Source organism: Leisingera sp. ANG-DT (assembly GCF_000813785.1).
Taxonomy (GTDB): domain Bacteria; phylum Pseudomonadota; class Alphaproteobacteria; order Rhodobacterales; family Rhodobacteraceae; genus Leisingera.
In genome coordinates this window covers 1,995-42,797 of the sequence record NZ_JWLE01000027.1, presented here as the reverse complement: position 1 = coordinate 42,797, position 40,803 = coordinate 1,995, and the positions used below count along the sequence as shown (strand labels likewise).

44 protein-coding genes and 1 pseudogene are annotated in these 40,803 nt (G+C 63.6%); 23 read left to right on the top strand and 22 right to left on the bottom strand.

Translation table 11 applies throughout. From position 1 onward, the window contains the following. The 3 genes and pseudogenes from RA21_RS23235 to RA21_RS18390 all read right to left on the bottom strand — a co-directional run. Window positions 1-87, bottom strand: a pseudogene (locus RA21_RS23235) (DUF1244 domain-containing protein); the annotation flags it as partial. 74 nt (window positions 88-161) lie between these two features. Continuing rightward, the gene (locus RA21_RS18395) at window positions 162-401 is read right to left on the bottom strand and encodes a DUF6868 family protein (RefSeq protein WP_039151633.1); all 240 of its coding nucleotides are present in this window, start codon (window positions 399-401) and stop codon (window positions 162-164) included. Window positions 402-523: 122 nt separating this feature from the next. Beyond that, complete coding sequence (locus RA21_RS18390) at window positions 524-1,261, bottom strand: N-formylglutamate amidohydrolase (protein WP_039151631.1); 738 nt, start codon at window positions 1,259-1,261, stop codon at window positions 524-526. Between the two features lie 120 nt (window positions 1,262-1,381). Here RA21_RS18390 and pyk point away from each other — a divergent pair, with 120 nt between their 5' ends. From pyk to rplT, 4 genes are all read left to right on the top strand, one after another. Then, on the top strand, window positions 1,382-2,827 hold the full coding sequence (pyk, locus tag RA21_RS18385) for a pyruvate kinase (protein ID WP_039151629.1): 1,446 nt from the start codon (window positions 1,382-1,384) through the stop codon (window positions 2,825-2,827). Between the two features lie 84 nt (window positions 2,828-2,911). Beyond that, entirely contained in the window at window positions 2,912-3,133 is a 222-nt protein-coding gene (locus tag RA21_RS18380) for a hypothetical protein (protein WP_019298274.1), read from the top strand. 116 nt (window positions 3,134-3,249) lie between these two features. Then, window positions 3,250-3,450, top strand: coding sequence for a 50S ribosomal protein L35 (gene rpmI / locus RA21_RS18375; protein ID WP_019298273.1), 201 nt, complete (start codon window positions 3,250-3,252; stop codon window positions 3,448-3,450). Window positions 3,451-3,465: 15 nt separating this feature from the next. Further along, window positions 3,466-3,831 (top strand): 50S ribosomal protein L20, encoded by a 366-nt coding sequence (gene rplT, locus RA21_RS18370; RefSeq protein WP_008557989.1) that lies wholly within the window; start codon window positions 3,466-3,468, stop codon window positions 3,829-3,831. A 58-nt stretch (window positions 3,832-3,889) separates the two neighbouring features. Here rplT and RA21_RS18365 read toward each other — a convergent pair whose 3' ends face one another. From RA21_RS18365 to RA21_RS18355, 3 genes are all read right to left on the bottom strand, one after another. Continuing rightward, window positions 3,890-5,629, bottom strand: coding sequence for an adenylate/guanylate cyclase domain-containing protein (locus RA21_RS18365; RefSeq protein WP_039151628.1), 1,740 nt, complete (start codon window positions 5,627-5,629; stop codon window positions 3,890-3,892). Window positions 5,630-5,775: 146 nt separating this feature from the next. Continuing rightward, a complete protein-coding gene (locus RA21_RS18360) occupies window positions 5,776-6,813 on the bottom strand; it encodes a PAS domain-containing sensor histidine kinase (RefSeq protein ID WP_039151626.1) in 1,038 nt (345 codons plus the stop codon). A 162-nt stretch (window positions 6,814-6,975) separates the two neighbouring features. Further along, the gene (locus RA21_RS18355) at window positions 6,976-7,578 is read right to left on the bottom strand and encodes a pyridoxamine 5'-phosphate oxidase family protein (RefSeq protein ID WP_039151624.1); all 603 of its coding nucleotides are present in this window, start codon (window positions 7,576-7,578) and stop codon (window positions 6,976-6,978) included. 68 nt (window positions 7,579-7,646) lie between these two features. On the opposite strand from RA21_RS18355, the gene RA21_RS18350 reads away from it, so the two are divergent. Then, entirely contained in the window at window positions 7,647-8,414 is a 768-nt protein-coding gene (locus RA21_RS18350) for an AraC family transcriptional regulator (RefSeq protein ID WP_039151622.1), read from the top strand. Between the two features lie 97 nt (window positions 8,415-8,511). Further along, window positions 8,512-9,678: a sterol desaturase family protein gene (locus RA21_RS18345; RefSeq protein WP_039151647.1), complete on the top strand. Its 1,167-nt coding sequence runs from the start codon at window positions 8,512-8,514 to the stop codon at window positions 9,676-9,678. A 3-nt stretch (window positions 9,679-9,681) separates the two neighbouring features. Here the strand turns inward: RA21_RS18345 and RA21_RS18340 are convergent, their stop codons facing one another. The 3 genes from RA21_RS18340 to RA21_RS18330 all read right to left on the bottom strand — a co-directional run bounded on the left by RA21_RS18340 (window position 9,682) and on the right by RA21_RS18330 (window position 11,332). Then, on the bottom strand, window positions 9,682-10,035 hold the full coding sequence (locus RA21_RS18340) for a GFA family protein (protein WP_019298267.1): 354 nt from the start codon (window positions 10,033-10,035) through the stop codon (window positions 9,682-9,684). Between the two features lie 120 nt (window positions 10,036-10,155). Further along, on the bottom strand, window positions 10,156-10,791 hold the full coding sequence (locus tag RA21_RS18335; RefSeq protein ID WP_019298266.1) for a DUF1326 domain-containing protein: 636 nt from the start codon (window positions 10,789-10,791) through the stop codon (window positions 10,156-10,158). A gap of 88 nt (window positions 10,792-10,879) precedes the next feature. Next, window positions 10,880-11,332 carry a PACE efflux transporter gene (locus RA21_RS18330; protein ID WP_193748093.1) on the bottom strand — a complete coding sequence of 151 codons (453 nt, stop codon included), beginning with the start codon at window positions 11,330-11,332 and terminating at the stop codon, window positions 10,880-10,882. A 97-nt stretch (window positions 11,333-11,429) separates the two neighbouring features. Between RA21_RS18330 and RA21_RS18325 the strand changes: the two genes are divergently transcribed. The 3 genes from RA21_RS18325 (at window position 11,430) to RA21_RS18315 (ending at window position 14,235) form a co-directional block, all read left to right on the top strand. After that, window positions 11,430-12,326: a LysR family transcriptional regulator gene (locus tag RA21_RS18325; protein WP_039151620.1), complete on the top strand. Its 897-nt coding sequence runs from the start codon at window positions 11,430-11,432 to the stop codon at window positions 12,324-12,326. Between the two features lie 124 nt (window positions 12,327-12,450). Further along, window positions 12,451-13,524 (top strand): phenylalanine--tRNA ligase subunit alpha, encoded by a 1,074-nt coding sequence (pheS, locus tag RA21_RS18320; RefSeq protein WP_039151618.1) that lies wholly within the window; start codon window positions 12,451-12,453, stop codon window positions 13,522-13,524. Window positions 13,525-13,731: 207 nt separating this feature from the next. Further along, window positions 13,732-14,235, top strand: coding sequence for a hypothetical protein (locus RA21_RS18315; protein WP_019298262.1), 504 nt, complete (start codon window positions 13,732-13,734; stop codon window positions 14,233-14,235). Between the two features lie 200 nt (window positions 14,236-14,435). On the opposite strand, the gene RA21_RS18310 is transcribed toward RA21_RS18315, so the two are convergent. Continuing rightward, entirely contained in the window at window positions 14,436-15,566 is a 1,131-nt protein-coding gene (locus tag RA21_RS18310; protein ID WP_039151616.1) for a DUF2652 domain-containing protein, read from the bottom strand. Between the two features lie 179 nt (window positions 15,567-15,745). Here RA21_RS18310 and RA21_RS18305 point away from each other — a divergent pair, with 179 nt between their 5' ends. Both RA21_RS18305 and pheT read left to right on the top strand, forming a co-directional pair. Further along, window positions 15,746-16,561, top strand: coding sequence for an alpha/beta hydrolase family esterase (locus RA21_RS18305; protein ID WP_039151614.1), 816 nt, complete (start codon window positions 15,746-15,748; stop codon window positions 16,559-16,561). An 89-nt stretch (window positions 16,562-16,650) separates the two neighbouring features. Beyond that, window positions 16,651-19,047: a phenylalanine--tRNA ligase subunit beta gene (gene pheT / locus RA21_RS18300; protein ID WP_039151612.1), complete on the top strand. Its 2,397-nt coding sequence runs from the start codon at window positions 16,651-16,653 to the stop codon at window positions 19,045-19,047. A 97-nt stretch (window positions 19,048-19,144) separates the two neighbouring features. Here the strand turns inward: pheT and RA21_RS18295 are convergent, their stop codons facing one another. Continuing rightward, a complete protein-coding gene (locus tag RA21_RS18295) occupies window positions 19,145-20,038 on the bottom strand; it encodes a LysR family transcriptional regulator (protein WP_019298258.1) in 894 nt (297 codons plus the stop codon). Window positions 20,039-20,125: 87 nt separating this feature from the next. On the opposite strand from RA21_RS18295, the gene RA21_RS18290 reads away from it, so the two are divergent. The 5 genes from RA21_RS18290 to RA21_RS18270 all read left to right on the top strand — a co-directional run bounded on the left by RA21_RS18290 (window position 20,126) and on the right by RA21_RS18270 (window position 23,147). After that, window positions 20,126-20,761, top strand: coding sequence for a class I SAM-dependent methyltransferase (locus RA21_RS18290; protein WP_039151610.1), 636 nt, complete (start codon window positions 20,126-20,128; stop codon window positions 20,759-20,761). A gap of 47 nt (window positions 20,762-20,808) precedes the next feature. Next, window positions 20,809-21,471 (top strand): phosphoribosyltransferase, encoded by a 663-nt coding sequence (locus RA21_RS18285; RefSeq protein WP_039151608.1) that lies wholly within the window; start codon window positions 20,809-20,811, stop codon window positions 21,469-21,471. After that, entirely contained in the window at window positions 21,462-21,911 is a 450-nt protein-coding gene (locus RA21_RS18280; RefSeq protein ID WP_029205037.1) for a YtoQ family protein, read from the top strand. Before RA21_RS18285 ends, RA21_RS18280 begins: the two co-directional genes overlap by 10 nt. Then, window positions 21,908-22,435 carry a GNAT family N-acetyltransferase gene (locus tag RA21_RS18275; protein ID WP_019298254.1) on the top strand — a complete coding sequence of 176 codons (528 nt, stop codon included), beginning with the start codon at window positions 21,908-21,910 and terminating at the stop codon, window positions 22,433-22,435. Before RA21_RS18280 ends, RA21_RS18275 begins: the two co-directional genes overlap by 4 nt. A gap of 175 nt (window positions 22,436-22,610) precedes the next feature. Next, complete coding sequence (locus tag RA21_RS18270; RefSeq protein ID WP_039151606.1) at window positions 22,611-23,147, top strand: hypothetical protein; 537 nt, start codon at window positions 22,611-22,613, stop codon at window positions 23,145-23,147. A 98-nt stretch (window positions 23,148-23,245) separates the two neighbouring features. Here the strand turns inward: RA21_RS18270 and RA21_RS18265 are convergent, their stop codons facing one another. The 5 genes from RA21_RS18265 to ald all read right to left on the bottom strand — a co-directional run bounded on the left by RA21_RS18265 (window position 23,246) and on the right by ald (window position 27,649). Beyond that, window positions 23,246-24,052 (bottom strand): mechanosensitive ion channel family protein, encoded by an 807-nt coding sequence (locus RA21_RS18265; protein WP_019298252.1) that lies wholly within the window; start codon window positions 24,050-24,052, stop codon window positions 23,246-23,248. Window positions 24,053-24,130: 78 nt separating this feature from the next. Further along, a complete protein-coding gene (mscL, locus tag RA21_RS18260) occupies window positions 24,131-24,562 on the bottom strand; it encodes a large conductance mechanosensitive channel protein MscL (protein ID WP_039151604.1) in 432 nt (143 codons plus the stop codon). 146 nt (window positions 24,563-24,708) lie between these two features. Beyond that, window positions 24,709-25,602: a hypothetical protein gene (locus RA21_RS18255; RefSeq protein ID WP_039151603.1), complete on the bottom strand. Its 894-nt coding sequence runs from the start codon at window positions 25,600-25,602 to the stop codon at window positions 24,709-24,711. A gap of 193 nt (window positions 25,603-25,795) precedes the next feature. Then, window positions 25,796-26,392, bottom strand: coding sequence for a LysE family translocator (locus tag RA21_RS18250; RefSeq protein ID WP_039151643.1), 597 nt, complete (start codon window positions 26,390-26,392; stop codon window positions 25,796-25,798). A 138-nt stretch (window positions 26,393-26,530) separates the two neighbouring features. Beyond that, window positions 26,531-27,649: an alanine dehydrogenase gene (gene ald / locus RA21_RS18245; protein ID WP_039151601.1), complete on the bottom strand. Its 1,119-nt coding sequence runs from the start codon at window positions 27,647-27,649 to the stop codon at window positions 26,531-26,533. 139 nt (window positions 27,650-27,788) lie between these two features. Here ald and RA21_RS18240 point away from each other — a divergent pair, with 139 nt between their 5' ends. Continuing rightward, the gene (locus RA21_RS18240) at window positions 27,789-28,247 is read left to right on the top strand and encodes an Lrp/AsnC family transcriptional regulator (RefSeq protein ID WP_008556791.1); all 459 of its coding nucleotides are present in this window, start codon (window positions 27,789-27,791) and stop codon (window positions 28,245-28,247) included. 68 nt (window positions 28,248-28,315) lie between these two features. Here the strand turns inward: RA21_RS18240 and RA21_RS18235 are convergent, their stop codons facing one another. After that, window positions 28,316-29,155: a CPBP family intramembrane glutamic endopeptidase gene (locus RA21_RS18235; RefSeq protein ID WP_039151599.1), complete on the bottom strand. Its 840-nt coding sequence runs from the start codon at window positions 29,153-29,155 to the stop codon at window positions 28,316-28,318. 193 nt (window positions 29,156-29,348) lie between these two features. On the opposite strand from RA21_RS18235, the gene ppk2 reads away from it, so the two are divergent. Then, a complete protein-coding gene (gene ppk2 / locus RA21_RS18230; RefSeq protein ID WP_019298245.1) occupies window positions 29,349-30,266 on the top strand; it encodes a polyphosphate kinase 2 in 918 nt (305 codons plus the stop codon). Between the two features lie 67 nt (window positions 30,267-30,333). Here the strand turns inward: ppk2 and RA21_RS18225 are convergent, their stop codons facing one another. Together RA21_RS18225 and rpsU are read right to left on the bottom strand one after the other, a co-directional pair. After that, window positions 30,334-31,515, bottom strand: a complete 1,182-nt coding sequence (locus tag RA21_RS18225; protein WP_039151641.1) for a CAP domain-containing protein — start codon at window positions 31,513-31,515, stop codon at window positions 30,334-30,336. Window positions 31,516-32,252: 737 nt separating this feature from the next. Further along, window positions 32,253-32,459, bottom strand: a complete 207-nt coding sequence (gene rpsU, locus RA21_RS18220; protein ID WP_005614280.1) for a 30S ribosomal protein S21 — start codon at window positions 32,457-32,459, stop codon at window positions 32,253-32,255. Between the two features lie 116 nt (window positions 32,460-32,575). Here rpsU and RA21_RS18215 point away from each other — a divergent pair, with 116 nt between their 5' ends. The 3 genes from RA21_RS18215 to RA21_RS18205 all read left to right on the top strand — a co-directional run bounded on the left by RA21_RS18215 (window position 32,576) and on the right by RA21_RS18205 (window position 35,367). Beyond that, complete coding sequence (locus RA21_RS18215; RefSeq protein ID WP_039151597.1) at window positions 32,576-33,277, top strand: COQ9 family protein; 702 nt, start codon at window positions 32,576-32,578, stop codon at window positions 33,275-33,277. 152 nt (window positions 33,278-33,429) lie between these two features. Then, window positions 33,430-34,245 (top strand): methyltransferase domain-containing protein, encoded by an 816-nt coding sequence (locus tag RA21_RS22110; RefSeq protein WP_052257711.1) that lies wholly within the window; start codon window positions 33,430-33,432, stop codon window positions 34,243-34,245. A gap of 138 nt (window positions 34,246-34,383) precedes the next feature. Continuing rightward, the gene (locus RA21_RS18205) at window positions 34,384-35,367 is read left to right on the top strand and encodes an NAD(P)H-quinone oxidoreductase (protein ID WP_039151595.1); all 984 of its coding nucleotides are present in this window, start codon (window positions 34,384-34,386) and stop codon (window positions 35,365-35,367) included. A gap of 68 nt (window positions 35,368-35,435) precedes the next feature. Here the strand turns inward: RA21_RS18205 and RA21_RS18200 are convergent, their stop codons facing one another. From RA21_RS18200 to RA21_RS18190, 3 genes are all read right to left on the bottom strand, one after another. Continuing rightward, window positions 35,436-36,293, bottom strand: coding sequence for a DUF2189 domain-containing protein (locus RA21_RS18200; protein WP_019298240.1), 858 nt, complete (start codon window positions 36,291-36,293; stop codon window positions 35,436-35,438). 134 nt (window positions 36,294-36,427) lie between these two features. Further along, window positions 36,428-36,964, bottom strand: coding sequence for a hypothetical protein (locus RA21_RS18195; protein ID WP_039151593.1), 537 nt, complete (start codon window positions 36,962-36,964; stop codon window positions 36,428-36,430). Between the two features lie 75 nt (window positions 36,965-37,039). Next, on the bottom strand, window positions 37,040-37,687 hold the full coding sequence (locus RA21_RS18190; RefSeq protein WP_039151591.1) for a ribonuclease T2 family protein: 648 nt from the start codon (window positions 37,685-37,687) through the stop codon (window positions 37,040-37,042). Window positions 37,688-37,833: 146 nt separating this feature from the next. Here RA21_RS18190 and RA21_RS18185 point away from each other — a divergent pair, with 146 nt between their 5' ends. After that, window positions 37,834-38,604, top strand: coding sequence for a DUF1013 domain-containing protein (locus RA21_RS18185; protein ID WP_039151588.1), 771 nt, complete (start codon window positions 37,834-37,836; stop codon window positions 38,602-38,604). A gap of 325 nt (window positions 38,605-38,929) precedes the next feature. Beyond that, the coding region (locus RA21_RS18180) for an ATP-binding protein (RefSeq protein WP_241483527.1) at window positions 38,930-40,803 on the top strand (1,874 nt) is incomplete at its 3' end.

Genomic DNA, 40,803 nt, shown 5'->3' with positions numbered 1-40,803 from the left:
CTGCACATCGGTGCGGTCTTCCATCAGGTGCTTTTGCAGGCGGCGGAAGGCGGCGGCCTGGATTTCGGTCTCGGTTTGCTTGTCCATGGCGGTGGCTCCGGAGTTGTCTTGCGTCCCCGCAGGCCTAGCAGCCGGGACAGGCAATGGGGGCGGGCGGCTGGTCAGATCAGCTGCAGCGCCAGCCAGGGCCCCAGCGCGGTGGCAAAGATCACGATCTTATAGGTGCCGAGCCAGCGGTAGACCGTCAGGCTGACATCCGCGGGCGCCAGCCCGAACATGCGGGCGTGCAGCCCAGCCACCCAGTCCCGCATCAGCATCAGAAGCACGGCAGAGAGGGTGAGCAGTCCGATATGCAAAACGGTCAGCCATCCGAAAAAGGCAGAGAGGGTTTCCTGGGTCATGACTGCTCCTTTCCCCGAAAATCCCGCGTTTCCGTTACAAATATGGGTGCGCGCGGCCCGTTCTGCAATGTCAGCGCCGTTTTCCGAGCCGGAATTCGCGCCGAATTCCGGTGCCCGGCAGGTCAGAGCTCGGAGGCGTCCAGTGCCTTGGGCAGGATACGGGCGAGGCGCTCGGCCCATTCGTGCTGGCCCTCGTGCTCTGCAATCAGATCGTTCCTCAGCTCGACCAGCGTGTTGGGGCGGCCCGGCTTGGTGGCATGGGTTTCGATCGCGTCGCCGGGCAGATAGCCGGTGTAGGGCTCATTGACACCGACGCAGAGGCCCTTTTCGCGGTTCAGCTCGTCAATGACGAAGGGCGAGAACCGCTCGCCCTCGGGGAACAGGATGCCGATTTCCCAAGGCCGCGGCGCACGCCCGCGCAGCTGGCGGGTGAAGCTGTGGACCGAGACGATCACCGTGCGCGGCCGCTCTGCCAGCCGGGCCAGCGCCCGGTGGTAGGGGCGGTAGCAGCTTTCCAGCCGCTCCTTCAGTTCTGCCTCGCCCGCGTGGCGGTTGGCCGGGATGATGGTGCCGTCATAGAGCTTCATCAAGAGGGTCGGGTCGTCCTCGCCGCGGTTGGGATCGATCACCAGGCGGGAGAAGTTGGAGGCCACCACCGGCGCGTCCAGCATCTCGCCCAGGAGCTTGGACACCTCATAGGCGCCGACGTCATAGGCGATGTGGCGCTCCATGTCCTCGCGCGGGAGGCCGAGGTCGCCGCCGCCGGCAAAATCCGGCACATGGTTGGTTGCGTGGTCGCAGGTGATCAGCCAGCGGGCGGGACGGTCTGCGCCGTGAACAAAAAACGGTGTGTATGTCATGAGCCTGATATGTTTTGCCGCATTCTCTTTACGGGAGTTGCGCGGAAATGGGAATTGGGGGATAAGCACCCCGAGCTGTTTGCGGTAACATGAAGACGAGATCCGAAGGAGAGGACCCCAATGAAACGATCGCGCAATGTGAAGATTGTCGCCACTTTGGGGCCGGCCTCGGAGACCTACGAGACCATCCGCGCGCTGCATGAGGCGGGCGCAGATGTGTTCCGCCTGAACATGTCGCACGGCAGCCACCCGGAGATCGCCGAGAAGCACAAGATCATCCGCCAGGTGGAGCAGGACCTGGACAGCCCGATTGCGATTCTCGCTGACTTGCAGGGGCCGAAGCTGCGGGTGGGTGTGTTTGCCAATGGTGCCGAAGACCTGGAGGAGGGGGCGAAGTTCCGCCTCGACTTGGATGAGGCGGAGGGCGGCGTGTCGCGCGTGTGCCTGCCGCATCCGGAGATTTTCCAGGCGCTGGAGCCGGGTGCGCACCTGCTGGTGAACGACGGCAAGATCCGCCTGGTGGTGGATGACTTCGGCCCAGACTTTGCTGATTGCACGGTGGAGACCGGCGGCACGATTTCGAACCGCAAGGGCGTAAATGTGCCCGACGTGGTGCTGCCGCTGGCGGCCTTGTCCGAGAAGGACCGTGCGGACCTGGAATTTGTCTGCTCCCTGGGGGTGGACTGGCTGGCGCTGTCCTTTGTGCAGCGGGCCAAGGATGTTTATGAGGCGCGCGCACTGGCCGATGGCCGCGCGGCGGTGCTGTCGAAGATTGAAAAGCCGCAGGCGGTGGAGGATTTCGAGGCCATTCTGGATGCCTCTGATGGCATCATGGTGGCGCGCGGCGACCTGGGCGTCGAGCTGCCGGTGGCGGCGGTGCCGCCGATCCAGAAACGTCTGGTGCGCAAGTGCCGGGCCGCGGCCAAGCCGGTGATCGTGGCAACCCAGATGCTGGAAAGCATGATCGAAAGCCCGATGCCGACCCGGGCCGAGGTCTCCGACGTTGCCACCGCCATCTATGAGGGCGCCGATGCGGTAATGCTGAGCGCCGAGAGCGCGGCGGGCCAGTATCCGGTGCAGGCGGTGCAGACCATGGACAAGGTGGCGGTCGAGGTCGAGGCTGACCCGACATATACCCAGATCATCGCGTCTTCGCGCTCAGCCAAGGGCACCACGGTGGCTGACGGAATCGTCGCCGCAGCACGGGAGATTGCGGAGAAGACCGAGATCAAGGCGATCTGCTGTTTCACCCAGTCCGGCACCACCGCGCTGCTGACCGCGCGGGAGCGCCCAGGTGTGCCGATCATCGCAATGACCCCGGTCAGCGCCACCGCGCGGCGGCTGTGCCTCAGCTGGGGCTGCAAATGCGTGATGACGCCGGAGCTGGACCGGTTCAAGGGCGCGGTGGTCAGCGCCGCGCGGGCGGCGCGGTCGGGCGGCTACGCCTCCGAGGGCGACCAGATCGTGGTGACTGCCGGCGTGCCCTTCAACGTGCCGGGCACCACCAACATCCTGCGCATTGCCCCCTGCGACGAACGGCTGATCTACAGCACCGACCCCGAATAACCCCAAGGCAGGTGGCGGCGATTGAAATGCCGCCACCTGCGCCTACCATCTCTCAGGTTGCTGAGGTCATGGGGGAGATGGTTCATGGATACGGATCTGGCGTTGATCCTGGGACTGGTGATTGCGGCATTCACGGTGCCATCGGTCATGTCCTCCCTGAGTGAACGCCGCCCGCCGCGGGCGTCAATTCTCACCATATTGATCGCCATCTCGCTGATCGCCTATGCCGTGGTGCAGAAACCTGGCGGATATGCGATTGATGAGATCCCGGACGTGTTTTTCAGGGTCGTCGGGCGCCTTCTTTAGAGAATCCGCTTGCCCATCCTGCCAGCATTGCTTAAAGGGCAGCTCTGTTCCGCGCGGCCGGCCGTCGAGGCATGCCGAGTCGCGCGTCTAGCGAACCTGCATTGAAGGAGACGGAAATGCCCAAGATGAAGACAAAGTCGAGCGCCAAGAAGCGCTTCAAGATTACCGCCACCGGCAAGGTGAAAGCGGGTCAGGCCGGCAAGCGCCACGGCATGATCAAGCGCACCACCAAGTTCATCCGTGACGCCCGCGGCACCACCACCCTGTCCGCACCGGACGCAAAGATCGTCAAGGGCTTCATGCCCTACGACCGCTAAGAGGAGATCTGAGATATGTCCCGCGTTAAAGGTGGTACCACAACTCACGCCCGTCACAAGAAGGTCATCAAGGCAGCCAAAGGTTACTACGGCCGCCGCAAGAACACCTTCAAGGTTGCCCGTCAGGCCGTCGACAAGGCCAACCAGTACGCAACCCGCGACCGTAAGAACCGCAAGCGCAACTTCCGCGCGCTGTGGATCCAGCGTATCAACGCTGCTGTGCGTTCGCACGACGAAGCGCTGACGTACTCCCGCTTCATCAACGGCCTGACCCTGGCCGGCATCGAAGTGGACCGCAAGGTTCTGGCCGACCTGGCCGTGCACGAGCCCGAAGCCTTCGGTGCGATCGTCCGTCAGGCACAGGACGCGCTGGCAGCCTAAGGCTCCAGAGTTCGAATTCAGAGAAGGCCGCCCATCGGGGCGGCCTTTTTTGTTGCCGCTATTCCGGCAACCCTGCCGTACGGAGCGCGTTCAGATAGGGATCCAGGCCGCCGGGATGTTTGACGGGCAGGCTGCGGGCCAGGTAGCTGAGGGATAGTTTCGGCAGTTCGCCAATCGCGGCCTGTACTGAGACCCTGGCCTCGTCCAGGCGCCCGGCCTGCACCAGGGCGGCTGCCTTGACCGCATGCGGCCAATAGCCGGTTGCCCGGGGCAGCTGCATTGTCTTGTCCACCCAGGCCAGGGCGGCCTCTGTATCTCCGGCCAGCACATCCGCCAGCGCATGGGTAATTGTCGTCGCCCAGAGGATCGGATCGCGCGGACTCAACGGCTCGACACGTTCTTCGCAGGCGCGCGCTTCGTCCAGGCGGCCGGCCAGGGTCAGCACCATGCCCAGCCCGTGGTGCGCCTGGCTGAAGCTGGGGTTGAGCTGGATCGCCCGCTGCAGCGCTGCAATCGACAAGTCGTGGCTGCCCTGCATCATGTGGATCCGGCCGATGGCGAAATAACCCACCGGGTCGGTGTCGTCGATCTGCAAGGCGCGGCGTGCGGACGCCATGCCCAGTTCCAGATGGTGCTCCGGGTCGTCCGGCCAGCCCATTACCACGCCCTCATAGTAGGCGTAGCACAGATACGCGTGCGCGGTGGAAAACTCCGGATCAAGCTCTGTTGCCCGCCGGAGAAGGTCCAGAGACTTCTGGTGGTCCTCGCGGCTGTAGTCCCACATGTGCCAGAGGCCGCGCTGGTAGCAGGCCCAGGCATCCAGGCTTTCTGTTCTGCGGCTGATTGCCTTCTCGCGTTCGGCAGCGGCCATTTCCGGCTCCACCCGGCCGACGATGGTCCGGGTGATCTCGTCCTGCAGATCGAAAATATCCTGCAGCTCACGGTCGTAATGTTCCGCCCAGACATGCAGTCCGGTCGGCGCATCAATCAGCTGCGCGGTGACGCGGACGCGGTTGCCGGCCCGGCGCACGCTGCCCTCGAGCACGTAGCGAACGCCAAGTTCGGCGGCGACGCGTTTGATGTCGACGGCTTGCCCCTTGTAGGTGAAGGTGGAGTTGCGGGCGATCACCAGGAACCAGCGGATTTTCGACAGTCCGGTGATGATGTCCTCGCTCAGCCCGTCGGCAAGAAACTCCTGCTCTGGGTCGGCGGACATGTTGGTGAAGGGCAGCACAGCGATGGACAGTTTTTCCCGTTTCCGGGCTGCAGGTTTGGGTGTGGCCGTGCCGCCGTCCCAGCGCCAGACCCGGAAGGGGCCGTCGATGTTTTTGAGGCTGATCTGGCCGGCGTCGATGAAGGTGGCGCCCACTTTGCCGCGGACCTGGCTGTGCACGTGGTCGGAGGTCAGAACGCCGCCGCAGGGCGCGGCGGCTTCCAGCCTGGCGGCGACGTTGACGCCTTCACCCAGCACATCGTCGCCCTCGACAACGATGTCGCCCAGGTTGATGCCTATCCTGAAATCAATCGGGTCCAGATCTGCGTTTTCAGAATTTCTTGCGCGCAGAGCGTTTTGCAGCGCAACCGCACATTCCACCGCATCCACGGCGCTGGCGAATTCGGCAAGGGCGCCATCGCCCATGGTCTTGAAGATGCGGCCCCTGTTTCCGGTCACAAGAGGGATGAAGATTTCGCTCCAGATGACTTTCATCCGTTTGAGCGTTGCCGCCTCGTCCGCCTGAACGAGTTTGGAATAACCCACGACATCTGCTGCCAGAATTGCAGCCAGGCGGCGCTCCATCCACTGGCCCTCCCCTTTGGGTCAGGGTAGCGGGAGCGGTGGTAAAAAACCAGTTCCCAGTGCTGAGGTGCAGAAAGCTGCTGCTATCGGGTGCCAGGAACCGAAAGCAGAAAACAGCACCGAATATTTGCTGACCCCTGCCGTGCTCAGCCTTGGCGCGGCATCCGCAGGGTAAAGATGGTCTGCTGGCGATCCGACGCTGCCACGATCAGGCCACCATGCGCCCTGGCGATCTGCTGGGCGATGTAAAGGCCCAGACCGAGACCGTTCTGCGACTCGCGGGTGTCGGTGCGGGTGAAGGGTTCGAACAGCAGCGCCATGGTTGCTTCGGGGATCGGATCCCCCTGGTTGGCGACGGACAGAGTGAAATCGCTGCCGTCCTCGCGGGCTGTCACGATGACCGGTTTGCCTTGGGCGCCGTGAGTCACTGCATTGGACAGAAGGTTGGAGACCAGCTGCGCAATGCGGTCCGTGTCGCAGTTCAGCGGGTCGGTGAAACTGTAGTTCTCGGTGATCGGGGTGCCCGGATTTGCCAGCCGGATTTCCTCAACCGTTTGCGCCAGGACCGGCCGCAGCTCCGCGCTGTCCGACCGCGTGATTTCAATGCCTTCTCCAAGGCGCGACCGGGCAAAGTCCAGAATGTCGTTGATCAGCGCCGACATCCGGGTGACGGACTGGCGCCCGAGCGCCAGGATCTCCAGCGCCTTGGCTGATTGCGGTTCATTCTCCAACAGCCGCAGCGTGGCGCCGATCGCCGACAGCGGGTTGCGCAGGTCATGGCCCAGCACAGCGATGAACTGCTCGCGGAAATGGGCTTCCTGCTCGCGGGAGGCCAGATTGGCGGCGTTTTCCTTGGCTTTGGTTACATCCCGGGCACTGCAGTAAAAGCGTTCGCCTTCCGGAACCGCGTTCCAGGACAGCCAGCGATAGCTGCCGTCCTTGTGCCGGTAGCGGTTTTCGAACTGCAGCACCGGCTTGCCCTGCTTGACGCGCTCAAAGGCGGCCTCGGTCCGGGACATGTCGTCGGGGTGCAGGAAGTCGAAGAACTGGCGGCTTTCGATATCTTCCGGCAGCAGGCCCAGCGTGGTGAACCAGGCCGGGTTTGTGTCTGTGAAGATGCCGGAGGCGTCGATGATGCCCAACAGGTCTGGCGTGACCTTCCAGGTCTGGCTGGTGCGGTCCATTTGTGTGGGCACGGCAGTACATCTCTTTGGGACGGCAGGTCTGCAACTTGCACAGCTTGCCTGCCTGCTGGCAAGCGCTAAGGTGCCGCACTTGCGGGAAAAACTGTCTGCTGCGGCATGCGTTTGCCTCGCCGGACCAGACGGGCAGCCGCGGAAACGCCATCACCACATGCGGGACTTGGCGTATTCCGCATATCCTGCGTCATATGCCTCTGCCTCAAAGCTCTCCTCCTGCTCTTTCAGGAACTGGCCAGCGGTGGGCACCGCGGGGCGGTTCGCCTCCAGGTCCCACAGGCGGGAGCGCATCAGCGCCTTGGCGCATTGGAAATAGAGCTCTTGAAGCGTGATTACCGCCACAGTCGCGGGCCGCAGGGATTTGCGGGCAAAATGGGAGCGAATGGCCTCGTCCGCGGTCAGCACGGCGGTGCCGTTCACCCGAACCACGTTGTTGCAGCCAGGCACCATGAACATCAGGCTGACGCGGCTGTCGCGGACGATATTGCGCAAGCTGTCGATGCGGTTGTTGCCGCGCCAGTCGGGCAGCCAGAGGGTGCGCTCGTCCGCCATATGCACCACAGGGCCGTCATCGCCGCGTGGGGTGGCGTCTGTGCCCTCGGGGCCAACGGTGGACAGCATCAGAAACCTCGAGGCGCCGATCCAGTTGCGGTAAAGCGGCGTCAGGCGGGTGGTGACCTTGGTCAGCGATTGCGGCACCGGGGCGCCGTAGATCTCTTCAAGCTCATTGGTGCTGGTGATGGTCTGCATGGGGCCGGCCTCCTTTTGGTTGCGTTTTAGCTTGCCCTTTCGCGGCGATGGGGCCAGTTTTTGCGCAAATGGGCCAGAATGCGGATATCCGGCGGCGGGGACCGTCCTCCTCCGATGCGGTGCAGATGCTGCCGCATGGGGTGGCATCCTATGCGCGCACCTATGCGGACGGCTATGTCTCTGCCTGGCATGATCATCCGCGCCACCAGCTGGTCTATGCGGTGGCCGGGCTGATGATGGCAGAGGCCGGCGGCACCACTTGGGCGGTGCCTGCGGGGTCGGGGCTGATCGTGCCTGCAGGGGTGCTGCATGAGATCCGCATGGCGGGCGAAGTGCAGCTGCAGTCGCTCTATATCGATCCGGCGGCACCAGGGGCGGAGATGATGGCGGAGTGCCGGGCGGTGACCGTGGAGCCGCTGCTGGCGGGGCTGATTGCGGCGCTGTGCGCCATGAACAATCCCTGGCCGCTGCCGCCGCGGGCACACCATCTGAGCCAGCTGATCCTGATAGAACTGGCGGCGGCGCCGAAATCCCCGCTGGCGCTGCCGTACCCTGCGGACGCGCGGCTGCAGCGGGTCTGCGATGCGCTGATCGGCGCACCGGGCGCGCCGCACACGCTGGACCATTGGGCGGCGCTGGCAGGGATGAGCCGCCGCAGCTTCACCCGCCGGTTCCAGCAGCAGACGGGGCTGAGTTTCGGTGGCTGGCGCGACCGGCTGCGCTGCCAGATCGCACTGCGGGCAGAGGCACGCGGCGCGCGGTTGGACCAGGTGGCGCAAAGGCTGGGCTATGCCAGCCGCCAGTCGCTGCTGGCGATGATGCGGCGGCTGGTGTGACGCCCGGCGAGGACGCTGGCCGGTGTCATGATTTCCGTAGTCGCAGGCCGCTGCTATCTGTGGCAGGTTGCGCCGGAACGGCGGCAATGAGGCAGGCATGAAATTCATCCGGAATGTGATCGCGCAACTGGAATCCCCGCGCGAGGTTCGGCCGCTGGGCAGCGGCTGGCTGTCGGGCTCAATGGCGCTTTTGGCGGCCATCACCGGGCTGCTGCTGGTGCTGCTGCGCTGGTACCCTGAGACGTTCTCTTATCCGCAGATCGCATTTGTGCATTCCAGCGGCTATGTGACCGCCTTCCTGCGGTTTGTGCTGCTGGCGGGCTATGCGCTGTCGCTGCTGAGCCTGATCCTGAGCCGCCAGAAAAGCCTGGGCTGGGCGGCGCTGGGTCTGTCTGTAGTTGCCTCGCTGATGGCTACGGCGCAGCCGCAGCACGCGGGCGAGGCTCCGCAGAGCTTGTATTTCGGGCTCGACTATTTTGTCGTGAACGTGCTGCTGGTGGGTTTTCTGTTCGTGCCGCTGGAGCGGGTCTTTCCGGCGCGGCGCGAGCAGACCGTGTTCCGCACCGAATGGCGCGAGGACATGTTCTATTATCTGATCAGTTCCATGCTGGTGCAGGTGCTGACGTTCCTGACCATGGCGCCCGCGAACTATGTGAACACCGAGTTCGACCTGGAGGGGATCCGCGCCCATATCACCAATCTGCCCTTTGCGGTGCAGGTGCTGATCATCATGGCGGCAACGGATTTCGTGCAGTACTGGGTGCACCGCGCCTTTCACACCTTTCCGGCGCTGTGGCATTTCCATGCGATCCACCACTCCGCCAAGAAGATGGACTGGCTGGCCGGGGCGCGGATGCATTTCATCGAGATCGCGGTGCTGCGCGGGCTGACTGCAGTGCCGATGTTTACGCTCGGCTTCAAGCCGGAGGCGATCCAGGGCTATCTGCTGATCGTCTATTTCTACTCTAGCTTCAACCACGCCAATATCGGCTGGAAGCTGGGCTTTGTGGAGCGGTTCCTAGTCACCCCGCGCTATCACCATTGGCATCATGGCAGCGAGCGGGCGGCGATCGACATCAACTATGCCTCGCATTTCCCGCTTTATGACTGGCTGTTTGGCACCCACCACCTGCCGGAGAAGGAATGGCCGTCGAAATACGGGGTGGCCGGTGACACGGTGCCAAACGGCTACTGGCGGCAATTCCTGTACCCGTTCAACCAAAAGCGCTGGAAGAAGAAGCCGGATGAGGGTGGCAAGGGCTGAGGCTCAGAGGTTTTGGCCGTCGTAGATTTCTGATGGCAGCCGCAGCGCATCCAGTCCCTTGATGCAGCCGAGGTTCACCCGGTAGTGCCCAGGGTTGAGGCGGGTTTCCACAAAGGTGTGGATGCCGCATGTGCCGCAGAAATGGTGCTGCGCGGTCTTGGTGCCGAACTGGTAGGTTTTCAGGGTGCCGGGGGCAGCCGTGATGTGCATATCGGCGGGCGGGATGGTTTCCGGTGTCAAGCCAGCCCCTCTGCGGGAGCAAATCGAGCAGTCGCAAAGCATGGCGCTGGAGATTTCCCGGGTGCGGAAGGTGAAGCGGACTGCGCCACAATGGCAGGTCCCGGAGTAGGTTTCCATCACTGGCCTCATAAGTTGAGTGGAATACGCAGATAAGATGCAACAGGATGCACACTGTGCAGGCCTGCGGGCGACAGCGACAGGTCTGGAAACGCCTGTTACACCAGCGGAGCGGGCATATCAGGCCGCGATTCCGTGCGGACCGTGGCGGATGATGGCCCATTGGCCATAGCTGTCATCCAGGTCCAGCTTGATCGCCGCGTCAGACTTGGTGCTGGCGCTGCCGATCTCGGCCAGGGTGAACTCGATGCCGCCGGGGATATCGATGCGGACCCGGTGCTCGCCGCCGCCATGCGGGGCCTGGATCGGCCGGCCGGTTGAGGTGACCAGCCCTTCGATGTCGAGTTTGGCAGTGCGGTTTTCGATGTCGACCTCGTAGTCGATCCGCTTGATCAGCGTCTCGTGCACGGTGTCGCACATCGCGCGGAACACCCACCAATGGGTGGCTTCCTCATCGGTTTCGCCGCCCAGCATCACGGTTTCCAGCGCCGCGCGCTGGGCGTCGGTGGCGCGGTCGTCGATGATCGCCTGCAGTGCCCCCTTGCCCTCGAAGACCGGGCCGGGCCAGGCATAAAACAGCGCTGCGCGGGTGCCGGTCAGGTCGGTGCCGCCGAAATGGCCCTTGTCGATACGAATCACCTCGAACCCGGTGCAATGCCCATGGGTGGGCAGATCCTCGAACTGGCAGGGACAGCCGTAGTTGCAGTTGCAGTTCCCGAAGCTGGGGCCTTCGATATACCAATCCACATGTGCCATGGCTGTCCTCCGGTTGCTGCTGAATGGGATGCGCTGTGCCGCGCGCCGCAAGTATAGCATAAAACCGCAGGCTCTGCCGGGCGGCAGGTCAGGCGCTGCCGTTCTCCGCCGCTGCGACTGGAAACATGCGGTCATAGGCGAGGGTGAAGCCGTAGGTGTAGACCACCACGAAGGAGGTCACCGTCAGGTCGGCGGCCAGCGCCTGCAGCAGGCCCAGGTTCAGCCACCAGATATAGACCGGCAGCGAGGTCAGCAGCAGCGTAGCCTCGAACCCTGCGGCATGGAGCAGGCGGCCCAGCGGCGAGCGGTCGCTGGCGACCCGGCCTGCTCTGGCATCCGCGTGATCGAAGATCCAGTTGTAGAGGAGGTTCAGCAGCATTGCCTTCACGGACAGGAAGGCGCCCAGGAGGCCGATGTCGCTGAGCGGTTTGTCAAAGAATGCTGCACCAACGGGCACCAGCATTGCCATCAGCAGGATTTCGAAGCTGAAGGTATAGCGCAGCCGGTCCCTTGCGGTACGCATTGCAACTTTGCCTGCCATTCTGTGCCTCCTTTTGAAGTCTGGGCGTTGTCTTTGTTCTATCCCTATTTCATGATGCTTCCAGTCAGTATGTATCTGAAAATCAGATGGGTGGTCCATGATGTCTCCGGAAACCCTGCAGGCCTTTGTGTTGGCCGCCGAACTGGGCTCCTTCTCAGCCGCGGCGCGCAGGATGGGCAAGGCGCAGTCGGCGGTGTCCACTGCAATTGCCAATCTGGAGATCGACTGCGGCCTGCAGCTGTTCGACCGCAGCGGACGGTCGCCTGCGCTGACAAAGGCGGGCCGCGAGATGCTGCCGCATGCGCACGGCATTCTTTTGGGTCAGCGGGAGTTCTCCGCCAAAGCTGCGTCGATGGCCGAGGGGGTGGAGGACAGCCTGTGCCTGGCAGTGGAGCAGGGGCTGAACCAGGCGCCGCTGCTGGAGGCGCTGCGCGGCTTTGCCGAGGCCTTTCCGCATGTGGCGGTGGAGATTCTGTCGGCGGGACCCAATGATACGGCCGCATTGCTGAAGGAAGGCCGCGCCGATCTGGGGCTGATGACGGAGCAGGAGAGCTACCCGGAGGGGTTCCAGTTCCGCGGCGTTGGCCACACGGTGGCGGTGCCGGTTTGCGGGCGGGATCACCCGCTGGCTGCCCTTGGCCCCCTCGCGCACCGCGACCTGCGGGCGCACCGGCAGCTGGTGCTGCAAAGCCGCTCGCAGGAGGCCCGCTGGCTGATCGGTGAGGCCTACAGCGCCTCTCTCTGGTGCGCGGAAAGCCCGGGGATGATTATCGAGCTGCTGCGGCAGGGGCTGGGCTGGGCCGAACTGCCGCTGCCCGCGGTGCAGCCGCATCTGGACAGCGGCGCCCTGGTGCGGTTGCGCTATGGATTCCAGCAGAGCGATGCGCTGGCCGGCATCGACGTGGTCTGGACGTCGCAGCGGGTGCTGGGGCAGGCCGGGCAATGGCTGCAGCAGCACCTGTTAAGGCTGCCGCAGGAGGCGTGGCGGGGGTGACGGCTTCTGGCTCCGGTCCGTCGCGGCGCGCCGTGGTGACACACCGCTGACGCATCGGTCCCCGCCCTCTTGCTTTCGCGCGCCCTTGTGGTAGCAGGGCACAAGCAGAATTCGAGGGGCCGTGATGGACGATCTTAAAGCCAAATACCTGGGTCAGATTGCAGAGGCCGCCGACGAGTCGGCGCTGGAGGCGATCCGCCTTGCCGCCGTCGGCAAGAAGGGCGAAGTGGCGCTGAAGATGCGCGAGCTGGGCAAGATGACCCCGGAAGAACGCCAGGTGGCAGGTCCCGCGCTGAACGCGCTGAAGGATGAGATCAACTCGGCGCTGGCGGCCAAGAAGGCGGGCCTGGAAGATGCCGCACTGGATGAGCGCCTGCGCACCGAATGGCTGGACGTGACCCTGCCGTCGCGCCCCGCCCGCCAGGGCAGCCTGCATCCGATCAGCCAGGTACAGGAAGAGATCACTGCGATCTTTGCGGAACTCGGCTTCTCCGTTGCCGAAGGCCCGCGGATCGACACCGACTGGTACAACTTCGATGCGCTGAACATTCCCGGCCACCATCCGGCGCGCGCCGAGATGGACACGTTCTACATGCACCGTGCCGAGGGCGACGACCGCCCGCCGCATGTGCTGCGCACCCATACCTCGCCGGTGCAGATCCGCTCGATGGAGAAGATGGGCGCGCCGCTGCGCATCATCTGCCCGGGCGGCGTTTACCGTGCCGACTACGACCAGACCCACACGCCGATGTTCCACCAGGTCGAAGGCCTGGCGCTGGACAAGGACATCTCGATGGCGAACCTCAAGTGGGTGCTGGAGGAATTCGTCAAATCCTTCTTCGAGGTGGACGACGTCGAGCTGCGCTTCCGCGCGTCGCATTTCCCCTTCACCGAGCCGTCGGCAGAGGTCGACATCCGCTGTTCCTGGGAAGGCGGCACGCTGAAGATCGGCGAGGGTGACGACTGGATGGAGATCCTCGGCTCCGGCATGGTGCACCCCAAGGTGATCGCGGCCGGCGGCATCGACCCGGAGATCTACCAGGGCTTTGCCTTCGGCATCGGCATCGACCGTTTGGCGATGCTGAAATACGGCATCCCGGACCTGCGCGCCTTCTTCGACAGCGACCTGCGCTGGCTGCGCCACTACGGCTTCCAGAGCCTGGACATGCCGGCGCTGCATGGCGGTTTGTCGCGGTAATTCATCAAAGTTTCAGAACTACCGCCCGGCCGATAGGCCGGGCAGCGCCCGGCCCGCCCCCCACGGGGCGGGCGCTTCGCTTCCCACCCCGCCGGGCCGGGCGCTGCCCTCAGTGATGCACGGTGAGGGTACAATTGCGCTTTGCACGCAACGGGCGCTATGCTCCCCTCTATACTGCAAAAAGTTTGATTTGAGGGTTTTGAGCGAATGGCTTCTGCTGAAGTGATGACCGCCTGCGAGAATGTGTGCGGGGATTTTGGGTGGCTGTTTGATTGGCTAAAAGAAATAGCAGGTAACCCCGTTTGGGCGTTGTTTCTTGGAGGCTTGATCTCTCTGGCGATCTGGCGAATGCAAACGAAGTTGGCGTTCGAGCTGGAGCTAAAACGGGAAAAGAGAGAGCTATACCGCAACTTTATTCGTCAAATCGGAAAAGCTGCTAGAGTAAAGCATGAAGCCGATGCTGATGGTTGGGATTTGAACCCGGAAGTAAGGAAGCTTTGGGCGCTGCAAAAAGAAATTGTGCTGGTTGGTTCAATCGCGTCAAGTGAGACCAGTCAGGCCGTTCTTGCTGCTCTTGAAACCCTTTTCGAAGAAGTATCACCACGGGTCACTTCCTTAGACGGCTTAGAGCGAAGCCTGGACGAAAATGTTTTGTTTGCGAGTGACCGAATGGTTGACGCAATGAGGCGAGAAATCGGCACAGATTTTTGAATGAAGCCCCAGCGCGGAACAAGGCCGGGAGGCCGCCGCGCCATCGCTTGCCTCCCGGCGATTGCCCGCAAGGGCAGGCGATTTGGTGACGCAGGCGAAACGGCTGGACGTTCTACGGACTAGGCCGACATAAATTGCCAAACGCCAATGCCGGTTCGTCTCCCCGCGGTCAGGCGGTGGCGAGGCTTGAGCGTGACACCTCAGGCAGGTTCTGCCGCTGATGTGCTTCCCAGCCGTTTTCCCAGCGCCTTGATCTTGGCGACCCGGTTTTCCTTGTCAGGAATGATGAAGCCGCGGAGCTTGCGGTTGATCATGCCGGCCATCAGCTTGCCCAGGAGCTTGGGGGAACGCGTCTTGGCATAGCGCAGCTTGACCAATGTTCCGCCGCCGACCTCCTCCATCTCGATGGTTTCATACATCATCAGGCCCATCGGCAGGTTGTAGCGGCCGGTGACATATTCGCCGGGGTTCCAGTCCAGCACTTCGTAAGGAAACAGCGCGTCGCCGTGGTAGCAGTGATACATCGTGCCGGGTTCGATCTTGCCCTTGTTGGTGTTCAGCAGGTCCATCTTGTCGGCGCCCAGCCATTCGGTGCGCAGATCGGGGCGGGTGCAGATGGTAAAGGCGATCTCAGGCGAGACGGCCAGCGGAACGATCCATTCGTCAAACAGCAGGTCATCCGTGGCGCCGACAAAGCTGCGCTCGGATGAGCGGCGGCGCTGCCAGGCCGCACGCATGTCGCGGACCACATACTCAACCGGGCCGATGTGTTCGATGTCCTCGCTGTGAAACTCGCTCTCCTCAAAGAAATCGACCAGATCCATCGCCCGCAGCGCATCGCAGGAAATAAGCGTATAGGCGGTGAGGCCGGTGCGTTCGGTGACCGAGTTCTTGAGCAGCCGGAAGGCGGTGATCACGTCGGGGCCGGCCAGCTCGTTGCTGCCCCTTGTGTCCTGCAGGATGCATTCGCCGTGATGCACCACCAGTTTCAGCTCCAGATCGCCGATCTTGCTGCAGGCATCGCAGGTGCAGCCGGTGTTGAGGATCATTTTCTCCTTTTCGCGGGCGAAAATGCAGTAAAGGCTTTCGGCAAAGTCGAGGATGAACTGCTTGGTCATCACCTCGCTTTCGAAGGCATAGGCAAAGACCGCATCGCCCTGCAGGCCGGAGATCTGAAGCGGTGCGCGGATAGCGGGGATCAGGCTGCCGAAGAGCGCATCGAGGATGCCCTTGGAATGCTCCAGCGGGGTGCCGGCCATGAATTTGGTGTAGCCCGACAGGTCGGCAATGACGAAGAAGGCGTTTTGAACCCCGGAATGCTGATCCGTCATCGGTGTCTCCCTGGCAGTGAGGGGATCAGTATGCGCGAAGATGGGGGAATCTCAAAACATCGCGTGTCGGGAATGTTTGAGGGGTGGGTTGCCAGTTTGTGGCCAGGCATCAGCGCCGCCGCACGGGCCCCACAAACTTGTGACGTGACAGCTGCGGCGTTGTGGCTACCCTAGGGCGAATGATCCGAGCAGTTCTTTCTCTCTCCGCCGCCCTGCTGTGGGCTACTGCCGCTGCCGCCATGGGGCCGTCAAAACCCGCTGAATGCCTTGGCGCAACGCCCTGCGAACTGGGTGACCGCTCCTATCATGTGATGGAGCCGGAGGGCTGGGACGGGACCTCGCCCCTGCCGATTCTGCTGCATTTCCACGGCTGGTCGCGCACCGGGCGCCATGCGCAGAAAAGCGAGCGGGTGGGGGTCTCTGCCAAGCGGCGGGGTGTCTTGCTGGTGACGCCGAACGGGCGCAACAAGACCTGGGATTTCTGGTCCGCGGAAACAGAAGACGTTGCTTTTTCCGATCGGGTGCTGGCGGACGTCGCCAAACGCTACCCGGTTGATCCGGATCGCATTTACGTCTCCGGCTATTCCTATGGCTCGGCCATGGCCTGGCGGTATGTCTGCCACAGCGGCAATGATGTGGCGGCCCTGCTGGCGGTGGCAGGCACCATCCAGCAAACTGAGAATTGCACTGAGGCCCCGCGCGAGGTGCGCCATGTGCACGGGCTGAAGGATACGGTGATGGATTTCCCCTATGGCCCCGGCGGCGAGCGGACCTATCCGGTGGCGCTGTGGCGGGCGCGGCTGGGCTGCGGTGCGGCGCGGGCGCTGGGGCAGTGGCAGGTGGTGGAGTTCCTCAAGCTGGACCGCACGGTCTGGGCGGGCTGCGCTGGCGGACAGGTGGTGCTGGACACCCATCCGGGCGGCCATTTCATCCCGCATGGCTGGATCGGGCGGCAATTGGATGAGCTTTTGAACCTCACTCCCAGCTATCCTTGAGAGCAGGGGCGCAGAACCCTTGAACCTTGGCGCATTCTTTGCCATTGCCTCAGGTCAAACACGCATGTCTGCCAAGGGGTCCCCGACCAATGAAATTCACGCTTTCCTGGCTGAAAGACCACCTCGACACCGACGCCTCGGTGGAAGAGATCACTGATGCCCTGACCGATCTGGGCCTTGAGGTCGAAGAGGTCGTCAATCCGGCGGACGCGCTGAAGGATTTTACCCTCGGCTATGTGAAACACGCCGAGAAGCACCCGGATGCCGACAAGCTGCGGGTCTGCAAGGTGGACACCGACGAGGGCGAGCTGCAGATCATCTGCGGCGCACCGAACGCGCGCGAAGGCATCACCGTGGTGGTCTGCAAGCCGGGCATGTATATCCCCGGCCTCGACATCACCATCGGCGTCGGCAAGATCCGCGGCATCGAGAGCTTTGGCATGATGGCCTCCGAGCGTGAGCTGGAGCTGTCGGAAGAACATGACGGTATCATCGAGCTGCCCTCCGGCGCGGTTGGCGACAAGTTCGTGGACTGGCTGGCTGAGAATGATCCGGCCAAGGTCGATCCAGTTATTGAAATCGCGATCACCCCGAACCGCCCCGATGCGCTGGGCGTCTATGGTATTGCCCGCGACCTGGCAGCGCGCGGCCTCGGCACACTCAAGACCCGTGCGTTTGAGGCGATCCCGGGCGACTTTGCCAGCCCGATCAAGGTGACCATCGACGCCGACACGCTGGATGGCTGCCCCCTGTTTGCGGGCCGGGTGATCAAGGGCGTGAAGAACGGCCCCAGCCCGCAGTGGCTGCAGGACCGGCTGAAGGCGATCGGCCTGCGCCCGATTTCGGCGCTGGTGGACATCACCAACTTCTTCACCTTCGACCAGAACCGCCCGCTGCATGTGTTTGATGCCGCAAAGGTCGCGGGCGACCTGCGGGTGCACCGCGCGGCTGGCGGCGAGACGCTGAAGGCGCTCGATGAGAAGGAATACACCTTCGGCGCTGGTCAGATGGTGATTTCCGACGCCAACGGTCCCGAGAGCATCGGCGGCATCATGGGCGGCGAGGAAACCGGCTGCACCGAGGAAACCGTGGATGTGTTCCTGGAAAGCGCGTTCTGGGATCACGTGCAGATCGCCATGGCGGGCCGGGCGCTCAAGATCAACTCCGACGCGCGCTACCGTTTTGAGCGCGGTGTCGATCCGGAATACACCATCGAGGGCCTGCACCGCGCGACCCAGATGATCCTGGACCTGTGCGGCGGCGAGCCGTCCGAGGTCGTGATCGCGGGCGACGTGCCGGATCATTCCCGCGCGTACAAGCTGGATGCGGATCGTGTGCAATCGCTGGTGGGGATGGAAATTCCGGAAAGCGACCAGCGCCAGACCCTGACCCGCCTGGGCTTCCGTCTGGAGGGCAGCATGGCGCATGTGCCCAGCTGGCGCCCGGACGTGCAGGGCGAGGCCGACCTGGTGGAAGAAGTCGCGCGGATTGCTTCGCTGACCAAGCTGGTGGGCAAGCCGCTGCCGCGGCTGACCGATGGCATCCCGAAGCCGGTGATGACACCGCAGCAGCGCCGCCAGCAGATGGCACGCCGCACCTGCGCCAGCCTCGGCTACAACGAAGTTGTCAGCTACAGCTTCATCGACAAGGCCTCTGCTGCGCTGTTCGGCGGCGGCGATGATGCCACCATGCTGGCCAACCCGATCTCTTCCGAGATGTCGCATATGCGCCCGGACCTGCTGGCAGGCCTGCTGCAGGCTGCGGCCCGCAACCAGGCGCGCGGCTTCATGGACCTGGCGCTGTTCGAGGCAGGCCCTGCTTTCACCGGCGGCGAGCCGGGCGAGCAGGTCAATCAGATTGCGGGCCTGCTGGTTGGCCGCACCGGGCCCAAGGACGTGCATGGGGCCTCGCGCGCAGTGGATCTTTATGATGCCAAGGCCGACATCGAGGCGGTTCTGGCGGCCATCGGCGCCCCGGCCAAGGTGCAGGTCCTGCGCGAAGGGGCAGCCTGGTGGCACCCGGGCCGCCATGGCCGCATCTGTCTGGGGCCGAAAAAGACCCTCGGCGTCTTTGGCGAGCTGCACCCGAAGGTGCTGAAGGAGATGGGCATCAAGGGGGCCGCCGTGGCCTTCACCATCTTCCCGGATGAGATTCCGCTGCCGCGCAAATCCTCTGCCACCCGCCCGGCGCTGGCAATCAGCGATCTGCAGGCGGTGGAGCGGGACTTTGCCTTTGTCGTCGATGATAGCGTCGAAGCGCTGACCCTGGTCAATGCCGCGGCAGGTGCCGATAAGGCGCTGATCGAGGGTGTGCGCGTCTTTGACGAGTTCATCGGCGGCAGCTTGGGCGAGGGCAAGAAATCGCTGGCGATCACTGTGCGGCTGCAGCCCAGCGACAAGACGCTGAAGGAAAAGGACATCGAAGCGGTGAGCGAAAAGATCATTGCCAAAGTGAGCAAGGCTACCGGCGGCACCCTGCGGGGGTGACGGCGGGTCCAAGGCTTTTTGAAAAGCCTTGGCAAAAGTTTTGAGGAAAAGGGCGGCTCCCGGTTCCGGGGCCGCCCTTTTCCTTTGCGGCGGCGGTTCAGAACCTCATCTTCAGCCCAGTCAGGTAGTCGGCCAGAATGTCGAACACCAGGCGGATGCGGCGGCTGGTGTGCAGCTCGCGGTGGGTGGCCAGCCACAACGGGAACTCCAGCGTGGGCAAATCTTCCAGGTCCAAGGGCTCCACGTCGGGGCTTTTGCGGGCGATGGCATCCAGCATCGGCACAATGCCGAATCCCTGCCGTACCAGTTCCCAGGCCGCCAGGCCGCTGGTGGAGCCGACAGGGAAGTTCCCTTCGCTCAGCCGGATGCCGAGCGGCTCCAGGTAGCCGAGGAACTGAGGAATGTCGCCGAAGGACACGAAATCATGGGTGCTGAGGTCGGCGCGGCTGCGCGGGGTGCCGCGGCGTTCCAGATAGCTGCGGGCGGCATAGAAGCGGGCAGTGGTGTCCTGCATTTTGCGGGCGATCAGCTCCGGCTGTTCCGGGCGGACGTGGCGGACCGCGATATCGGCCTCTCGGCGTTGCAGGTCGCGGATGTCGTCCGCCGCAACAATCTCAATCCGCAGCCGCGGAGCCTGCTGGCGCAGCCGGTCCAGCACCCCGGGCAGGATATGGGCCGAGATGCCGTCGCTGGCAGTGATGCGCACCAGCCCCTCGATGGTCTGCGCCTGGCCGGTCGCGGCCAGCGCCAGACCGTCGGCGGCCTCGCCCATCCTGCGGCTGTGCGCCAGCAGTTCCCGCCCGGCTTCGGTGAGGGCCAGTGACCGGCCAAGGCGTTCGAACAGCAGCACGCCCAGCTCTGCCTCCAGTGCCGCAACCTGGCGCGACAATGTCGGCTGGGTGAGACCAAGCTTGCGTGCAGCTGCCGACAGTGAGCCGGTTTCAGCAGTGGCGAGAAAGGCACGGATATGGTTCCAGTCGGGGCTAATCATGCAAATACGTATAACACCCCTGCGGATTTCGGCAATTTATCCGTGGTTAATGTATAGATAGGGTGCGGGCAGCCAAGGAGACATGCGATGACCGCTGATGCCCGCTTTTGGAACAAGATCGCCCCGAAATACGCCAAGTCCAAGATCCGCGACATGGACGCCTACCGCTATGCGCTGGAGCGGACACGGTCCTATCTCAAGGCGGATGATACGGTGCTGGAACTGGGCTGCGGCACCGGCTCCACCGCCATTGAGCTGGCCAGCGGCGTCTCCAAAATTCTTGCAACCGATCTGTCTGAGGCGATGCTGGAGGTCGGCCGAGAGCGGGCTTGGGATGCAGGTGCCGGCAATGTCGAGTTTCAATGCTGCAGTGCCGGGCAGGCGCCTGAGGGGCCGTTTGATGCGGTCCTGGCGCATAACCTGCTGCATCTGCTGCCGGATCTGGAGGAGGTCCTGGACGGCGTCGCGGCACGGGTGAAGCCCGGCGGGCTGTTCATCTCAAAGACTCCCTGCTTGGGCGAAATGCGGGGCAGCTGGAAATACTGGCTGTTTTCGGCCGCCATTCCGCTGATGCGGCTGGCAGGCAAGGCGCCCAGCTTTGTGGACTTCATCGATATCCGCAGGCTGGAGGCCGCGGTGCAAAAGGCAGGGTTTGAGATCATCGAAACCGGGAACTACCCGGCCGATACCCCCGGGCGGTATCTGGTGGCGCGTCGGCGCTGAGGTTTGCCTTTGCAGCTTCCGCGCTAGGTAACGGGGTGGAGGCTGAAATGTTTGAAGACCGGATTTCCGCCGGGCTTCAGCTGGCCAAGGAACTGGCTGAACTGCCGATGACGGACCCCGTGGTGCTGGCGCTGCCGCGGGGCGGGGCGCCTGTCGCCCTGCCGATTGCGCAAGCCTTGCACGCGCCCATGGACCTGATCCTGATCCGCAAGATCGGCATGCCCTCCAACCCGGAGCTGGCCGCAGGGGCTTTGGCCGAAGGCAGCAATCCCATTTTCAATGGCGCGCTCTTGCAGGCCACCGGCATGAAGCCGGAAGATTTTGCACCCCATGTCGCGCAGGCCCGGGAAGAGAACGCCGCCCGCCGTGCCAGCTACTTGCAAGGCCGCGATCCGGTGGAACTGGAAGGCCGCACTGTGATCGTGGTGGACGACGGGATTGCCACTGGCGCGACCTTTATGGCGGCGCATTTCTGGCTCAAGGAACGCAAGCCCGCAGGGGTGATCCTGGCGGTTCCGGTTGCACCGCCGGAAGCGGTGGACGAACTGGGCTCCTTGGTGGATACTCTGGTCTGTTTGCTGAGCCCCAAGGAGTTTTGGGCGGTCGGCGCGCATTACAGGGATTTTACGCAAACCAGCGATGACGAGGTCATGGCCGCACTGGCCGCGGCCCCGAACGCTGGCGCAGGAAAGGACAAGACGTGGCATTGAATGTTTATCTCTCGGGCGAGATTCACACGGACTGGCGGGAACAGATCGTTGAGGGTGCAAAAGGGCTGGAGGTGAGCTTCAGCGCACCGGTGACGGATCACGACGCCAGCGATGATTGCGGCGTGGCGGTGCTGGGGGCCGAAGAGAACAAGTACTGGCACGACCACAAGGGCGCGATGGTTAACGCGATCCGCACCCGCAAGGGGATTGCGGACGCCGATGTCGTGGTCGTGCGCTTTGGGGACAAGTACAAGCAGTGGAACGCGGCCTTTGACGCGGGTTATGCCGCAGCGCTGGGCAAGTCGATCATCGTGCTCAGCCCGCCGGAGCATCAGCACGCGCTGAAAGAGGTCCATGCTGCCGCGCTGGCGGTGGCAGAGGAGCCGCGCCAGGTGGTCGAAATCCTCACCTATGTGCTGACCGGCAAGCTGCCTGCATGACACCTCCCGTGCTTGAGACGGAACGGCTGATCCTGCGCCCGCACGGGGTGCAGGATTTCGAAGCCGTGGCGGCACTTTGGGCGGAGCCGGAGGTGGTGCGTTTCATCTCCGGGACACCCTCGGCGCCGGAGGAAAGCTGGACAAGGCTGCTGCGTTACATCGGTCACTGGCAGGCGCTGGGCTATGGCTACTGGGCGGTGACCCTGCGGGAGAGTGGCCGGTTCATCGGCGAGGTGGGTTTTGCCGACTACCAGCGCAGCATGGAGCCGCCGCTGGCAGGGGTGCCGGAAGCGGGCTGGGTGCTGGCGCCGGAAGTGCATGGGCGGGGAATGGCTACCGAAGCGGTTGGGTGCATCCACGAGTGGGCGGCAGAGGCCACGGACTGGGCGGAAACCGCCTGCATCTTCGATCCGGCCCATACGGTGTCGCACCGGGTGGCGCTGAAGCTGGGGTATGCACCTGCGGGCGAGGCCCTGTATCGGGGCAACCCAACTTTGGTCATGAAACGGCCTGTCAGCCGGTGAAGCTGGAAACATTCCTGTATTTCAATGTTTTGCGGTGTTCGAATTGCACTTGGAAAAGCTGTGATCGCTGGAACGGAGCAACGGTTCTTTAACGGGAGCGGGCTAGTTTTCCCGTGACAAATAATAGATCGAAATGGCACCGCTCTCTCCGGAGGGCGGTGATCGGGACTGCTGAATGACGAACCGCCGCCGCCCTCCCATGCAAGTCACCCCGCTGGTCGAAGATGCGGGGCTGTTCAAGCGCGAGGTGCGCGATGTGCCGGTGGAGCTGGTGCCGGTGTTCAGCCGTAACAACCGCGGCGATCTGGTGGTGAAGGGGCTGGTCAGCCCGGGCGCCGAGATTGAGGTGATCTTTGCCGGCCGTCGGCTTAGAGAAGCCGCAAGCCTTGTCGAGCGGATGAAGCAACTGCGGATGCAGGGGGCGCGATCGGCACTGAACGGCCATGAGGCAATGAACCAGATCAGTCGGCTGCGCCTGCCTGTGCGGGTACGCGGCACCTGGCGGCTGCGGTTCGAACCTGACGCTTCTGGCTGGGAGGTCAAGAGCTACCAGTTGCTTGCGGCACAATGGGGCTTTACCGATCTGGAAGGGTATACGGTGCTGGCCGGCTGGCCGCCGGCAGAACCTGAAAACAGAGTGCAGGACCGCGCGCGGGAGGCCAGAGCCCGGAATGCGGCTGTTCGCGCTATGCAGGCCGCGCGGGAACGTTAATCCCCTGAACCCGGAACGCGGAAACGCCCCGCCAAAGGCGGGGCGCCAGGCCCAACGGGGTGCGGCCCCGGCAGGGGCCAAAGTCAGGCGGGAGCGCCTCAGCCCGCTTTCTTGATTTCCACCGCATGGGGATAGGGGATGGAGATGCCCTTGGCATCAAAGGCTTCCTTCACGCCCTGAGTGAGGGCGAATTTCACCTCCCAGTAATCATCCGCCTTGCACCAGACCCGCGCTGTGAGATCGACCGAGCTGTCGCCCAGGTTGGTGACCCGCACCCAGGGTTCCGGATCTTGCAGAACCCGTGCGTCTGCGGTGGCCTGTGCCAGAATGACCGCCTTGGCGGTGTCGGCGCTGTCGCCATAGTCGATGCCGAACACCAGGTCGACACGGCGGGTAGGGTGGTGCGAGAAGTTGGTGATGACCGAGCCCCAGGCCTGGCCGTTGGGGACGATGATCTGCACGTTGTCCGGTGTTGCCAGCTCGGTCACGAACAGGTTCACGTCCTTCACCGTGCCGGCGGTGCCGCCGATGTCCACATACTGGCCGATCTTGTAGGGGCGGAACAGGATCAGCATGAACCCCGCCGCCAGATCGCTAAGCGTGCCCTGCAGCGCCAGGCCGATCGCCAGTGTGGCGGCGCCCAGCATCGCTACCAGGCTGGTGGCCTGAATGCCGAAGATGCCGAGGATGGCAACCAGCACCACCGCCAGCAGCGCCCAGCGGATCATGCTGGCAGCGAAATTGCCGAGCGTCGGGTCGATCTGCGGTGTCCTATTGATGCGGTTACGCACCGCGCCGCTGATCCAGCCGGTGGCGATCCAGCCGAGGATCAGCACCACCAGCGCCTTGACGCCGCTTACCAGCAGCGGCCAGTAGGCCCCGGCCTGTTCAATCAATTGTTCCATCAGTTTCAATCCCTTGCAAACGCGCTAAAGGAGCGGAAGCCCGCCCCTTTGCAATTCCTTGATGCCGGTGCACCGGCGTTATTTTTTCAGCGAGTCGCGGATTTCCAGCAGCACGTCAAGTTCTGTCGGCCCGGCGGGCGCTTCCTCTGCCGGAGCCTCTTCCTGCCCCTCCATCGCGTCGCGGGCGCGGTTCACGGATTTGACCAGCAGGAACACCACCCAGGCGATGATCAGGAAGTTCAGCACCGCCATCAGGAAGGAGCCGTAGGCAAAGACCGAGGCACCGGCTTCGCGCGCGGCCTCCAGCGAGCTGTAGCTGGCGCCATCGCCACCTAGCACGGCGAAGTTGTTGGTGAAATCCACCCCGCCGGTGAACAGGCCGATAATCGGGTTGATCAGATCATCAACCATGGACTTCACGATCGCGGTGAAAGCGGCACCGATAATGATCCCCACCGCCATATCCATCACATTGCCCTTGGCAATGAAGGCCTTGAACTCGTCCAGCATATCCGTTTCCTTTCCATCCCTGCCGCGCTGTTTATGCGCTTCAGGCTAGGAGCGGCGTTTCACTCTGTAAACGGGGAATATCAGGCTGGAAACGCCTCAACCGCAGGGCGGCATAAGGGGCGGCCGCCGGGCCGCCCCTGGGGAGATCATAGCAGCTCGAATTCGTCTGCACCCAGATCCTCTTCAGCCTCCGGATCTGCCTCTGCGTGATCCTCCAAACTCAGTGCTGCCATCAGGTCCTGACCGGCCAGGTCTCCGGTGGCTTCGAGAGCGTCGTCATAGGCGGCCAGCAGGTCGTCCGCACTTTGGAAGCCGCCCTCCGGCGCGTCGATGCGGTGCAGCTCTTCCTGCGCGCCGTCCTCTCCGGTTCCGTAAAACACCACCGACTGCACAGCGGACAGGTCACCGCCGATATCTTCCGACAGGAAGTAGGACAGGTAGTTGTCAAACGTCGGTTCCGTGCCTTCGGGCAGGGCGGGGATGCTGTAGGGGTTCGGGTCCGGTTCTTCGTCCAGGATGAAGGTGCCGCCCAGCGGGTCGCCGGAGTCAGAGAACACCTCGCCGAAGAAGACCTTCTCATAAGTGGGCTCTTCCGGGTCCTCGGGCTCTTCCGGCTCCTCCGGATCGCCGCTCACGCCTTTGATGGAGCCTGCGTCATTGGTGGTGGAGGTGGCGCGGATACCGAAGATGTCGATCTCGTCCAGGCTTTCGATGTCCAGCGAGACCGTCATCGTGTCACCGGTCTGCAGGTAGGTTTCCTTGTCTTCGCCCTCCGGCCCCAGGCCGGGGTCGCTCAGCTCCGTGGCTTCGTCCCATTGCACCTTTTCGCCGTCCAGGCGGGTGCCGTTCATGTTCAGCGGGCCGCTCAGGGACTCGCTGGAGCCGGAAAAATCATCATCCCCGAAGTAGATGGCGTTCACGTCCATGGCGCCGTCGTCGACGGTGATGTCAGCAAAGAATTCGCCGTTTTCCTCGTAAACGGTGACGGTGTAGGCAAGGCCGTCCACCGCGTAGGTAAAGATCTTGGAAGTCTCGGGCATTGATTTGCTTTCACTCGTGACCGGAAATGGTTGCGCAGGCTTGCCCTGCCGGCCGCTGCTGTCCGGACATGCCGCAATTTCACAAATTTGCCTCATTTTTAACAAAATTGAGGTGAGCTAAAAACCACCTCTGCGGGAACAAAGCTGGCTGATTGTCTCCATTGGATAAACGGCAAATGAGTCGTTCCGGTCTTCAGGGCAGCAGCATCCAGACCGCAACCGCCGCCAGAACGGCGCCGAACAGCACATTCAGCCGACGGGCGCCGGCGGAGGTTCGGAACAGCTTGGCGATCCTGCCGCCGGCCAGGGCCCAGACCGTGAAGGCCAGCAGGTTGTTGAGAGTGAAGACGGTTGTGATCAGCAGCACCGGCAGCAGCCGGCCGTCCTCCTCCTGGGCCAGGAACTGCGAGAACATCAGCGCGATGATCACGTAGGCCTTGGGGTTCAGCACCAACAGCACCGCCCCATCTGTGAAACCGGCCGGCTGCGGCTCCTGTGCGCCGCTCAGCACCCCGGCCCGGACCAGTTTCCAGGCGAGCCACAGGACATAGAGAGAACCTGCGGTCTTGAGCACCGCAAACAGCTGCGGCGCCTGGTCCATAACTGTCAGGAAGCCCAGCCCGATCGCAGCTGTCACGATCCAGGTCGCCAAGTGATAGCCTGCATTGGCCGGAACCGTTGCAGCAAAGCCGAAGCGCGCGGCATTGGCGGCAAAGAACAGGTTGCCGGGACCGGGGCTGTAGGCCAGCGGAAACAGGAACACGATCAGAGCGGCGGCGGTCTGGAGCATCTGGAAAACCTCTTGGTGCGGCTCCAGAAACGCCATTTCCGCAGGTCCGGTCGATCCGGTTCTTGCGCAAAGGGGCACAGAAAAAGCCCCGCCGGTTTGGCGGGGCTTTCTTTGGATTTCCTGCCGTACAGCGGGAAGTTACATTTTGATTGCGTCTTCCGCAGAGATGCAGTCCAGGCCCAGGGCCTCGCCGACCGCGGCATAGGTCAGCTTGCCGGCGTGCACGTTCAGGCCGTTCAGCAGGTGACGGTCGTCGGCGCAGGCCTGACGCCAGCCCTTGTTGGCCAGGTTCAGCATGAACGGCAGGGTCGCGTTGCCCAGTGCCTGGGTCGAGGTGCGTGCCACGGCGCCCGGCATGTTGGCCACGCAGTAGTGCATGATGCCGTCGACCTCATAGATCGGGTCGGCGTGGGTGGTCGCCTTGGAGGTCTCGAAGCAGCCGCCCTGGTCGATGGCAACGTCCACCAGCACTGCGCCCGGCTTCATCTCGGAGAGCTGTGCGCGGGACACCAGTTTCGGGGCTGCCGCACCGGGGACCAGCACCGCGCCGATCACCATGTCGGCGTCGCGCACCAGCTCGGCGGTGGCGCCGGCGGTGGAGTACTGGTTCTTGAACGTGCGGCCGAAGACGTCGTCCAGGTACTTCAGGCGGGTCAGCGAACGGTCGAGGATGGTGACATCCGCGCCCATGCCGGCCGCGATCTTGGCTGCGTGGGTGCCGACAACACCGCCGCCGATCACCACCACCTTGGCCGGGGCCACGCCGGGGACGCCGCCCATCAGCACGCCGCGGCCGCCGTTGGCCTTCTGCAGGGTGTACGAGCCAACCTGCGGTGCCAGACGGCCGGCCACTTCCGACATCGGCGCCAGCAGCGGCAGGCCGCCGCGGTCGTCGGTGACGGTCTCGTAAGCGATTGCGGTACAACCGCTTTCCAGCAGGTCGTGGGTCTGTGCCGGATCGGGTGCCAGGTGCAGGTAGGTGAACAGCAGCTGGCCTTCGCGCAGCATCTTGCGCTCAACCGCCTGGGGTTCCTTCACCTTGACGATCATGTCGGCGGTGGCAAAGATTTCCTCGGCGGTGTCCAGGATCACGGCACCGGCGGAGACATAGTCCTCGTCGGTGAAGCCTGCGCCCAGGCCGGCGCCTTGCTGGATGACAACCTCGTGGCCGCGCAGGACGGCCTCGCGGGCGGCGTCCGGGGTCATGCCGACGCGGAATTCCTGCGGTTTGATTTCGGTGGGGCAGCCGATTTTCATCTGAGTATCTCCTCAAAACTCTCTGCGGTCATATTGCCGCAGGCGGCCCGGAATGTGCTGCTTATTTGGGCAGAATAAAAACATGCGTTTCGAAGATTCTTCGCGTAATATGGCAGGACACAGCAAGGATCTTCGCAAAATGTCGCTGGACGAAACAGATCGTCGCATTCTCTCGGTTCTGCAAAAGCAGGGGCGCATCTCCAACGCGGACTTGTCGGAGCGGGTGAACCTGTCGGCCTCGGCCTGCCACAGGCGGGTGCAGCGGCTGGAGGCGGAAGGGTATATCCGTGATTATGTCGCGCTCTTGGACGCGCGCAAGATGAACGTGCCGTCGACGGTGTTTGTGGAGATCACCCTGTCCGGCCAGGCGGACGAAGTTCTGGACGCGTTCGAGAAGGCGGTATCGCGGATTCCGGATGTGCTGGAGTGCCATCTGATGGCGGGGACGGCGGACTATATCCTCAAGGTGGTGGCGGAGAACACCGAGGATTTCGCCCGCATCCACCGCCAGCATCTGGCGCGCCTGCCGGGGGTGGCGCAGATGCAGTCGAGCTTTGCATTGCGCACGGTGTTCAAGACCACGGCGCTGCCGGTCTGAGGCAGGATTTTGGGGGGTGGCATGCGTGCACCCCCTGTGCACCCCCTGTGCACCGGGGAGGCGGATTTTCAGGCCGGGCCGGGGTAAGTGAACAGCAAAAGGTGGGTGAGGTTGAAGGCGAAGTGCATCAGCACCGGCACGTAAAACCGCCCCGCGCCCCAATAGCCCAGCCCGCAGGCCAGCCCCAGAAGCGCGGCGAATGCGGCCACTGCAGGTCCGGCGCCGATGTGGGCGAGGCCGAACAGCAGGCTGGCGGCGGCGATGCCTGCCGCCGGGCCGAAGCGGCGGCTGAGGCCTTGCTGCAGGTAGCCGCGGAAGAAGGCTTCCTCTGCCAGGCAGGTGAGCAGCAGGTTTGAGGCCATCCACAGGAGGAGCCAGTCCGGCAGCGACGGCTCCAGTTCCAGCGCGCCGGTGAGCAGGGCCAGCGGCAGCAGGGCGGCGAGGATCAGAAGGCCGGAGATCAAGGCGCGCCTGCCTGCCGGATCATTGCGCTGCAACAGGGCAGGCCAGGCCAGCAGCAGAGCGAAGAACACCAGCGGCTTGTCGAGGTTCAGGTGCAGGGAGTACGGCGCGCTGGCGGGACCGGCCTGCACCTGGTCCAGGATCAGAAGGTTGCGCACTCCCGGCAGCAGATGTGCGCCAAGCGTCAGCGACCACAGCACCAGCACCGCGTGGCCGATCAGCCTGGCGGGGCCGCGGGTGCGGGGGATGAAGGCGGCAAACAGCAGCCCGGTGGCCAGCGCCATCAGCGCGATTGGTTCCAGATGCCCGAGGGCCAAAGCAACGCCGCCGAAGACCGCGAGCAGGGCAAAGGCCAGTCCGCGCTGGCCGCTCCAGCCTGCAGCAAGCGCTGCCATCAGGATCAGCCAGGGCCAGGTTTGGGGCAGGGAGGATAGAACAAAGCTCATGGCGTGCACATAAACCGCTCATCTGCCCGGTTTCCAGCAGGTGGCGCAGGGGCATTGCTCTTTTTGCGCTTGAACCTGCCCGGGAATTCCGCTTGCCTTAAAGGGAGCTGCAGCCGGGCGGGTGACATCAAGCCGTCATATGGAACCGCTAGAAAGCAGCACTTGCACCAGCTGACAAGGAAGGAACCCGCCCGTGACCCGCGAATTTGAGACCGCCTCTCTCGACTGGCTGGAAGCGGAACTGCAGGACACGCTGGACGAGGACATCGAGATCGAGTTTTCCGAGCCGATGCTGAGCCAGGAGATCCGCAAGGTCTACCGCGAGCAGCACCCGGAGATGCTGGACCGGCAGGTTTATTTCCGCAACCTGCTGCGGCTGCAGGCGGAGCTGATTAAGGTGCAGGACTGGGTGCAGCACACCGGCGCCAAGGTCTGCATTCTGATGGAAGGCCGCGACAGCGCCGGCAAGGGCGGGGTAATCAAGCGGATCACCCAGCGGCTGGACCCGCGGGTGGCGCGGGTTGTGGCACTGCCGGCGCCGAACCGCCGCGAGCAAAGCCAGTGGTATTTCCAGCGCTATGTGCCGCATCTGCCCGCAGGCGGTGAGATCGTGCTGTTCGACCGCTCCTGGTATAACCGGGCCGGCGTTGAGCGGGTGATGGGCTTTGCCAGCGAAGACCAGGTCGAACAGTTCTTTCAGGACGTTCCCGAATTCGAGCGGATGCTGGTGCGCTCTGGCATTATCCTGCTGAAGTACTGGTTCTCGATCACCGATGAGGAACAGCAGCTGCGGTTTTTGATGCGCATCCACGACCCGATGAAACAGTGGAAACTGTCGCCGATGGATCTGGAGAGCCGGATCCGCTGGGAACAGTACACCAAGGCCAAGGAGGCGATGTTCAAGCGCACAAACATCCCCGAGGCGCCCTGGTACATTGTCGAGGGCAACGACAAGAAGCGCGAGCGGCTGAACTGCATCGAGCACCTGCTGACCAAGATTCCTTATGAAGAGGTGCAGCACGAGAAGGTCGAGCTGCCGGACCGCAAGTACAATCCGGATTACGAGCGCCAGGTGCTGCCGGATGAGCTGTATGTGCCGAAGATCTACTGAGACATGACGGAACAGCAGAAAGGGGCGTGCCTAGGCGCGCCCCTTTCTTGTTTGCCCGGTGGGAGTATCAGAACAGGAAGTCGCCGGAGTTCAGCTGCTGTTCTGTGATGCCGGCCAGCAGCATACTGTCGCCATCGCTGTCGGTGATCAGCAGGCCGTTAGCGGTCTGAGTGGTGTGGTTGTTCATCAGGTCGCTGTAGCTGGTGATACCGTCGGCATCGCCCAGGTCGATCCGCTCGCCGCTGGTGTTCACGCTGAAATCGGTGACGGTGTCATTGCCGTTGCTGAAGACAAACAGGTCAGCACCGCTCTTGCCGGTCAGGCGGTCATTGCCGTCGTCGCCGTCCAGGGTATCCTTGCCGCTGCCGCCATACAGAATGTCATTGCCGGTGCCGCCCCACAGCTTGTCATTGCCGTAGCTGCCCCGCATGGTGTCGTTGCCGCTGCCGCCCCAGAGCCGGTCGTAGCCGGCCCCGCCGCCGATGGAGTCATCGCCGCCGTTCCCGGAGATTTTGTCGTAGCCTTCATCGCCAAGCAAGGTGTCGCGTCCGGTGCCGCCGTACATGCGGTCGCCCTGGCTGCCGCCCCGCAGGTTGTCGTTGCCGCCCTCGCCATAGACGGTGTCATTGCCTTCGTTGCCCTTGAGGCTGTCGTTGCCGCCGCTGCCGGTCAGCTTGTCGTCGCCGTCCAGGCCGTCCAGGGTGCCGGCGCTGCCCAGGGTCAGGACATCGTCGCCCATGGTGGGCTGGCTTGTGCCGCCGCCACCGCCGCCGGAGCCGCCGCCTGACCCGGTGTCCAGCTGCAGTTCGGCGCTGGTCTTGGCGAAGTTCTGGGTGACCATCACGGCATCCCAGCCTTTGAAGTTGCCCTGCTCGATGCCGATGCCGATCACTTCGACATTGGCGTTCAGGATGTTGGCGCGGTGGCCGGGGCTGTTCATCAGCGAATTGTGCAGGTCGATCACGTCATCGGCCAGGCCGGGCGCGCCGCGCTCGCTTTGCCAGGCGATGTTTTCCGCCCAGGTCCAGCTGCCGGAGAAGACAAAGCCCGCGTCCTTCATCCGGTCGCCGGCGCTGGAGCCGCCCGAACCGGTGTGCGAGAACACATCCGCTTGCAGCATCCATTCGCTGTGATCCTCGGCGGAATCATTGAGCCGCAGCTCCAGCTGTACCGGGTTAAGCCCGCGCGAAGTGCGCTCGGCGTTGATCAGCTCGAGCATCTGCCGCTCGAGTTCGCTTGCCTGTGACATCGTTAACTGCTCCATGAGTGTGCCGGACCTCCGGCGGTGCGCCATCCGGTTAAAGGAAATTGTTTCCGCCGGAAGTCGGACGGGGCGGTTTTGCGGTTTTACGGCGGAGGCCTGCCCGTTGAGCGGCGGATGGTACGCGGATTTCTGCGCGTTTTGCCGGTTTGGACCGTTGCGGCCCCGCCACGGAGGCCGGCGGCAATTGTCTGCTGCCTTGCCGGCCACTTGACGGGGGCAGGGGATTCGCCCTGGCGCACGGGCAGCAGGCAGGCGGCGAGGATGGAATCAGAGGCCTGGAAACGGTCCGGACGCTGCCGGGGGGTGGCAGCGTCCGGTAAAATTGAAAACCCGGGAGAGACGAGCCTTGTTTGCAGGGACCAAGACCAGCGCCGGTAATCGGGGGGAAGCGCCGTCTGCCCAGGGTTTCGGGTAACCGGGAGTTCCAAGCCCGGCCGGCGGGGCAATGGTTAGGGAAACGCAACTGATTTGCCCTGCCGTGATCCCTGTATAGCAGAAGGTGGCAGGGAAATACACCCTAAAGATGTATTTGTAATCAATTTGATATTTTTACGTGTGCCGCAAAGGAGGCAGACCGGCCTGCCGGGGCGCTGGGCTACCCGAAAGGGGTGCCGCAAATGACAAACCCCCGGGCAGGGCCGCGGGGGTCGTCTGAACGTATGTTCCGGCGTGATCCGGGGATCTGCCGTAGTGCTGTCCAAAGCTGGAGAGCAAGGGTATGCTTAGAGCAGACCTTCGCGCTGGGCTTTCTTGCGTGCCAGTTTACGGGCACGGCGGATCGCTTCAGCTTTCTCGCGCGCTTTTTTCTCGGACGGCTTTTCGAAATGTTGCTTGAGCTTCATTTCGCGGAAGACGCCTTCACGCTGCAGCTTTTTCTTCAGGGCACGGAGCGCCTGATCGACGTTGTTGTCGCGAACACTAACCTGCATGTGGTTTTCACCACCTTTCTAAGTTGAGTTGCAAGGATTTGCAGGAGGTGGCCGTATAGCAAAGCGCGCAAATTTTGTCTAGTAGGGTGTCAGCACGCCGCAAGCGGGAGGGTGAGATGACCGAAGACCACGATCACGCACAGGACGATATCAAGGATAAACTGCTGGATGCGGCGCTGAATCATGTGCCGTTTGACGGCTGGTCGGAGGTGACCTTCCGCGCCGCCTGCCAGGATGCGGATGTGCCGGAGGTGCTGGCCCATGCGGTCTGTCCGCGCGGCGGCGTCGACCTGGCGCTGGCGTTTCACGCCCGCGGCGATTCGCGGATGCTGGAGCGGCTGGAGGCCGAGGACCTTTCGGGGATGCGGTTCCGCGACAAGGTGGCGGCGGCGGTGCGGTTCCGGCTGGAAGCGGTCGAGGACAAGGAGGCGGTGCGCCGCGGCACCACCCTGCTGGCGCTGCCGCAATATGCCGGCGATGGCGTCAAGGCGATCTGGACCACCTGCGATCTGATCTGGGACACGCTGGGCGACGGATCGGACGATCTGAACTGGTACACCAAGCGCGCCTCGCTGGCCGGTGTCTATTCCGCCACCGTGCTGTACTGGCTGGGTGATGACAGCCTGGAGCATCAGGCGACCTGGGATTTTCTGGAGCGGCGCATTGATAATGTGATGGACTTCGAGAAGCTGAAGGCCGGTCTGCAGAAGAACCCGCTCCTGAAGCCCTTGCTGGTGGGACCGAACTGGCTGGCCGAACAGATCAAGCCGCCAAAGGGGCGGGACGATCTGCCGGGGTCGGTTGATCCCCGGCGGTAGGGCAGCGGGCTGGCCCGGTTTGCTGCTTCCCGCTGGATTGAGAAATCCGGTTCACCCGCCCGCGGGCACCGGGTGTAGACAGAATGCCGATGTGATTCCAGAATTGGTGCCAAGTTCCCTTTACTTGGTATTCCGGTTGGAGAGGAAACACGATGGCGGATATCTTTCAGTCGCTCGATACGCTCGACAGTGAAAAACTGCAGATGGTCGTGGATCGCCTGGAGTACCGGGGCACCTACCCGCCTTTTGTTGCCATGCGGGAACGGTATTTTGACCGGCTGCCGCTGGAGCGCTGCCGCGAGGTGCTCGATATGGGATGCGGAACCGGCGTTGTCACCCGAGCCTTGGCGGCGCGTCTGCCCGGGGAGGCCCGTTTGACGGGAACCGACTTTTCCGCAGAGCTGATCGGGGTGGCCCGGCGGCTGGCTGCCGAGGAGGGTCTTGACGGCCGGATCTCATTTGACGTTGCCGATAGTCACGGCACCGAGGCAAATCAGGACCAATACGACCTGGTTGTGCTGCATACGCTGCTCAGCCACGTCACCAGCCCCGCCCAGGTTCTGAAGGAGGCCGCCCGTGTCACTGCCTCGGGTGGCCATGTGGTGGTCTTTGACGGCGACTATGCCTCGATCACATTCGGCGCAGGCGATCCGGCTCTGAATGACGAAGCGCTGCAGGCGTTGCTGAAAACCGTTGTGGCCCACCCGCGGGCGATGCGCCAGTTCCCTGAACTGGTTGCCGGGTCGGGCCTGGAATTGGCGGATTTCCTGCCTGAGATTCTCGCCGAGGCCGGTAAGGCGGAGTTTTTCGAGAGCATGCTGGACAGCTACAGGCCCGCGATGGTGGCGGCGGGCCACATCAGCGAAGCGGCAGCGCGGCAGTGGTCGGAGACGCATCATGCAGCCTCAGCCGCGGGAACCTTTTTCGGGTCCTGCAACTTCGTGTCCTATATCCTGCGCAAGCCCTGACAACGGGGAATCCGCCCTGCTGTTGCAAGGCCCCGGGATGGCGCTGTCCGCATTCCGCCCCAACTGCGGCGCCTTTGCTGTTTGCGCGCATCGGGCCGGATGCTAGGCAGGAGGCAAGGATCAGGAGGATATCAGCCGATGACAGAGATGATGCGCGCGGTGGAGATCACCAAACCCGGCGGGCCGGAGGTGCTGCAGCTTTGCCAGCGCCCGGTGCCGCAGCCGGGCCACGGCGAGGTGGTGATCAAGGTGGCCTACGCCGGCGTGAACCGCCCCGATGCGCTACAGCGCGCAGGCGCCTATGATCCGCCCAAGGGCGCCAGCGACCTGCCGGGGCTGGAGGCTTCGGGCGAGGTGGTGGCGGTAGGCGCAGGCGTCAGCGGCATCGCGGCGGGCGATCAGGTTTGCGCGCTGCTGCCCGGTGGCGGTTATGCGGAGTATGTGGCGACCCCTGCGGCGCATTGCCTGCCTGTTCCAGCCGGACTGGACCTGAAACAGGCCGCCTGCCTGCCGGAAACCTTCTTTACCGTCTGGTCCAACGTTTTCACCCGCGGTGGTCTCAAAGCCGGGGAGCGGTTTCTGGTGCATGGCGGCTCGTCCGGCATCGGCACCACCGCCATCCAGCTGGCCAGGGCGTTCGGGGCGCGGGTGTTTGCAACTGCGGGTTCGGATGAAAAATGCCAGGCCTGCCTGGACTTGGGCGCGGAGCGGGCGATCAACTACCGCGACGAGGACTTCGTCAAGGTGATGCGGGAGGAAGGCGGCGCCGATCTGGTGCTGGACATGGTCGGCGGCGATTACATCCCGCGCAACATCAAGGCGATGGCCGAGGACGGGCGGCTGGTGCAGATCGCCTTTCTGCAAGGCCCCAAGGTGGAGCTGAACTTTGCCCTGATGATGGTCAAGCGGCTCACGCTGACCGGCTCGACCCTGCGTCCGCAAAGCGATCTGGCCAAGGCGCAGATTGCGCAGGACTTGGCGGAGGCGGTCTGGCCGCTGATCGAAGCGGGCAAGGTGGCGCCGGTGATGGACAGCGAATTTACGCTGGAGGAGGCCGCTGCGGCCCACGCCCGGATGGAAGGCTCCGGCCATATCGGCAAGATCGTCCTGAAGGTGGCCTGACGGCCTCAATCAGTCACAGCAAAGGGCCGGCGGATGCGCCGGCCCTTGTTTTTTTTGGCGTCACATGTTCACTCCACCGCGCGCCGGTACAGATGCCAGGTTGCATGCCCCAGCACCGGCACTACGATGATCAGCCCGGCCAGGAAGGGGATTGATCCGACGATCAGCGAAACGCCGACGATCACACCCCAAGCCATGCAGACCATCGGGTTCTTGCGCAGAACCTTGATCGAGGTTGCCACCGCCACCGGCAGGCCGACATGGCGGTCCATCAGGAGCGGGAAGGACACCAGACTCATCGCCAATGCGGCAAAGGCAAAAACCGCGCCCACGATGCCGCCGCTGATCGACATCATCCAGCCCTCGCGGGTGGTCAGCACATCGCCGATAAAGCCCATGATCGAGGCCGGCGGCTCCGGACCCAGGGTGCGGCTGTAGATCATGTCCGCCGCCACAAGCCAGATGATGAACAGGGCTGCCAGATACAGGCCCAGCACCAGGATAGCACCAAAGGAGGGCGAGCGGATCACCGCAAAGGCATCCATCCAGCGGGTCTCCAGCCCGGCCTCGCGGCGCGAGGACATTTCATAAAGCCCGACCGCTGCGACGGGTCCGAGAATGGCGAAGCCCATGATCATCGGCACGATGAGCGGCAGCAGGTTCATCGACAGGCTCATCACTATGAGCGCGATGCCGATGATTGGGTAAAACAGCACCAGGAACATCGCGTCGGAGCGGCAGGCGGCAAAATCCTCCAGCCCGGCGGCCAGCGAATGGATGATGTCGTCCATGCTGAGCTTGCGTGCTTCGGGCATTGCCGCGGCGCCGGTGCTGCGCATCTCGCCGACTGTTTGGCCAACGTGGTGGGAGGTGGTCTCTGCACCCTGCAGAAGCCAGCTGAGCGGGTTACCGATTGTTTTTGCCATGCGCTTCCTCCTTCTCGCTGACCAAAACGGAGTGCCGTTCAGGCAGGGCCGGGCGCGGCACAAGGGTAATTGTAGCACGAAATGCGGCGATTTCCGCTTCACAGGCTATTTACTGCCGGTAAAATTGTCTTGGATCAGTTCAATGCTCCAAGGCGGGCGAGAACCTCGTCAATTGCCTCCACTTCGGTTTCGCACAGCAGTTTGGTGACCTGCGTGCTATGGCCCCCGAAAAACGTCTGGACATAGTGGCCGCGCCAGCCCGTTCCGGAGCATCTTTTCAGAAAGAGCTGGTCGTTGCCGCTGTAGTTGATGTGGTGGCGCCCCAAGGAGAACTCACGGTAGTTTGAATTGAACTCCGCCACCCCGGCAAAGGGCAAGAAGCCTTCGAACCCCTGAGCCAGAAATGGATCCTCAAAATACACGGCTTCGTGGTTTTCTTCTCTGAAAAAGACGTCCAGGCGACCGGAATGATCGAGCAGGTACTCAAAGATCAGGGAGGTTTCTGCCGGAATTATCCTGCTGTGCCCGGTTTTTCCGCCGGGCCGGGGTCCGTCCGTGGCAACATAGTCGCTGCCGACCGCAAGACAGGAAATGCGGCCTGCAGTCAGCCTGTCCTGCGCAGAGGATGGCGCCGCAGCGACTGTCAGCAGAAGCGCAAAGAGGACCCTCATCGTAATTTCTCCTGCGCAACAGTCTAGCAAACTGGCGCGAGTGTGTCATCGGTCCCCCGAAAACAGCAGGCGGTCTCAGCGCATAGGAGCAAAGCGGGCGTTCTTCAGCGTGCAGTCCTTGATCACGTCCCGCCCGCAGGGCACCGGCTCCAGTGCCTTGGACAGGCAGATGCGGGCCTCCTGGATGGCGCCGTCGCGGCAGGTGATGGTCAGGCTGTCGCGCGTCAGTTCCGGGTTTTCCTGCAGGAACGCCTGTTCAACGACAGAGGCGGGCAGGGTCACGGGCTTCTCAAGCCTGCGGAAGGCAGCGGGGCGGGTGATGCGCCCGTAGGCTTCGCGCATGGCTGTGTAATAGTCCCGCGCGCTGAGGCCGGAGCAGGTGCCGTGTTTTTTCCACTGGTGCCAGGCGAGGCCGGCGCTGCCCATGATGCCGGCCATGTCCCGGCTCATTGCACGGCTGGGCGGCGCCTCTGCGGTGCGGCAGTAGCTGGGCCAGCCGCGGTGGTATTGCGGCCAGAGGCCATGCAGGGTCCAGCCGTAGTCATGGCGGGCGTCACACTGGTCCGCATTGCGTGCATCACCTTCCAGCGCACACCAGTTCGGCGACCAGCTGAGCGACAGCACGTAATAGTCGAAGTCGCCCGCAGGTTCGCCGTCTGCCGCGGCAAGGGCGGGCAGCAAGGCAAGAAGGGCCGCAAAAACACCTGTGAACAACTTGCGCATTGGCCTCTTTCCTTATGCAATGATGCCGACTATATAGGGCGGAAGTTCCCCGACAACGGAAACCTGCCCCGGAACGCCGGGGACGCCATTTCAGGCGGCGGGAGAGATGTATCCGGGGATCAAAGGTGTTTTAAGGAGATGAGCACATGGCAAAACCGTTGATGGCCAAGGCAACCGCCGTGTGGCTGGTGGACAATACCACGATCAGCTTCAAGCAAATCGCGGATTTCGTGGGCATGCACGAGCTGGAGATCCAGGGCATCGCCGACGGTGAAGTGGCGGTCGGCGTCAAAGGGTTCGACCCGATGGCGAACAACCAGCTGACCCAGGAAGAGATCGACAAGGCGCAGGCCAATCCGCTGCACAAGCTGAAGCTCAAGTTCAACCCGGCCGCGGCCGGCGAGGAAAAGCGCCGCGGTCCGCGCTACACTCCGCTGTCCAAGCGCCAGGACCGTCCGAACTCGATCCTGTGGCTGGTCAAGTTCCACCCGGAACTCAGCGACGGCCAGATCGCCAAGCTGGTGGGCACCACCAAGCCGACCATCCAGTCGATCCGCGAGCGCACCCACTGGAACATTGCCAACATGCAGCCGATCGACCCGGTGGCGCTGGGCCTGTGCAAACAGTCCGAGCTGGATTCCGCCGTGCAGAAGGCCGCGGCCAAGAAGGCAGCCGAAGGCGGCGTGATGAGCGACGACGAACGCCGCAAGCTGGTGTCGACCGAGCAGTCGCTGGAGATGGATGCCGAGCCGAAGATCCCGAGCGCCATCGAGGGGCTGGAAACCTTCACCCTGGGCGGCGGCCTCAACGACGACGAAGAAGAGAAGAAGGAAGAGAACGTCCTGGACGCCGACAGCTTCTTCAACCTGCCGTCCGGCGGCGATGACGAGGATGACGAAGAGGACAACCGCTTCTGATCCGGATCTGTCCGGCCTAGGGCAGCCGGGCTGGCCGGCAAACGGAAAATCTGTAAAAAGCCGCAGATCCGATGCTCCGGATTTGCGGCTTTTTCTGTTAGAATTGAGTCTCAATCATACAAGATGTTGACTGCGCGCTGGTTTTTCGCGCAGCATGATGTTGCAGTGCGGCCGTGTTCCAGGCCGCCTGCGGGGTGTTTTGTTTGCGGGGCAGGTCTCTGGAAAAGGGGCCGTTGCGCGATGTGAAAGGGACAGTGGTTAGCGAGTTATGCCAAAGGTCCGGCCTGTTGTGCCGGTCCGTGCAGGGATGGCAGGAGTATTGGTTATGGACGCATCCGGGGGTGCGGCGCTTGGGGAAAGCGGCCGCTTGGATCTAAGGCAATTGTCGGTCTTGAGCGGCCGGGAGTTTTGCCAGGCATTCACGGATCAGATGGCGCTGGGATTTGGCGCGGATCTGGTCACGGTGAGCCTGTTGCAGATCGCGGAGGCCGACTACCTGAAGGTGGTGGCCAGCTGGTTTGACGGGCTGCAGCTGGGGGACTTCGAATATGACGCGCGCGGGGCGCCGTGCCACGATGTGGTGCTGAGCGGTGCGGCACAGGTTGTTCCGGACCGGGTGCAGCAGCTGTATCCCGAAGACGCGATGTTCATCGAGGAAAACATCAACAGCTATGCCGGGGTGCCGCTGAAAAACGCCGCTGGCGCCGTGGTCGGCCTGGTGCAGGCGGCCTGGCGGCAAGAACCGGGAGAGGCACTGGCAGCGGAGGCTGTGGCTCACATGCAGCAGTTTGCCCCGCGCCTGGGGGCGGAGCTGGCCGGGCTGCAGCAGGTGGCGGCGCTGACGGCGCTTGCCCAGGGGCCGGGCAGCCTGCCGCTGCGGGCGGCGCTGCAGCAGCTGGCGGAGCAGTTGCAGAAGGCCTTCCGGGTGCGGTTTGCCTTCATAGCTGAATTCAATGCGGACCGCCCTGACGGTTACCGGGTGCTGGCCGCCTGCGAGGGCGGGCAGGCCGTGGCCGGGATTGAGGATGCCGTTGTGCCCTATCAGGGCACCCCCTGCAGTTTCCTGCGGGAGGGGGAGCCGTTCCTGGTGCCGGAGGGGCTGCAGGAGATGTTTCCGGCGCAGGCGCACATGCGGGCGCCGGGGCTGCACTCTTATCTGGGCGTGCCGCTGCGGGATGCTGAGGGGCAGCTGGCCGGGCATTTTGCGCTGCTGCACGACCGGGAAATCGGGGAAGATATCAGCAAGGACCCTCTGATCGGGGTGTTTGCCCGGCGGGCCGGCCTGGTGCTGCAGCGCCGCCGGGCCGAACGGCGGCGGCGCCAGGCGGAACAGGCGCTGCTGTTGCGCCACAAGACCGAAAGCCTGGGGCTGCTGGCCGGCACCATCGCGCATGAGTTCAACAATCTGCTGGCCTCGATGCAGGGCGGCAGCGAACTGGCGCTGGCGCATCTGGAGGCGGCCCACCCGGCGGTTGCGCATGTGCAGATGGTGGGGGACGGGCTGCGCGACTCGGCGCGGCTGATGCGGCAGCTGCTGGGCTATGCCCGGGGCGGCGGCACGCCGCAGCCGGAGGCCTGTGATCTGAACCGGATCGTGCGTGAGACGCTGGCGCTGGTGCCGTCAGAGTGCAAGCTGGGCAAGGCGGTGGTGCTGGATCTGGCGGGCGGGGAACTGACTGCTCAGATCGACCCGGCGCAGGCAGGCCAGCTGCTGATGCAGGCGGTGCTGAATGCGGTGGAGGCGATCGGCCCCGGCGCAGGCACCGTGACGGTCGCAACCCGGCGCATCAGCCTGAGTGCGGCGGAGCGGCGGCGGCTGCTGAAGGGACGGAAGATGCCCGCGGGCGATTGCCTGCTGCTGGAGGTGCGCGACACCGGCGGCGGCATGGGTCAGGACACAATGGCGCGGATATTCGACCCGTTCTACACCACCAAGCCCGGCGGCCGCGGGTTGGGGCTGGCGGCGGCCATGGGCATCATCAGCAGCCACCGGGGCGGGCTGGCCGTGGACAGCCGGGAGGGCGGCGGCAGTATCTTCCGCTTCTATTTCCCGGCGGGCACGGCAGACGCTGAGCGGACGCCTGACGCCGCTGTGAGGCCGGTTCTCCGCAGGGGTCAGGCGCGGCGGTTCCTGGTGGTCGATGACGAAGATACGGTGCGCCGGGCCGTGGCAGGCTTGCTGCAGCTGCGCGGCTGCGA

Bases quoted from the DNA above. Each gene is read 5' to 3' on its own strand.
- RA21_RS18360 (WP_039151626.1), bottom strand. From the start codon at position 6,813: ATGGACCGCACCAGCCAGACCTGGAAGGTCACGCCAGACCTGTTGGGC.
- RA21_RS18250 (WP_039151643.1), bottom strand. From the start codon at position 26,392: ATGCTCCAGACCGCCGCCGCTCTGATCGTGTTCCTGTTTCCGCTGGCC.
- mscL (WP_039151604.1), bottom strand. From the start codon at position 24,562: ATGCTGGACGAGTTCAAGGCCTTCATTGCCAAGGGCAATGTGATGGAT.
- RA21_RS18255 (WP_039151603.1), bottom strand. From the start codon at position 25,602: ATGCCCGAGACTTCCAAGATCTTTACCTACGCGGTGGACGGCCTTGCC.
- RA21_RS18265 (WP_019298252.1), bottom strand. From the start codon at position 24,052: ATGGAACAATTGATTGAACAGGCCGGGGCCTACTGGCCGCTGCTGGTA.
- pyk (WP_039151629.1), top strand. From the start codon at position 1,382: ATGAAACGATCGCGCAATGTGAAGATTGTCGCCACTTTGGGGCCGGCC.
- RA21_RS18365 (WP_039151628.1), bottom strand. From the start codon at position 5,629: ATGGAGCGCCGCCTGGCTGCAATTCTGGCAGCAGATGTCGTGGGTTAT.
- RA21_RS18290 (WP_039151610.1), top strand. From the start codon at position 20,126: ATGACCGCTGATGCCCGCTTTTGGAACAAGATCGCCCCGAAATACGCC.
- rpmI (WP_019298273.1), top strand. From the start codon at position 3,250: ATGCCCAAGATGAAGACAAAGTCGAGCGCCAAGAAGCGCTTCAAGATT.
- rpsU (WP_005614280.1), bottom strand. From the start codon at position 32,459: ATGCAGGTTAGTGTTCGCGACAACAACGTCGATCAGGCGCTCCGTGCC.
- RA21_RS18200 (WP_019298240.1), bottom strand. From the start codon at position 36,293: ATGGCAAAAACAATCGGTAACCCGCTCAGCTGGCTTCTGCAGGGTGCA.
- RA21_RS18195 (WP_039151593.1), bottom strand. From the start codon at position 36,964: ATGAGGGTCCTCTTTGCGCTTCTGCTGACAGTCGCTGCGGCGCCATCC.
- RA21_RS18330 (WP_193748093.1), bottom strand. From the start codon at position 11,332: ATGGCAGGCAAAGTTGCAATGCGTACCGCAAGGGACCGGCTGCGCTAT.
- RA21_RS18390 (WP_039151631.1), bottom strand. From the start codon at position 1,261: ATGACATACACACCGTTTTTTGTTCACGGCGCAGACCGTCCCGCCCGC.
- RA21_RS18190 (WP_039151591.1), bottom strand. From the start codon at position 37,687: ATGCGCAAGTTGTTCACAGGTGTTTTTGCGGCCCTTCTTGCCTTGCTG.
- RA21_RS18285 (WP_039151608.1), top strand. From the start codon at position 20,809: ATGTTTGAAGACCGGATTTCCGCCGGGCTTCAGCTGGCCAAGGAACTG.
- RA21_RS18340 (WP_019298267.1), bottom strand. From the start codon at position 10,035: ATGGAAACCTACTCCGGGACCTGCCATTGTGGCGCAGTCCGCTTCACC.
- RA21_RS18235 (WP_039151599.1), bottom strand. From the start codon at position 29,155: ATGAGCTTTGTTCTATCCTCCCTGCCCCAAACCTGGCCCTGGCTGATC.
- rplT (WP_008557989.1), top strand. From the start codon at position 3,466: ATGTCCCGCGTTAAAGGTGGTACCACAACTCACGCCCGTCACAAGAAG.
- RA21_RS18295 (WP_019298258.1), bottom strand. From the start codon at position 20,038: ATGATTAGCCCCGACTGGAACCATATCCGTGCCTTTCTCGCCACTGCT.
- RA21_RS18225 (WP_039151641.1), bottom strand. From the start codon at position 31,515: ATGTCACAGGCAAGCGAACTCGAGCGGCAGATGCTCGAGCTGATCAAC.
- RA21_RS18315 (WP_019298262.1), top strand. From the start codon at position 13,732: ATGGCTTCTGCTGAAGTGATGACCGCCTGCGAGAATGTGTGCGGGGAT.
- RA21_RS18380 (WP_019298274.1), top strand. From the start codon at position 2,912: ATGGATACGGATCTGGCGTTGATCCTGGGACTGGTGATTGCGGCATTC.
- RA21_RS18270 (WP_039151606.1), top strand. From the start codon at position 22,611: ATGACGAACCGCCGCCGCCCTCCCATGCAAGTCACCCCGCTGGTCGAA.
- RA21_RS18395 (WP_039151633.1), bottom strand. From the start codon at position 401: ATGACCCAGGAAACCCTCTCTGCCTTTTTCGGATGGCTGACCGTTTTG.
- RA21_RS18310 (WP_039151616.1), bottom strand. From the start codon at position 15,566: ATGACGGATCAGCATTCCGGGGTTCAAAACGCCTTCTTCGTCATTGCC.
- pheT (WP_039151612.1), top strand. From the start codon at position 16,651: ATGAAATTCACGCTTTCCTGGCTGAAAGACCACCTCGACACCGACGCC.
- RA21_RS18240 (WP_008556791.1), top strand. From the start codon at position 27,789: ATGTCGCTGGACGAAACAGATCGTCGCATTCTCTCGGTTCTGCAAAAG.
- RA21_RS18205 (WP_039151595.1), top strand. From the start codon at position 34,384: ATGACAGAGATGATGCGCGCGGTGGAGATCACCAAACCCGGCGGGCCG.
- pheS (WP_039151618.1), top strand. From the start codon at position 12,451: ATGGACGATCTTAAAGCCAAATACCTGGGTCAGATTGCAGAGGCCGCC.
- RA21_RS18215 (WP_039151597.1), top strand. From the start codon at position 32,576: ATGACCGAAGACCACGATCACGCACAGGACGATATCAAGGATAAACTG.
- RA21_RS18325 (WP_039151620.1), top strand. From the start codon at position 11,430: ATGATGTCTCCGGAAACCCTGCAGGCCTTTGTGTTGGCCGCCGAACTG.
- RA21_RS22110 (WP_052257711.1), top strand. From the start codon at position 33,430: ATGGCGGATATCTTTCAGTCGCTCGATACGCTCGACAGTGAAAAACTG.
- RA21_RS18335 (WP_019298266.1), bottom strand. From the start codon at position 10,791: ATGGCACATGTGGATTGGTATATCGAAGGCCCCAGCTTCGGGAACTGC.
- ald (WP_039151601.1), bottom strand. From the start codon at position 27,649: ATGAAAATCGGCTGCCCCACCGAAATCAAACCGCAGGAATTCCGCGTC.
- RA21_RS18275 (WP_019298254.1), top strand. From the start codon at position 21,908: ATGACACCTCCCGTGCTTGAGACGGAACGGCTGATCCTGCGCCCGCAC.
- RA21_RS18350 (WP_039151622.1), top strand. From the start codon at position 7,647: ATGGGCCAGAATGCGGATATCCGGCGGCGGGGACCGTCCTCCTCCGAT.
- RA21_RS18185 (WP_039151588.1), top strand. From the start codon at position 37,834: ATGGCAAAACCGTTGATGGCCAAGGCAACCGCCGTGTGGCTGGTGGAC.
- RA21_RS18355 (WP_039151624.1), bottom strand. From the start codon at position 7,578: ATGCAGACCATCACCAGCACCAATGAGCTTGAAGAGATCTACGGCGCC.
- RA21_RS18305 (WP_039151614.1), top strand. From the start codon at position 15,746: ATGATCCGAGCAGTTCTTTCTCTCTCCGCCGCCCTGCTGTGGGCTACT.
- RA21_RS18345 (WP_039151647.1), top strand. From the start codon at position 8,512: ATGAAATTCATCCGGAATGTGATCGCGCAACTGGAATCCCCGCGCGAG.